The 54,745-nt window shown below is 65.4% G+C and carries 61 protein-coding genes; 8 read left to right on the forward strand and 53 right to left on the reverse strand.

The genetic code is table 11. The annotated features are described in order from the left end of the window. The 3 genes from MMB92_RS22635 to MMB92_RS22645 form a co-directional block, all read left to right on the forward strand. A partial coding sequence (locus tag MMB92_RS22635; protein ID WP_277562935.1) for an SDR family oxidoreductase occupies positions 1-709 on the forward strand: 709 nt, incomplete at its 5' end. Between the two features lie 128 nt (positions 710-837). Further along, positions 838-2,100 (forward strand): MFS transporter, encoded by a 1,263-nt coding sequence (locus MMB92_RS22640; protein ID WP_006482644.1) that lies wholly within the window; start codon positions 838-840, stop codon positions 2,098-2,100. Between the two features lie 25 nt (positions 2,101-2,125). Further along, positions 2,126-3,409 carry a D-amino acid dehydrogenase gene (locus MMB92_RS22645; protein WP_006482643.1) on the forward strand — a complete coding sequence of 428 codons (1,284 nt, stop codon included), beginning with the start codon at positions 2,126-2,128 and terminating at the stop codon, positions 3,407-3,409. A gap of 32 nt (positions 3,410-3,441) precedes the next feature. On the opposite strand, the gene thpR is transcribed toward MMB92_RS22645, so the two are convergent. From thpR to MMB92_RS22670, 5 genes are all read right to left on the reverse strand, one after another. Continuing rightward, on the reverse strand, positions 3,442-4,008 hold the full coding sequence (gene thpR / locus MMB92_RS22650; RefSeq protein WP_048986853.1) for an RNA 2',3'-cyclic phosphodiesterase: 567 nt from the start codon (positions 4,006-4,008) through the stop codon (positions 3,442-3,444). After that, positions 4,005-5,495: an alanine/glycine:cation symporter family protein gene (locus MMB92_RS22655; protein WP_006490627.1), complete on the reverse strand. Its 1,491-nt coding sequence runs from the start codon at positions 5,493-5,495 to the stop codon at positions 4,005-4,007. The genes thpR and MMB92_RS22655 overlap by 4 nt, the downstream gene beginning before the upstream one ends. A gap of 365 nt (positions 5,496-5,860) precedes the next feature. Beyond that, positions 5,861-7,327 carry a glutamate synthase subunit beta gene (locus MMB92_RS22660; RefSeq protein ID WP_060214769.1) on the reverse strand — a complete coding sequence of 489 codons (1,467 nt, stop codon included), beginning with the start codon at positions 7,325-7,327 and terminating at the stop codon, positions 5,861-5,863. 85 nt (positions 7,328-7,412) lie between these two features. Further along, a complete protein-coding gene (locus tag MMB92_RS22665; protein WP_006490631.1) occupies positions 7,413-12,116 on the reverse strand; it encodes a glutamate synthase-related protein in 4,704 nt (1,567 codons plus the stop codon). Positions 12,117-12,404: 288 nt separating this feature from the next. Further along, positions 12,405-13,118: a transposase gene (locus MMB92_RS22670; RefSeq protein ID WP_006494443.1), complete on the reverse strand. Its 714-nt coding sequence runs from the start codon at positions 13,116-13,118 to the stop codon at positions 12,405-12,407. Between the two features lie 193 nt (positions 13,119-13,311). On the opposite strand from MMB92_RS22670, the gene MMB92_RS22675 reads away from it, so the two are divergent. Continuing rightward, entirely contained in the window at positions 13,312-14,043 is a 732-nt protein-coding gene (locus MMB92_RS22675; protein WP_006490624.1) for an OmpW family outer membrane protein, read from the forward strand. Positions 14,044-14,219: 176 nt separating this feature from the next. Here MMB92_RS22675 and ugpQ read toward each other — a convergent pair whose 3' ends face one another. The 12 genes from ugpQ to MMB92_RS22735 all read right to left on the reverse strand — a co-directional run bounded on the left by ugpQ (position 14,220) and on the right by MMB92_RS22735 (position 26,350). Beyond that, a complete protein-coding gene (gene ugpQ / locus MMB92_RS22680; protein ID WP_006491785.1) occupies positions 14,220-14,990 on the reverse strand; it encodes a glycerophosphodiester phosphodiesterase in 771 nt (256 codons plus the stop codon). A 26-nt stretch (positions 14,991-15,016) separates the two neighbouring features. Continuing rightward, entirely contained in the window at positions 15,017-16,102 is a 1,086-nt protein-coding gene (locus MMB92_RS22685) for a sn-glycerol-3-phosphate import ATP-binding protein UgpC (protein WP_006481861.1), read from the reverse strand. A 31-nt stretch (positions 16,103-16,133) separates the two neighbouring features. Then, complete coding sequence (ugpE, locus tag MMB92_RS22690; protein ID WP_006481859.1) at positions 16,134-16,979, reverse strand: sn-glycerol-3-phosphate ABC transporter permease UgpE; 846 nt, start codon at positions 16,977-16,979, stop codon at positions 16,134-16,136. Continuing rightward, positions 16,976-17,860, reverse strand: coding sequence for a sn-glycerol-3-phosphate ABC transporter permease UgpA (ugpA, locus tag MMB92_RS22695; protein ID WP_006481867.1), 885 nt, complete (start codon positions 17,858-17,860; stop codon positions 16,976-16,978). The genes ugpE and ugpA overlap by 4 nt, the downstream gene beginning before the upstream one ends. A gap of 96 nt (positions 17,861-17,956) precedes the next feature. After that, positions 17,957-19,291 carry a sn-glycerol-3-phosphate ABC transporter substrate-binding protein UgpB gene (gene ugpB, locus MMB92_RS22700; RefSeq protein WP_006481865.1) on the reverse strand — a complete coding sequence of 445 codons (1,335 nt, stop codon included), beginning with the start codon at positions 19,289-19,291 and terminating at the stop codon, positions 17,957-17,959. An 88-nt stretch (positions 19,292-19,379) separates the two neighbouring features. Beyond that, positions 19,380-20,564 carry a deoxyguanosinetriphosphate triphosphohydrolase gene (locus MMB92_RS22705; protein WP_241277180.1) on the reverse strand — a complete coding sequence of 395 codons (1,185 nt, stop codon included), beginning with the start codon at positions 20,562-20,564 and terminating at the stop codon, positions 19,380-19,382. Between the two features lie 65 nt (positions 20,565-20,629). Next, positions 20,630-21,709 carry a 3-dehydroquinate synthase gene (gene aroB / locus MMB92_RS22710; RefSeq protein ID WP_084749813.1) on the reverse strand — a complete coding sequence of 360 codons (1,080 nt, stop codon included), beginning with the start codon at positions 21,707-21,709 and terminating at the stop codon, positions 20,630-20,632. Then, the gene (aroK, locus tag MMB92_RS22715; RefSeq protein ID WP_034201082.1) at positions 21,706-22,260 is read right to left on the reverse strand and encodes a shikimate kinase AroK; all 555 of its coding nucleotides are present in this window, start codon (positions 22,258-22,260) and stop codon (positions 21,706-21,708) included. Before aroK ends, aroB begins: the two co-directional genes overlap by 4 nt. 40 nt (positions 22,261-22,300) lie before the next feature. Further along, a complete protein-coding gene (pilQ, locus tag MMB92_RS22720) occupies positions 22,301-23,926 on the reverse strand; it encodes a type IV pilus secretin PilQ (protein ID WP_277562936.1) in 1,626 nt (541 codons plus the stop codon). Further along, positions 23,923-24,789: a pilus assembly protein gene (locus tag MMB92_RS22725; protein WP_277562937.1), complete on the reverse strand. Its 867-nt coding sequence runs from the start codon at positions 24,787-24,789 to the stop codon at positions 23,923-23,925. Before MMB92_RS22725 ends, pilQ begins: the two co-directional genes overlap by 4 nt. Next, a complete protein-coding gene (locus MMB92_RS22730; protein WP_084749804.1) occupies positions 24,786-25,430 on the reverse strand; it encodes a fimbrial protein in 645 nt (214 codons plus the stop codon). Before MMB92_RS22730 ends, MMB92_RS22725 begins: the two co-directional genes overlap by 4 nt. Continuing rightward, entirely contained in the window at positions 25,427-26,350 is a 924-nt protein-coding gene (locus MMB92_RS22735) for a competence protein ComA (protein WP_043204534.1), read from the reverse strand. The genes MMB92_RS22730 and MMB92_RS22735 overlap by 4 nt, the downstream gene beginning before the upstream one ends. 220 nt (positions 26,351-26,570) lie before the next feature. On the opposite strand from MMB92_RS22735, the gene MMB92_RS22740 reads away from it, so the two are divergent. Beyond that, positions 26,571-28,964, forward strand: coding sequence for a penicillin-binding protein 1A (locus tag MMB92_RS22740; RefSeq protein WP_034201087.1), 2,394 nt, complete (start codon positions 26,571-26,573; stop codon positions 28,962-28,964). Positions 28,965-29,045: 81 nt separating this feature from the next. Here MMB92_RS22740 and cyaY read toward each other — a convergent pair whose 3' ends face one another. Continuing rightward, positions 29,046-29,372 carry an iron donor protein CyaY gene (gene cyaY, locus MMB92_RS22745; RefSeq protein WP_006482891.1) on the reverse strand — a complete coding sequence of 109 codons (327 nt, stop codon included), beginning with the start codon at positions 29,370-29,372 and terminating at the stop codon, positions 29,046-29,048. Between the two features lie 36 nt (positions 29,373-29,408). Between cyaY and MMB92_RS22750 the strand changes: the two genes are divergently transcribed. Further along, positions 29,409-29,684: a lipoprotein gene (locus MMB92_RS22750; protein ID WP_006491729.1), complete on the forward strand. Its 276-nt coding sequence runs from the start codon at positions 29,409-29,411 to the stop codon at positions 29,682-29,684. A gap of 82 nt (positions 29,685-29,766) precedes the next feature. On the opposite strand, the gene msrQ is transcribed toward MMB92_RS22750, so the two are convergent. The 5 genes from msrQ to MMB92_RS22775 all read right to left on the reverse strand — a co-directional run bounded on the left by msrQ (position 29,767) and on the right by MMB92_RS22775 (position 35,890). Then, entirely contained in the window at positions 29,767-30,453 is a 687-nt protein-coding gene (gene msrQ / locus MMB92_RS22755) for a protein-methionine-sulfoxide reductase heme-binding subunit MsrQ (protein ID WP_006482924.1), read from the reverse strand. A 20-nt stretch (positions 30,454-30,473) separates the two neighbouring features. Continuing rightward, positions 30,474-31,469, reverse strand: a complete 996-nt coding sequence (gene msrP, locus MMB92_RS22760; RefSeq protein ID WP_006491738.1) for a protein-methionine-sulfoxide reductase catalytic subunit MsrP — start codon at positions 31,467-31,469, stop codon at positions 30,474-30,476. A gap of 158 nt (positions 31,470-31,627) precedes the next feature. After that, positions 31,628-32,818 (reverse strand): c-type cytochrome biogenesis protein CcsB, encoded by a 1,191-nt coding sequence (gene ccsB / locus MMB92_RS22765; protein ID WP_006494454.1) that lies wholly within the window; start codon positions 32,816-32,818, stop codon positions 31,628-31,630. Between the two features lie 4 nt (positions 32,819-32,822). After that, on the reverse strand, positions 32,823-35,036 hold the full coding sequence (locus MMB92_RS22770; RefSeq protein ID WP_277562938.1) for a cytochrome c biogenesis protein ResB: 2,214 nt from the start codon (positions 35,034-35,036) through the stop codon (positions 32,823-32,825). 200 nt (positions 35,037-35,236) lie between these two features. After that, entirely contained in the window at positions 35,237-35,890 is a 654-nt protein-coding gene (locus MMB92_RS22775) for a c-type cytochrome (RefSeq protein ID WP_012492295.1), read from the reverse strand. 214 nt (positions 35,891-36,104) lie between these two features. Here MMB92_RS22775 and yihA point away from each other — a divergent pair, with 214 nt between their 5' ends. Both yihA and hemB read left to right on the forward strand, forming a co-directional pair. Further along, a complete protein-coding gene (gene yihA / locus MMB92_RS22780) occupies positions 36,105-36,764 on the forward strand; it encodes a ribosome biogenesis GTP-binding protein YihA/YsxC (RefSeq protein WP_277562939.1) in 660 nt (219 codons plus the stop codon). Between the two features lie 252 nt (positions 36,765-37,016). Further along, a complete protein-coding gene (gene hemB / locus MMB92_RS22785; protein WP_006482872.1) occupies positions 37,017-38,015 on the forward strand; it encodes a porphobilinogen synthase in 999 nt (332 codons plus the stop codon). Positions 38,016-38,144: 129 nt separating this feature from the next. On the opposite strand, the gene dsbD is transcribed toward hemB, so the two are convergent. The 30 genes from dsbD to rplC form a co-directional block, all read right to left on the reverse strand. After that, entirely contained in the window at positions 38,145-39,989 is a 1,845-nt protein-coding gene (gene dsbD, locus MMB92_RS22790; RefSeq protein WP_212268185.1) for a protein-disulfide reductase DsbD, read from the reverse strand. Then, a complete protein-coding gene (gene cutA, locus MMB92_RS22795) occupies positions 39,982-40,308 on the reverse strand; it encodes a divalent-cation tolerance protein CutA (RefSeq protein ID WP_006494457.1) in 327 nt (108 codons plus the stop codon). Before cutA ends, dsbD begins: the two co-directional genes overlap by 8 nt. A gap of 202 nt (positions 40,309-40,510) precedes the next feature. Then, positions 40,511-40,906, reverse strand: coding sequence for a 50S ribosomal protein L17 (gene rplQ, locus MMB92_RS22800; RefSeq protein ID WP_006477175.1), 396 nt, complete (start codon positions 40,904-40,906; stop codon positions 40,511-40,513). Positions 40,907-41,044: 138 nt separating this feature from the next. Next, entirely contained in the window at positions 41,045-42,022 is a 978-nt protein-coding gene (gene rpoA / locus MMB92_RS22805; protein ID WP_006477176.1) for a DNA-directed RNA polymerase subunit alpha, read from the reverse strand. 124 nt (positions 42,023-42,146) lie between these two features. Beyond that, on the reverse strand, positions 42,147-42,770 hold the full coding sequence (gene rpsD / locus MMB92_RS22810) for a 30S ribosomal protein S4 (protein WP_006477177.1): 624 nt from the start codon (positions 42,768-42,770) through the stop codon (positions 42,147-42,149). A 154-nt stretch (positions 42,771-42,924) separates the two neighbouring features. Then, positions 42,925-43,326 carry a 30S ribosomal protein S11 gene (gene rpsK, locus MMB92_RS22815; RefSeq protein ID WP_004197937.1) on the reverse strand — a complete coding sequence of 134 codons (402 nt, stop codon included), beginning with the start codon at positions 43,324-43,326 and terminating at the stop codon, positions 42,925-42,927. A gap of 28 nt (positions 43,327-43,354) precedes the next feature. Further along, entirely contained in the window at positions 43,355-43,720 is a 366-nt protein-coding gene (gene rpsM / locus MMB92_RS22820) for a 30S ribosomal protein S13 (RefSeq protein ID WP_006400641.1), read from the reverse strand. Positions 43,721-43,758: 38 nt separating this feature from the next. After that, positions 43,759-43,875 carry a 50S ribosomal protein L36 gene (gene rpmJ, locus MMB92_RS22825; RefSeq protein WP_004199844.1) on the reverse strand — a complete coding sequence of 39 codons (117 nt, stop codon included), beginning with the start codon at positions 43,873-43,875 and terminating at the stop codon, positions 43,759-43,761. Positions 43,876-43,895: 20 nt separating this feature from the next. Next, positions 43,896-44,114, reverse strand: coding sequence for a translation initiation factor IF-1 (gene infA / locus MMB92_RS22830; protein WP_004521905.1), 219 nt, complete (start codon positions 44,112-44,114; stop codon positions 43,896-43,898). Between the two features lie 7 nt (positions 44,115-44,121). Continuing rightward, complete coding sequence (gene secY / locus MMB92_RS22835; RefSeq protein ID WP_006482915.1) at positions 44,122-45,471, reverse strand: preprotein translocase subunit SecY; 1,350 nt, start codon at positions 45,469-45,471, stop codon at positions 44,122-44,124. A 42-nt stretch (positions 45,472-45,513) separates the two neighbouring features. Further along, positions 45,514-45,948 (reverse strand): 50S ribosomal protein L15, encoded by a 435-nt coding sequence (rplO, locus tag MMB92_RS22840; protein ID WP_006482880.1) that lies wholly within the window; start codon positions 45,946-45,948, stop codon positions 45,514-45,516. A gap of 26 nt (positions 45,949-45,974) precedes the next feature. After that, on the reverse strand, positions 45,975-46,157 hold the full coding sequence (rpmD, locus tag MMB92_RS22845) for a 50S ribosomal protein L30 (protein WP_006400644.1): 183 nt from the start codon (positions 46,155-46,157) through the stop codon (positions 45,975-45,977). Between the two features lie 15 nt (positions 46,158-46,172). Continuing rightward, positions 46,173-46,691, reverse strand: coding sequence for a 30S ribosomal protein S5 (rpsE, locus tag MMB92_RS22850; RefSeq protein WP_006482895.1), 519 nt, complete (start codon positions 46,689-46,691; stop codon positions 46,173-46,175). 14 nt (positions 46,692-46,705) lie between these two features. Further along, positions 46,706-47,071, reverse strand: coding sequence for a 50S ribosomal protein L18 (gene rplR, locus MMB92_RS22855; RefSeq protein WP_006477183.1), 366 nt, complete (start codon positions 47,069-47,071; stop codon positions 46,706-46,708). 12 nt (positions 47,072-47,083) lie between these two features. After that, entirely contained in the window at positions 47,084-47,614 is a 531-nt protein-coding gene (gene rplF, locus MMB92_RS22860; protein WP_006477184.1) for a 50S ribosomal protein L6, read from the reverse strand. Positions 47,615-47,632: 18 nt separating this feature from the next. Then, entirely contained in the window at positions 47,633-48,028 is a 396-nt protein-coding gene (gene rpsH, locus MMB92_RS22865; RefSeq protein WP_006477185.1) for a 30S ribosomal protein S8, read from the reverse strand. A 14-nt stretch (positions 48,029-48,042) separates the two neighbouring features. Next, positions 48,043-48,348 (reverse strand): 30S ribosomal protein S14, encoded by a 306-nt coding sequence (rpsN, locus tag MMB92_RS22870; RefSeq protein ID WP_006482884.1) that lies wholly within the window; start codon positions 48,346-48,348, stop codon positions 48,043-48,045. Positions 48,349-48,355: 7 nt separating this feature from the next. After that, positions 48,356-48,895, reverse strand: coding sequence for a 50S ribosomal protein L5 (gene rplE, locus MMB92_RS22875; protein WP_006482882.1), 540 nt, complete (start codon positions 48,893-48,895; stop codon positions 48,356-48,358). 16 nt (positions 48,896-48,911) lie between these two features. Further along, a complete protein-coding gene (gene rplX, locus MMB92_RS22880; RefSeq protein WP_006477187.1) occupies positions 48,912-49,220 on the reverse strand; it encodes a 50S ribosomal protein L24 in 309 nt (102 codons plus the stop codon). A gap of 9 nt (positions 49,221-49,229) precedes the next feature. Further along, positions 49,230-49,598 carry a 50S ribosomal protein L14 gene (rplN, locus tag MMB92_RS22885; RefSeq protein WP_006482918.1) on the reverse strand — a complete coding sequence of 123 codons (369 nt, stop codon included), beginning with the start codon at positions 49,596-49,598 and terminating at the stop codon, positions 49,230-49,232. Between the two features lie 309 nt (positions 49,599-49,907). Beyond that, positions 49,908-50,180: a 30S ribosomal protein S17 gene (rpsQ, locus tag MMB92_RS22890; RefSeq protein WP_006477189.1), complete on the reverse strand. Its 273-nt coding sequence runs from the start codon at positions 50,178-50,180 to the stop codon at positions 49,908-49,910. Beyond that, entirely contained in the window at positions 50,177-50,371 is a 195-nt protein-coding gene (gene rpmC / locus MMB92_RS22895; protein ID WP_006400652.1) for a 50S ribosomal protein L29, read from the reverse strand. The genes rpsQ and rpmC overlap by 4 nt, the downstream gene beginning before the upstream one ends. A 9-nt stretch (positions 50,372-50,380) precedes the next feature. Beyond that, a complete protein-coding gene (gene rplP, locus MMB92_RS22900; RefSeq protein ID WP_006482873.1) occupies positions 50,381-50,797 on the reverse strand; it encodes a 50S ribosomal protein L16 in 417 nt (138 codons plus the stop codon). A 2-nt stretch (positions 50,798-50,799) separates the two neighbouring features. Beyond that, entirely contained in the window at positions 50,800-51,600 is an 801-nt protein-coding gene (gene rpsC, locus MMB92_RS22905; protein WP_006482899.1) for a 30S ribosomal protein S3, read from the reverse strand. Positions 51,601-51,611: 11 nt separating this feature from the next. After that, positions 51,612-51,941 carry a 50S ribosomal protein L22 gene (gene rplV / locus MMB92_RS22910; protein ID WP_004199272.1) on the reverse strand — a complete coding sequence of 110 codons (330 nt, stop codon included), beginning with the start codon at positions 51,939-51,941 and terminating at the stop codon, positions 51,612-51,614. Positions 51,942-51,953: 12 nt separating this feature from the next. Next, the gene (gene rpsS / locus MMB92_RS22915; protein ID WP_004199273.1) at positions 51,954-52,229 is read right to left on the reverse strand and encodes a 30S ribosomal protein S19; all 276 of its coding nucleotides are present in this window, start codon (positions 52,227-52,229) and stop codon (positions 51,954-51,956) included. 10 nt (positions 52,230-52,239) lie between these two features. Then, on the reverse strand, positions 52,240-53,067 hold the full coding sequence (rplB, locus tag MMB92_RS22920) for a 50S ribosomal protein L2 (RefSeq protein ID WP_006482900.1): 828 nt from the start codon (positions 53,065-53,067) through the stop codon (positions 52,240-52,242). A gap of 2 nt (positions 53,068-53,069) precedes the next feature. Beyond that, entirely contained in the window at positions 53,070-53,384 is a 315-nt protein-coding gene (gene rplW / locus MMB92_RS22925) for a 50S ribosomal protein L23 (RefSeq protein ID WP_004199275.1), read from the reverse strand. Then, complete coding sequence (gene rplD / locus MMB92_RS22930) at positions 53,381-54,001, reverse strand: 50S ribosomal protein L4 (RefSeq protein WP_006477192.1); 621 nt, start codon at positions 53,999-54,001, stop codon at positions 53,381-53,383. Before rplD ends, rplW begins: the two co-directional genes overlap by 4 nt. Continuing rightward, positions 54,001-54,651 carry a 50S ribosomal protein L3 gene (gene rplC, locus MMB92_RS22935; RefSeq protein WP_006482922.1) on the reverse strand — a complete coding sequence of 217 codons (651 nt, stop codon included), beginning with the start codon at positions 54,649-54,651 and terminating at the stop codon, positions 54,001-54,003. The genes rplD and rplC overlap by 1 nt, the downstream gene beginning before the upstream one ends. Positions 54,652-54,745: the final 94 nt, after the last annotated feature.

Here is a 54,745-nt window from a genome sequence, read left to right on the forward strand (position 1 = left end):
GGCGCTCGCGCGGCGGCTCGCGGCGCCCGGCGTCGCGCTGGCGCTGCATGCGCGCGGCGCGGACGATGCGGCACGCGCGCGGCTCGCAGCAGTCGCCCAGGCGTGCACGGCGGCCGGCGCGGAATGCGTGACGTTGACCGGCGATCTCGCTGAGCCCGGCGTGGCTGCCACGCTCGTCGATGCCGTCGCCACCCGCTTCGGCGGGCTCGACCAGCTCGTCGCGAACGCCGGCTTCGCCGCGCGGCAATCCTTTTCCGAACTCTCGGCGGATGCGCTCGCGTCCGCGTTCGCGGCGATGCCCGGTGCGTTCTCCGCGCTCGCGGGCCGCGCGCGGCCGCTGCTCGAAGCATCGATCGCGCCGCGGATCGTCGCGGTCAGTTCGTTCGTCGCGCACCGCTACCGCGCCGATGCGCCGTTCGCGGCGACCGCCGCCGCGAAAGCCGCGCTCGAATCGCTGGTGCGTACCGCCGCCGCCGAATTCGCCGCGCGCGGCATCACCGTCAATGCGGTCGCGCCGGGCTTCACGCGCAAGGACCACGGCCCGAGCGCCGGCAACGCCGCGGCCTGGGCGCAGGCCGAACAGGCGACGCCGCTCGGCCGGATCGCCGAACCCGACGACGTCGCCGCGCTGATCGCGTTCCTGCTGTCGGACGCGGCGCGACAGATCACCGGCCAGGTCATCCACGTCGACGGCGGCCTGACGCTCTGATGCGTCGCCCCGTCTGCCTGCCGTTCCGCACGAACCTGCATCCGCCTTTTTGGCGTGCGCGAGCGCGCCCGTAAAATAACCGCGACGCGGCAGCGCGGGACGAGACAAGACGAGAGGGGGCGACAAGCATGCAGGCATTCCAGTGGTTCAACGAATTGTCGACGCGCGAGCGCCGGACGCTGTACGCCGGATTCGGCGGCTATGCGGTCGACGCGTTCGACTTCATGATCTATTCGTTCCTGATTCCGACGCTGATCGCCACCTGGGGCATGACGAAGAGCGAGGCCGGGATGATCGCGACCAGTTCGCTGATCTCGTCGGCGATCGGCGGCTGGGTCGCCGGCATCCTCGCCGACCGCTACGGCCGCGTGCGCATGCTGCAGTGGACGATCGCGACGTTCGCGCTGTTCACGTGCCTGTCCGGCTTCACGCATTCGTTCTGGCAGTTGCTCGCGACGCGCACGCTGCAGGGTTTCGGCTTCGGCGGCGAATGGTCGGTCGTGACGATCATGATGGCCGAGACGATCCGCTCGCCCGAGCATCGCGCGAAGGCCGTCGGCACCGTGCAGAGCAGCTGGTCGTTCGGCTGGGGCGCGGCCGCGATCCTTTACTGGGCGTTCTTCGCGCTGCTGCCCGAGCAGATCGCGTGGCGCGCGTGCTTCTGGATCGGCATCGTGCCCGCCCTGTGGATCCTGTACATCCGCCGCAACGTCAGCGATCCCGACATCTATACGGCCACCCGCCGCGCGCGCGACGAAGGCCGCGTGTCGGGCCACTTCCTCGAGATCTTCTCGCCGCCGCACCTGCGCGCGACGCTGTTCGGCAGCGCGCTGTGCACCGGCATGCTCGGCGGCTACTACGCGATCACGACGTGGCTGCCCACCTATCTGAAAACCGTGCGCCATCTGTCGGTGTTCAACACGAGCGGCTATCTGGTCGTGCTGATCGTCGGTTCGTTCGTCGGCTACGTGGTCGGCGCGATGCTCTCTGACCGGCTCGGCCGCCGTGCGTCGTTCATCCTGTTCGCGGTCGGCTCGTTCTCGCTCGGCATGGCGTACACGATGCTGCCGATCACCGATACCGCGATGCTGCTGCTCGGCTTTCCGCTCGGCATCGTCGTGCAGGGCATCTTCGCGGGCGTCGGCGCGTATCTGTCGGAGCTGTATCCGGGCGCGATCCGCGGCTCGGGCCAGGGCTTCTGCTACAACCTCGGCCGCGGGCTCGGCTCGTTCTTCCCGATCCTCGTCGGCGCGCTGTCGCAATCGATGTCGCTCGTGAAGGCGATCGGCCTCGTCGCGGGCGGCGGCTACCTGCTCGTGATCGTCGCGGCGCTCGTGCTGCCGGAAACGCGCGGCAAGTCGCTCGCCGACGATCCGGCCATCGCGTCGTGAGCCACCGCCCCGTTCCGGACACCGCATGCACGTGATCGTTCTCGGCGCCGGCGTGATCGGCGTCACCACCGCCTGGCACCTGCGCGAAGCAGGCTGCGACGTCACCGTGATCGAACGCGAGGCCGACGTCGCGCAAGCGACGAGCCTCGGCAACGCGGGCGTGATCGCGCCCGGCTACGTGACGCCGTGGGCCGCGCCCGGGATGCCCGGCAAGATCCTCAAGTACCTGTTCAAGCCTGCGTCGCCGCTGATCTTCCGGCCGACGCTCGACGCCGCGCAGTGGCGCTGGATCGCGCGCTGGCTGCGCGAATGCGAATTCGAGCGGTTCCGCGTGAACAAGCAGCGGATGCAGCGCATCGCGTATTACAGCCGCGCGTGCCTGCATGCGTTTCGCGACCGTTATCCGTTCGACTACGGCGCGAGCCGCGGCTACCTGCAACTGCTGCGCAGCGCGTTCGACGTCGAGATGGTGCAGCCCGCGCTGAAGGTGCTGCGCGATGCCGGCATCGCGTTTCGCGAACTCGACGCGGCCGGCTGCACCGCGATCGAGCCAGGCCTGCGCTGGGCGCGGCAGGCGCCCGTCGGCGGCATCTACCTGCCCGACGACGAAGCGGGCGACTGCGCACGCTTCACGCGAGAACTGCGGGCGCGGTGCGAAGCGAACGGCGTGACGTTCCGGTTTCGCACCGCGATTCGAGCGCTCGATGTCGCGGGCGGTGAGGTGCGCGGCGTGCGGATCGACTCGCTCGACGCGGGCGCCGCCGCCCGACGCGATGCGCTGCTCGCCGCCGATGCGATCGTCGTCGCACTCGGCGTCGACAGCGCGGGCCTGCTGCGACCGCTCGGCATCGACGTGCCGCTGTATCCGGTGAAGGGCTACTCGGCCACGCTCGCGGTCGTCGACGATGAAAAGGCCCCATGCGCCGCGCTGATGGACGAATCGCTGAAGACGGCGATCACGCGCTTCGGCCCGACGCTGCGCGTCGCCGGCACCGCGGAGCTCGGCAACCGCCACGCGGCGCTGCGGCAGCAGGCGCTCGACACGCTGATGAAGGTGCTCGACGACTGGTTCCCGCATGCGGCCGATCGCGCGTCGGCGCGTTTCTGGGTCGGCCGCCGGCCGATGACGCCCGACGGACCGCCACTGCTCGGCGCGAGCGGCATCGACGGCCTCTGGCTCAACGTCGGCCACGGCTCGACGGGCTGGGCCATGTCGATGGGTTCGGGAAAGGTGGTCGCGGATCTCGTCACCGGGCGCGCGCCGGAGATCGATCTGGCGGGCCTGACGCTCGCGCGCTACGACCGCTAGGGCCGCGCCAGGGACAGGCTTGCGGACGCGCCCTACGCGCCGACGCTGTCGTCCGCACGCGCGATCGGCACCGACACGATCGGCCGGTGCGACACGCCTTCATGCGACAGCCGGCTTTCGAACAGCGTCAGCGCTTCGACACGCACGTCGACGGGCCGCCCCGGCGCGCCGCCGTGCGCGGGCTGGCCGACCGCATCGTGCGGCAACCGCGCGAGCGTCACGTGCGGCCGGAACGGCCGGCGGTCGGCCGGCACGCCGAGTTCGCGCAGCAGCGCGGCCAGTCCCGCATTCAACGCGACGCACGCAGCATCGACCGCGAGTTCCGCGACGATCAGCCTCGCGCGCGGCAGGCTCGGCCACCACGCGATCCGCTCGACCGGCATCGGCGGCAACGCATGCGCGGCCGCGAGCGCCGGCAGGTGCGCGGCCAGCGCGTCGCACCGTTCCCGCTCGATTGCGCCGATGAACGCGAGCGTCATGTGCAGTTGCGCGGGCGGCGGGCGCCGCGCGCCACGGGTGACCGGCAACGCGTGCAGCGCGTCGCGCGATGCCGCATCGGGCATCAGCGCGACGAACGCACGGAGCCGGTCGCCGTTCATGACTCGCGCACCGTCACGCGCACTTCGGCCACCGCGTCGGCCGACGGCGGACGCTGCGGCAGCGGGCCGTGCTCGCCCCACACGTCGGCCGGCAGCACGCGCGCGAGTTCGGGGATCGTGTTGCGCGTGAACACCGGATCGGCGACGCCGGCCGCGCGCTGGCGGCGATAGTCGGCCCATGCGGCGTGCGCGTACCTGCCGAGCGCGAGGATCGCGATCAGGTTGATGATCGCCATCAAGCCCATGCTCGTATCGGCCATCGCCCACACGAGCGGCAGTTGCCCGACGCTGCCGAACATCACCATGCCGAGCACGGCGATGCGGAACAGCGGCAGCACGCCGCGCCGCTTCGTGATGAATTCGACGTTGCCTTCCGCATACGCGTAGTTGCCGATCACCGACGAGAACGCGAGGAAGAAGATCGCGACGGCCATGTAGATGCCGCCCCAGTCGCCGACGTGGCTCGAGATCGCGCGCTGCGTGAGCGCCGCGCCCTCCATCCCGGTGCCGAGTTCGTACTGGCCCGACAGCAGGATCACGAATGCGGTCGCGCTGCAGATCACGATCGTGTCGACGAACACGCCGAGCATCTGGATCAACCCCTGCGTGACGGGGTGGCGCGTGCTCGCGGTCGCGGCCGCGTTCGGCGCGCTGCCCATCCCCGCCTCGTTCGAGAACAGCCCGCGCTTCACGCCGATCGCGATCGCCTGGCTGACCGCGTAGCCGGTCAGGCCGCCGGCCGCCTGCTCGAGGCCGAACGCGCTCTTCACGATCAACGCGATCACGCCGGGCACCAGCGTGATGTGCGTCGCGACCGCGTAGACCGCGAGCGCGAGGTAGCCGATCGCCATCAGCGGCACGATCACCTGCGCGACCGTCGCGATGCGGCGGATGCCGCCGAAGATGATCGGCGCGGACAGCAGCACGAGACCGAGGCCGACCGTCTCGCGACGCCAGCCGAACGACGTATGGAATGCATCGGCAATCGCATTGGCCTGTACCGCGTTGAACACGAAGCCGAACGCGAGGATCAGCGACAGCGAGAACAGCACACCGAAGCCGCGCGAGCGCAGGCCCGTCTGGATGTAGTACGCGGGGCCGCCGCGATAGCTGCCGTCCGGGTGCGATACCTTGAAGATCTGCGCGAGCGTCGCCTCGACGAACGCGGACGACATCCCGACCAGCGCGGTCATCCACATCCAGAAGATCGCGCCCGGCCCGCCGACCGTCAGCGCGACCGCGACGCCGGCGATATTGCCGGTGCCGACGCGGCTCGCGAGCCCGGTCGCGAACGCCTGGAACGACGAGATGCTGCCCGGTTCGCCCTTGCTGCCGACCAGCTTCATGCTGAGGAACAGCGCCTTCAGCTGGATCATCCGGAACCGCAACGTGAACCACGCACCGGCGCCGAGCAGCAGCGCGATCAGCACGTAGTTCCACAACACGCCATTGACGGCGTCGATCAGCCCATGCACGAATGCTTCCATCCAGAGTCCTTGTAAATAGGGTCAGTCATGTGCGGCGACCGCGAACGCGGCCCGAGGGGCGACATGATATGACAGTTTTCAAGGATTATTACAAAACGAAAGGAATTGAGATGACGAAAAATCGAGGCCGAATGTCATCAGGTTAGACGACGCTTCGCGAAAATGCGGGGCGACGATGCGGGCCCGGCCGACCGGTTCACGCTCGCCCGGCAGCCCGCCGGTGAGCGTCAGGGCGCTTCGAATGCTTGCGCCCGACCATCCGTGGCCGACGCCGCGGCAACGACATCAACCGCGCGCAGCCATAAAAAAACCGGGCGCCCTCTCGGACGCCCGGCTTTGGTCGAAACCCGCTCGCGCGATTCAGCTCAGCGCGGCAGTTCCGAATGGCCCATCAGGTACGCATCGACCGAGCGCGCGCACTGGCGGCCTTCGCGGATCGCCCACACCACGAGCGACTGGCCGCGACGCATGTCGCCTGCCGCGAACACCTTGTCGACCGACGTGTAGTACGAACGGTCGCCTTCGGTCGTCGCGCGTGCATTGCCGCGCGCATCCTTCGCGACGCCGAACGCGTCGAGCACCGGCGCGGCCGGCTGCGTGAAGCCCATCGCGAGCAGCACGAGATCGGCCTTCATCTCGAACTCGGAACCCGGCACTTCCTGCATCTTGCCGTCCTTCCACTCGACACGCACCGCGATCAGCTTCTCGACCTTGCCGTTCTTGCCTTCGAGACGCTTCGTCGCGACCGCCCAGTCACGCTCGCAGCCCTCCTCGTGCGACGACGACGTACGCAGCTTGATCGGCCAGTACGGCCACACGAGCGGCTTGTTTTCCTCTTCCGGCGGCTGCGGCAGCAGCTCGAACTGCGTGACCTGCTTCGCGCCGTGACGGTTCGACGTGCCGACGCAGTCCGAACCCGTATCGCCGCCGCCGATCACGATCACGTGCTTGCCCTTCGCGAGCAACTGGTCGGCGAGCTTGTCGCCCGCGTTCACGCGGTTCTGCTGCGGCAGGAAATCCATCGCGAAATGGACGCCCGCGAGCTCGCGGCCCGGCACCGGCAAGTCGCGCGGCGTTTCCGAACCGCCGGCGATCACGACCGCGTCGAATTCTTCCTTCAGCGTGTCCGGCGAGATGGTTTCCTTCGCGAGGCTGCCGATCGATTCGGGCAGCGGCTCCTTGCCGATGAACACGCTGGTACGGAACGTCACGCCTTCCGCTTCCATCTGGCGCATGCGGCGATCGATCAGCCACTTCTCGAGCTTGAAGTCGGGAATCCCGTAACGCAGCAGGCCGCCGATGCGGTCGTTCTTCTCGAACACCGTCACGTCGTGGCCCGCACGCGCGAGCTGCTGCGCGGCGGCGAGGCCCGCGGGGCCCGAACCGACGACCGCGACCTTCTTGCCCGTCTTGTGTTCGGCCGGCAGCGGCTTCACCCAGCCTTCCGCCCAGGCCTTGTCGATGATCGCGTGCTCGATCGACTTGATGCCGACCGGATCGTTGTTGATCCCGAGCGTGCAGGCCGCTTCGCACGGCGCCGGGCAGATGCGGCCCGTGAATTCCGGGAAGTTGTTGGTCGAGTGCAGGACTTCGATCGCCTGCTGCCAGTCCTGGCGGTAAACGAGATCGTTGAAGTCCGGGATGATGTTGTTGACCGGGCAGCCGTTGTTGCAGAACGGGATGCCGCAATCCATGCAGCGCGCGCCCTGGACCTTCGCGTCCGCGTCGGTCAGCGCCGCGACGAATTCCTTGTAGTGCTTCACGCGCGTGAGCGGTGCTTCGTACGCCTCGTGGCGGCGTTCGAACTCCAGAAAACCGGTTGCCTTGCCCATAAGGTGCTCTTCTGTTCGGTGTATCGGGTGGGGGAGCCGCGCGCGGCCATCAGGCGCGCGCGGCATTCGCTATGTCGTTCGTCGCTCAGGCGGCCAGCACTTCCTTCGCCGCCTTCTTCGCACCGATCTCGCCCAGCGCGCGCTTGTATTCGTGCGGGAACACCTTCACGAACTGGCGGCGCGCCGCGTCCCAGTTTTCCAGCAGCGACTTCGCGCGCGGCGAACCCGTGAACTGGAAATGACGCTCGACGAGCCCCTTGAGCAGCGCTTCGTCCGTCGTGCCGGCGTGCCAGAGCGCGCGGTCGACCGTGCGCTCCTGCTCGGCCTGCTGCAGCACCGGCTCGAGCGCGACCATCGACTTGTTGCACTTGGCCGCGAACGTGCCTTCCGGATCGTAGATGTACGCGAGGCCGCCCGACATGCCGGCCGCGAAGTTGCGCCCCGTCTCGCCGAGCACGACGACCGTGCCGCCCGTCATGTATTCGCAGCCGTGATCGCCCGTGCCTTCGACGACCGCCGTCGCGCCCGAGTTGCGCACGCAGAAGCGCTCGCCCGCGACGCCGCGGAAGAACGCTTCGCCTTCGATCGCGCCGTACATCACCGTGTTGCCGCAGATGATGTTTTCCTCGGACTTGCCGCGGAAGTCGTTGGTCGGACGGATGATGATCCGGCCGCCCGACAGGCCCTTGCCGACGTAGTCGTTGCCGTCGCCGACGAGGTCGAGCGTCACGCCCTTCGCGAGGAACGCGCCGAAGCTCTGGCCGGCCGTGCCCTTCAGCTGGATGTGCACCGCGTCGTCGGCCAGGCCGTCGTGGCCGTGCTTCTTCGCGATCACGCCCGACAGCATCGCGCCGACCGTGCGGTTCACGTTGCGCACCGGCTGGATGAACGACACATGCTCGCCGTTCTCGATCGCGGCCTTCGCCTTCTCGATCAGCACGTGGTCGAGCGCGCGCTCGAGGCCGTGATCCTGCACGTCGACGTGACGCGGCGCGACGTCCTCGCACTCTTCCGGCTGGTAGAACACACGCGAGAAGTCGAGGCCCTTCGCCTTCCAGTGCTCGATGCCCTTGCGCGTATCGAGCAGATCGGCGCGGCCGATCAGGTCGTCGAACTTCGCGACGCCGAGCTGCGCCATGATCTCGCGCACTTCCTCGGCGACGAAGAAGAAGTAGTTCACAACGTGCTCGGGCTGGCCCTTGAACTTCGCACGCAGCACCGGATCCTGCGTCGCGACGCCGACCGGGCACGTGTTCAGGTGGCACTTGCGCATCATGATGCAGCCCTCGACGACGAGCGGCGCCGTCGCGAAGCCGAATTCGTCCGCGCCGAGCAGCGCGCCGATCACGACGTCGCGGCCCGTCTTCATCTGGCCGTCGGCCTGCACGCGGATACGGCCGCGCAGGCGGTTCAGCACCAGCGTCTGCTGCGTTTCGGCGAGGCCGAGTTCCCACGGCGTGCCGGCGTGCTTGACCGACGACAGCGGCGATGCGCCCGTGCCGCCGTCGTGGCCGGCGATCACGACGTGATCGGCCTTCGCCTTCGCGACACCGGCCGCGACCGTGCCCACGCCCACTTCCGACACGAGCTTCACGGAGATGCTCGCGCTCGGGTTCACGTTCTTCAGGTCGTGGATCAGCTGCGCCAGATCCTCGATCGAGTAGATGTCGTGGTGCGGCGGCGGCGAGATCAGGCCGACGCCCGGCACCGAGTAACGCAGCTTGCCGATGTATTCCGACACCTTGTGGCCCGGCAGCTGGCCGCCTTCGCCCGGCTTCGCGCCCTGCGCCATCTTGATCTGGATCTGGTCGGCCGATGCCAGGTACTCGGCGGTGACGCCGAAGCGCCCCGACGCGACCTGCTTGATCTTCGAGCGCAGCGAATCGCCGTCCTTCAGCGCGATGTCGCTGACGATCTCGTCGCCGATCACCGACTTCAGCGTCTCGCCCGACTTGATCGGAATGCCGCGCAGTTCGTTGCGATAGCGCTTCTCGTCCTCGCCGCCTTCGCCGGTGTTCGACTTGCCGCCGATCCGGTTCATCGCGATCGCGAGCGTCGCGTGCGCCTCGGTGCTGATCGACCCGAGCGACATCGCGCCGGTCGCGAAGCGCTTGACGATCTCCTTCGCCGGCTCGACGTCGTCGATCGGAATCGCCTTGGTCGGCTCGACCTTGAACTCGAACAGGCCGCGGAACGTCATGTGACGCTTGGTCTGGTCGTTGATCAGGTGCGCGTATTCCTTGTACGTCTGGTACGAGTTGCTGCGCGTCGCGTGCTGCAGCTTCGCGATCGAATCCGGCGTCCACATGTGGTCTTCGCCGCGCACGCGGTACGCGTACTCGCCGCCCGCGTCGAGCATGTCGCGCAGGACCGGGTTGTCGCCGAACGCGTCGCGGTGCAGGCGGATCGCTTCTTCCGCGACCTCGAACAGGCCGATGCCGCCGACCTTCGATGCGGTGCCCTTGAAGTACTTCTCGACGAGGTCGCTCGACAGGCCGAGCGCTTCGAAGATCTGCGCGCCCGTGTACGACATGTACGTCGAGATGCCCATCTTCGACATCACCTTCTGCAGGCCCTTGCCGACCGCCTTCGTGAAGTTGTAGACGGCCTTCTCCGGCGACAGGTCGCCCGGCAGCCCTTCGGCCATCTTCGCGAGCGTTTCCATCGCGAGGTACGGGTGCACGGCTTCCGCGCCGTAGCCCGCGAGCAGCGCGAAGTGGTGCGTCTCACGCGCGGAACCCGTCTCGACGACGAGGCCCGTGCTCGTGCGCAGCCCTTGCTGCACGAGGTGCGTGTGGATCGCCGACGTGGCGAGCAGCGCCGGAATCGCGACGTGCTCGGCGTCCGTCTTGCGGTCCGACACGATCAGGATGTTGTAGCCCGACTTCACCGCGTCGACGGCTTCCGCGCACAGCGACGCGAGGCGCGCCTCGATGCCTTCCTTGCCCCACGCGACCGGATAGCAGATGTTCAGTTCGTACGCGCTGAACTTGCCGCCCGTGTACTGGTCGATCGCGCGGATCTTCGCGATGTCCTTGAAGTCGAGCACCGGCTGCGACACTTCGAGACGCATCGGCGGGTTGATGTTGTTGGTGTCGAGCAGGTTCGGCTTCGGGCCGATGAACGACACGAGCGACATGACCATGTTCTCGCGGATCGGGTCGATCGGCGGGTTCGTGACCTGCGCGAACAGCTGCTTGAAGTAGTGATAGAGCGTCTTGTTCTTGTTCGACATCACCGCGAGCGGCGAATCGTTGCCCATCGAACCGACGGCTTCCTCACCCTGCGCCGCCATCGGCGCCATCAGGAACTTCAGGTCTTCCTGCGTATAGCCGAACGCCTGCTGGCGGTCGAGCAGCGCGGCGCCCTGCGTGCGGCCGGCCGCGACTTCCTCGGCCTTCGGCTCGATCTCGTCGAGCTTGATGCGCACCGCGTCGATCCAGCTCTTGTACGGCTTCGCGTTCGCGAGGTTGTCCTTCAGTTCCTTGTCGTCGATGATGCGGCCGTGTTCCATGTCGATCAGGAACATCTTGCCCGGCTGCAGGCGCCACTTCTTGACGATCTTCGATTCGGGGATCGGCAGCGTGCCGGCTTCCGACGCCATGATGACGAGGTCGTCGTCGGTGACGATGTAGCGCGCCGGGCGCAGGCCGTTACGGTCGAGCGTCGCGCCGATCTGGCGGCCGTCGGTGAACGCGATCGCGGCCGGGCCGTCCCACGGCTCCATCATCGCGGCGTGGTATTCGTAGAACGCGCGGCGGTTCTCGTCCATCAGCGTGTGCTGTTCCCACGCTTCCGGGATCATCATCATCACCGCGTGCACGAGCGGGTAGCCTGCCATCACCAGCAGTTCGAGACAGTTGTCGAACGATGCGGTATCCGACTGGCCCGGGTAGATCAGCGGCCACAGCTTCGGCAGATCGTCGGCGAGCACGTGCGACGCGATCGCGCCGGTACGCGCGTTCAGCCAGTTCACGTTGCCCTTCACGGTGTTGATCTCGCCGTTGTGCGCGATCATCCGGTACGGGTGAGCCAGTTCCCACGCCGGGAACGTGTTGGTCGAGAAGCGCTGGTGCACGAGCGCGAGCGCCGACACGACACGCTCGTCCTGCAGGTCGCGGTAGTACACGCCGACCTGGCCGGCCAGCAGCAGCCCCTTGTAGACGACGGTGCGCGCCGACATCGATGGCACGAAGTATTCCTTGCCGTGCTTGAGCTTCAGCGCCTGGATGCGGTGGCTCGCGGTCTTGCGGATCACGTACAGCTTCCGCTCGAGCGCGTCCGTCACCATGATGTCCTTGCCGCGACCGATGAAGATCTGGCGGATCAGCGGCTCGCTCGCCTTGACCGTCGGCGAGATCGGCATCGCATGGTCGACCGGCACGTCGCGCCAGCCGAGCACGACCTGGCCTTCGGCCTTCACCGTACGCTCGAGCTCCTGCTCGCACGCGAGACGCGACGCGTTCTCCTTCGGCAGGAAGATCATCCCGACCCCATATTCGCCGGCCGGCGGCAGGTTCACGCCCTGCTTCGCCATTTCCTCGCGATAGAACGCGTCCGGAATCTGGATCAGGATGCCCGCGCCGTCGCCCATCAGCGGATCGGCGCCGACCGCGCCGCGGTGATCGAGGTTCTCCAGGATCTTCAGACCCTGCTGGATGATCTCGTGGCTCTTCTTGCCCTTGATGTGAGCGACGAAGCCGACGCCGCAGGCGTCGTGTTCGTTTTGCGGGTCGTACAGACCTTGTGCGGCGGGCACCGCGGCGAGCGGCTGCTGGTGGTCGTTCATGGGGACACCGTCGTAAAGGGGGCCTGGAGGCCGTTGAACCGTTTTCTTGTTGCCGTCGAGCCCGCTCCCGACAGGAGACGGCACGGCCGACAGTGGTTGGGCAGGCTTCGCCCGGGCCACCGGAATTCGGAATATACGCGACGAATCAAGGGAATAGCAACAAAAACCGCTTGATCGAACCCCAATTAAACGAATGCCTCGATCTGGTGCTGTTTTATTGGGGCCGTATCGTTTTGGTGCAAAAAGAAGCGGCGCCCGCCGCGCCGCTTCTGGCCCGCCTTTCCGGCGTTACTGCTGGATCGGCGGCGTGTTTTCACGCACCTTTCTGGGGCGCCCGCGCGGCAACGGCGAGACGCGCCGGTTCGCGGTGCGCGCCGCCCACTCGCGGTAATTCTCGCCGCCGAGCACCCACCCCTTCAGCGTGGCCTGCTGCAGCTGATCGGCCTGCCGCTCGTCGAGCGGCTGTTCGCACAGCTCCTTGTACGCCCGCTGGCGGTCGAACGGCGTGTTGCCGAGCGCCCAGTAGAGCGGATGGTCGGTGATCAGGCTGTCGACGGTGAGCCCGACGTGATGCCGGTAGCTCGACCAGCGATAGGCCTCGGGCGTCGCGACGAGCTGCGAGCGCACCGGGCTCATCTCGACCACGCGGCTCGCGAGCAGGAAATAGCGCTCGCCTTCGATCACGGTCGCGCGATAGCGGCCTTCCCACAACGTGCCGCGCCGCGAATAGCGCCGGTTGAAATGCGCGACGTAGCGACGGCCGACGGCCTGCATCGCCTTCGGCAGGCTCGCCTCGTCGCTCGGTGTCACGAGGAGTTGCACCTGGCGCGGCAGCAGCACGTAGGCGTGTACCGCCAGGTGATGATCGCGTGCGGCGGCCTTCAGGCAATCGATGAAGAGTTCGTAGTCCTGGTCGTCGACGAACGCGGGTTGCTGATCCAGGCCGCGCAGTATCACGTGCTGCGGCTGGTCGGGAACGTAGAGTCGTGCTAACCGTGCCATGCTGAATGTCCGTTTGAACGCGTTAGGAAATACCCGGAGGTCCGAAAATGCGCACCTGCGTAGAATGCCTGCCCCAGCGGCGCGCGTAAGCGTACGGTCGTGCGAATCCTAGGGAGAAAACTCTAACTTACGAGCTTGTTTGGTTTTAAACGCAGTCGTCATAATGAGCACGCCTTTGATCGGAGGAGACACAATGAAACGAAAACTGGCCATTACGGGGGCCGCAGCGCTCGCATTCACGTTCGCGGGCGGTACGGCACATGCACAATCCGCAGGTGATTTCTACGTCAGCACCGGCTGGCTGCACCTTGCGCCGCAGGACAGCAGCGACCCGCTGTTCGTCTACGGCGTAGGCGGCACGCCCGTCAATCAGTCGATTCCCAACACCGGCGCCGGCATCAGCGATGCCGACACGCTCGCGCTGGCGACCGGTTACTTCGTGACCGACCATATCGCCACCGAGTTCATCGCCGGCATCCCGCCGAAGTTCGACATCACCGGCAAGGGCCAGTTCTCGAAGTTCGGTACGCTTGGCCGCGCGTACCAGTGGAGCCCTGCGCTCCTCCTCAAGTACTACTTCAACGACGCCAACGCGAAGTTCCGTCCGTATGTCGGCGTCGGCGCGACGTATATCTGGTTCACCGGCGCGAAGATCACGAACAGCACGTTCGAGAACGGCGTGCTCGGCGGCCCGACCAGCGCCACGACCAGCAACCAGTGGGCGCCCGTGTTCAACGCCGGCTTCACGTACAACTTCACGAAGCACTGGTTCGCCGGCTTCTCGATGTCGTACATCCCGGTCAGCGTGACCGCGACCTTCACGACGGCGCGCCGGACCCCGGTCGGTACGCTGACGGAAACGTCGAAGGCCCACATCTCGCTGAACCCGATCGTGACGTACCTGAACGTCGGCTACCGCTTCTAAGCGTAGTCGAATATTTGGGGAATGGTTAATCCTGCTGCAATTTGTAGCGGATTTTTCCTGGCGTAACGTCTCCACGATGCAAAACGCCCCGACGGAAATCCCGTCGGGGCGTCGTTTTTTCGCGTCAGGCACGTTCGGCGCAAGGGTTTTACCGGACGCCGCCGCGGCCGTGGCCGTCAGACGACGTCGATATCGTCCAGCGCGTCGGGCGCGATCAGGTCGATGCGGTCCGTGCAGACCGCGTCGACGCCCCAACGCGCCAGTTCGCGCGCCCGTTCGAGGTCATTCACCGTGTAAACCAGGATGCGCAATCCGGCGGCCTTGATCGCACGCACCAGGGATTCGTCGAGCCGAGTGTGGTCTGCATGCAACGATACGCAGTCGAGCGCATCGATGACCTGCGCATGCCAGTCGTCCGGCACGACTTCGTAGAGCATCCCGCGCGGCAGTGCCGGCGCCGTCGCGCGCGCCTGCCGCAGCGCGTCGAACGAGAACGACGACAGCAGCGGCGCCACGGCGGCATCGCGCCAGTACGCGGCCGCATCGGCCGCCACGCGCTGCCCGGTTTCGCGCTCGCGCCCCGGGCACGGCTTGATCTCGACGTTCGCGGCCAGCCCGTGCGCGATGCAGCGCGCCGCCGCCGCCTCGAGCGTCGGCATCCGTTCGCCCGCGAAACGCGCGTCGCGCCACGCGCCCGCATCGAGCGCGGCCAGCGCCGCATAACGCATGCCCGCCGCCGCTCCGTGACCGTTCGAGGTCCGGTCGACCGTGTCGTCGTGCAGCAGGAAGGTCACGTCGTCGGCCGACAGCTTCGCGTCGAACTCGACCATCCGGTGACCGCGCCGCGCGCCCTCGTCGAGCGCGGCCAGCGTGTTCTCCGGTGCGAGCGTGCCGCCGCCGCGATGGGCGACGACGCGCGGATAGGGCCAGTCGGTACGGATCGTCATCGTCGGTCTCCCGCAGTCAAACGGTTTCAGCCGGCCCGCTTGCCGGTTTCGGGATCGAAGAAATGCAGCCGGTGCGCTGGCAGCGCCGCCGCCAGCGCCGTGCCGCGCGCCGGGCGGTCCGCGTGCGGCAGGCGCACCGCGACGTCGTGATTGCCCCAGCGGCCGTGCGCGAGATTGTCCGCGCCGAGCAGCTCGCACGAATCGACCGGCAGCGTCGCCTGCGCGACGCCCGGCTGCGGCGTCATGTGTTCGGGACGCACGCCGAGTACCCAGTCGCGCCCGGTGGCGATCTCGCTGCCGATGCCCGGCGCGCCAGCGACCGGCAGCGCGGGGCCGCCGCCCGCGACCGTGAAGGTCGCGCCGTCTTCCGACAGCCGGCCGTGCATCAGGTTCATCGCGGGCGAGCCGATGAAGCCCGCGACGAACACGGTCGCCGGCTTCTCGTACACGTCGACCGGCGCGCCGATCTGCTCCGCGTAGCCGCGGTTCATCACGATCACCCGCTGCGCGAGCGTCATCGCCTCGATCTGGTCGTGCGTCACGTACACACTCGTCGTCGCGAGCCGCGCGTGCAGCCGCTGGATCTCGAGCCGCATCTGCACGCGCAGCTTCGCGTCGAGGTTCGACAACGGCTCGTCGAACAGGAACACCGACGGTTCGCGCACGATCGCGCGCCCCATCGCGACGCGCTGCCGCTGGCCGCCCGACAGCTCGCGCGGCCGCCGCGCGAGCAGCGGCTCGAGCTCGAGGATCTTCGCGGCCGCCGCCACCCGCGCATCGATCGTCGCGCGCTCGATCCCGCGGATCTTCAGCCCGTAGCCCATGTTCTGCGCGACCGTCATGTGCGGATACAGCGCATAGTTCTGGAACACCATCGCGATGTCGCGGTCCTTCGGCTCCAGCGTGTTGACGACCCGGTCGCCGATCGCGATCTCGCCGTCCGTCACGGTCTCGAGACCCGCGATCATCCGCAGCAACGTCGACTTGCCGCAGCCCGACGGGCCGACCAGCACGATGAATTCGCCGTCGGCGATCTCCACGTCGATGCCATGCAGCACGTGCTGCTTGCCGTCGTAGGATTTCCTGACGCCCTTCAAGCTCAGCGCAGCCATACCTGGTCCTTCTCCCGGTTACGTCGGTCGTTCATTTCTCGGAATCGACGAGGCCGCGCACGAACCAGCGCTGCATCGCCAGCACGACGACGAGCGGCGGAATCATCGCCAGCAGCGTCGCCGCCATCACGTATTGCCATTCGGTCGCGGCGTCGCCGCTCGCGATCATCGTCTTGATGCCCACCACCGCCGTCGACAGCGACGCCTCCGTCGTGATCAGGATCGGCCACAGATACTGGTTCCAACCGTAGATGAACGTGATCACGAACAGCGCGGCAATGCTCGTCTTCGACAGCGGCAGCACCACGTCCCAGAAAAAGCGCAGCGGCCCCGCGCCGTCGATGCGCGCCGCGTCCATCAACTCGTCGGGCAGCGTCATGAAGAACTGGCGGAACAGGAACGTCGCGGTCGCCGATGCGATCAGCGGCATCGTGAGCCCCGCGTAGGTGTTCGTCAGGTGCAGCGTCGACACGACCTGCACGGTCGGGAAGATCCGCACTTCCACCGGCAGCATCAGCGTGACGAAGATCAGCCAGAACGCCGTGTTGCGAAACGGGAAGCGGAAGTAGACGATCGCATACGCGGACAGGATCGACACCGCGATCTTGCCGACCGCGATGCCGAGCGCCATCGCGAAGCTGTTCACGAGCAGGCGGCCGAACGGCGCCGTCGTGCCGCCGCTGCCGTGCCCCCAGATGTACGCGATGTTCTCGAACAGGTGCGTGCTCGGCACCAGCGACAGCGGCACCGTGAACACTTCCTGCGCGTTCATCGTCGCCGCGCAGAACGCGACGTAGACGGGGAACACGATCAGCACGACGCCCGCGATCAGCACCGCGTGGCAGAACAGGTCGAAGCCCTTGCGATTCTCGATCATGCGTATTGCACCCTGCGTTCGACGAAGCGGAACTGGATCACCGTAAGCCCCACGACGATGATCATCAGCACGACCGACTGCGCGCCCGAACTGCCGATGTCGAGCCCCTGGAAGCCCTCCGCGAAGATCTTGTAGATCAGCGTCTTGGTGCTCTGCGCCGGGCCGCCGCCGGTGGCCGCGTCGATCACCGGGAACGTGTCGAAGAACGCGTAGACGAGGTTCACGACCAGCAGGAAGAAGCTCGTCGGCGACAGCAGCGGCAGCACGATGTTGAAGAAGCGCCGCACCGGCCCCGCGCCGTCGATCGCCGCCGCCTCGATCAGCGAGCGCGGAATCGCCTGCAGCCCCGCGTAGAAGAACAGGAAGTTGTAGCTCACCTGCTTCCACACCGACGCCAGCACGACGAGGAACATCGCCTGCCCGCCGTTCAGCGCGTGGTTCCACACGATGCCGCCCTTCGCGAGCGCATACGTGATCAGGCCGATGCTCGGGTTGAACAGGAACGCCCACAGCACGGCGGCGATCGTCGGCGCGACCGCGTACGGCCAGATCAGCAGCGTGCGGTACGCGCGCGCGCCGCGGATCACGCGGTCGGCGCACGCGGCGAGCAGCAGCGACACGACGAGCCCGCTCACCGTGACGAGCGAACTGAACACGAGGGTCGTGCGGAACGAATCGAGATACAGCGGATCGGCGAACAGGTGCGTGAAGTTCGCGAAGCCGACGAATTCGCTCGACGTGCCGAACGCGTCCTGCATCTGCGTGGACTGCCACAGCGCGACGCCGGCCGGCCACAGGAAGAACACGGCGGTGATCGCGAGCTGCGGCGCGATCAGCAGGTACGGCACCGGGCTCGTACCGAAACGGGAACGGGATTGCATCGCGGATATCCGGTCAGGCGAAACGGAAAGGAAACCGCACCGCCGGACGGCACGCGCTGGCGCGCGACACCGCCGGCGGCACGCAGCGATGCGCGCTCAGCCGCCCGACTTCTCGAAGCGGCGCAGCAGTTCGTCGCCGCGCGACGCGGCCGAATCGAGCGCGTCCTTCGGCGCCTTCTTCTGCGCCCAGACCTGTTCGAACTCCTCGTCGACGACCGTGCGGATCTGCGGCATGTTGCCCAGGCGCAGCCCCTTCGTGTACGGCAGCGGCGGCTTGTTCAGCATCTGCTTGATCGCGGTTTCGGCGCTCGGGTTCTTCGCATAGAAGCCCTGCTGGCGCGTCAGGTCGTACGCGGCGGTCGTGACCGGCAGGTAGCCGGTGTCCTGATGCCACTTCGCGGCGACGGCGGGCGAAGCCAGGTACGCGAGGAATTTCGCGACGCCCTTGTAGGTCGCCGGATCCTTGCCGGCCAGCACCCACAGGCTCGCGCCGCCGATGATCGCGTTCTGCGGCGCGCCCTTCACGTTCGCGTCGTACGGCATCATCCCCGTGCCGTAGCTGAACTTCGCGAACTTCTGCACGTTCGCGAGCGCGCCGGACGACGTCGTCAGGATCCCGCAGTCGCCGCTGTAGAACTTCGCCGACGCTTCGTCCTTGCGGCCCGCGTACGTGAACGTGCCGTCCTTCGCCATCTGCTGGAGGAACGAGAGGTGCGCGATCTGCTGCGGCTTGTTGAACTCGAGCACGGCGTCGGTGCCGTCGAAGCCGTTGTTGCGGCTCGCGAACGGCAGCCCGTGCCACGCGCTGTAGTTTTCGAGCTGGATCCAGCCCTGCCAGCCGGTCGTGAAGCCGCACGCCATCCCCGCCTTGCGCAGCTTCTCGGCATCGGCCTTCACGTCGGCCCACGTCTTCGGCGGCTGGTTCGGATCGAGGCCCGCCTTCTTGAACGCATCCTTGTTGTAGTACAGCACCGGCGTCGAGCTGTTGAACGGCATCGACACGAGGTGGCCCGTCTTCGCATCGCTGTAGTAGCTCGCGATGGTCGGCACGAACGCCTTCTCGTCGAGCGTCACGCCCGCCTGCTTGAACACGTCGTAGACCGGCACGACCGCCTTCTTCGCCTGCATCATCGTCGCCGTGCCGACTTCGTAGACCTGGAGGATCGCCGGCGCGTTGCCGCTGCGATAGGCCGCGATGCCCGCCGCGAGTGCCTGGTCGTAAGTGCCCTTGAAGACCGGCACGATCTTGTAGTCGCTTTGCGACGCGTTGAACTGGTCGGCGATCGCGTTGACCCGCTCGCCGAGCGCAGCCTCCATCGCATGCCAGAACTGAATTTCCGTCGCGGCGAGCGCGACGTGCTGCGCCCCGAACATCAGCGCGCCGCCGAGCGCGATCGAACGAACCAGTGTCCCCGCAGGCTTCTTCTTCATCGACCTCTCCTATGAAAACGTTACCAACAGCGTGTGCAACATTCCCGTCGCCATTGAACCGGCGAAGTCTAGTGATCGTTTATGACAGTCAGTTGTCGCTGATGACGAACAGGCGCTGATATTCCTTCAGCGCGAAGCGGTCGGTCATGCCGGCGATGTAGTGCGCGACGAGACGCGGCTGCTGCGCCGCGTCGTCGGACTGGTACGGCGGCGGCAGCAGGCGCGGATCGTCGATGAACGCGTCGAACAGCCCCGTGACGACGCGTTGCGCCTTGCTCGCCATGCGCATCACTTTGTAATGGCGATACAGGTTCTTGAAGAGGAAGCGCTTGAGCGCGGCGGCCTGCGCGGCGACTGCCGGGCTGTGCGACACGAGCGGCGGCGCGGCGCGCACGTCGTCGAGCGATGCGGGCGCGACGCGGGCAAGATTGCGCGTCGTCTCGTCGATCAGGTCGACGATCAGCGTGTTGATGATGCGGCGCACCGTCTCGTGCACGAGACGGCGGCCTTCGAGGTGCGGGAATTCGGCGAGCGCCGCTTCGTAGTGACGCTGCCACAGCTCGACTTCCGCGAGCTGCTCGATCGTGATCAGGCCGGAGCGCAGGCCGTCGTCGACGTCGTGGTTGTTGTACGCGATTTCATCGGCGATGTTCGCGAGCTGCGCTTCGAGCGACGGCTGGCGGCCCTGCAGGAAGCGCTCGCCGAGCGCGCCGAGCTTGCGCGCATTCTCGCGCGAGCAGTGCTTCAGGATGCCTTCGCGCGTCTCGAAGCACAGGTTCAACCCGTTGAACGCGCCGTAGTGCTCCTCGAGCTCGTCGACCACGGCGAGGCTCTGCAGGTTGTGCTCGAAGCCGCCGTGCTCGCGCATGCACGCATTCAGCGCGTCCTGCCCGGCATGGCCGAACGGCGTATGGCCGAGGTCGTGCGCGAGCGAGATCGCTTCGACGAGATCCTCGTTCAGGCGCAGGTTGCGCGCGACCGAGCGCGCGATCTGCGCGACTTCGAGGCTGTGCGTGAGGCGGGTGCGGAACAGGTCGCCTTCGTGATTGACGAAGACCTGCGTCTTGTATTCGAGCCGGCGAAACGCGGTCGAGTGGACGATCCGATCGCGATCACGCTGGAATTCGGTGCGCGCCGCCGGCGGCGTTTCAGGATAGCGGCGGCCGCGCGACTGCGACGCGTGCGCGGCATACGGAGCAAGATGGGCTTCCAGCGCCGCCAGCGTCGGCGGCTCGGCCACCGGCGCAGCGGATGCGCGGCTGGCTTCGGGCAATGTGCTGCTGGATGTCTCGCTCACGTCTCCTCCATGTCAGGGGCGCCGGCGCATCCGGGCCGCCGTTAGCGGGTCGTCTGCGCCAGTGTAGCGAATACCGCTTCGTCCGGCGCCTGCGTGATCAGCGTATCGCCGAATCGCTTCAGCAGGATGAACTTGATCGCGCCGGCCTCGGCCTTCTTGTCGACGCGCATCAGGTCCATGTAGCGCGCATCGCCGAGCGCGGGCGCGCGGGTCGGCAGATGTGCGGCCGCGATCACCGCATCGAGGCGCTGCCGCGATGCTTCGTCGAGGAGGCCGAGCCGCACCGACAGGTCGCCCGCCATCACCATCCCGCAGCCGACCGCTTCGCCGTGCAGCCATTCGCCGTAGCCGAGCCCGGCCTCGATCGCATGGCCGAACGTGTGGCCGAAGTTCAGGATCGCGCGCAGGCCGCCTTCGCGTTCGTCGGCCGCGACGACGCTCGCCTTGATCTCGCACGAACGCTTCACTGCATGCGCGAGCGCGGCGGGCTCGCGACGGTTCAGCGCCTCGACGTTCGCCTCGATCCAGTCGAAGAACTCGGCATCGGCGATCGCGCCGGTCTTGATGACTTCGGCGACGCCGGCCGCCAGCTCGCGATCGGACAGCGTCGTCAGCGCGCCGATGTCCGCGATCACGGCCTGCGGCTGGTAGAACGCGCCGATCATGTTCTTGCCGAGCGGGTGGTTGATGCCCGTCTTGCCGCCGACGGACGAATCGACCTGCGACAGCAGCGTCGTCGGCACCTGGATGAACGGCACGCCGCGCATGTAGCACGCGGCGGCAAAACCGGTCATGTCGCCGACCACGCCGCCGCCGAGCGCGACGAGCGTCGTCTTGCGATCGGCGTGGTCCGTCAGCAGGCCGTCGAAGATCAGGTTCAGCGTTTCCCAGTTCTTGTACGCCTCGCCGTCCGGCAGCACGACCGTCGACACGCGCTTGCCGAGCGGCGCGAGTGCAGCGCGCAGCGCGTCGCCATAGAGCGGATCGACCGTCGTGTTCGTGACGATCGTGACGGACGAACCCTTGATGTGGGGCGCGAACAGCTCGGTGCGGCCGATCAGGCCGGCACCAATATGAATCGGATAGGCGCGGTCGCCCAGATCGACGTTGACAGTAATCATGCTTGTAGCGGCTTGGCGATGACGCCGGCCAGTTCGAGTTGCATCAGCACCATGTTGACGAGACCGTTGACCGACGGACGGCCGGTCTCGATGACGAAATCCGCGCATTCGCGGTACAGCGGGTCGCGCACTTCGTACAGCGCTTCGAGACGCCCCTTCGGATCGTCCGTCTGCAACAGCGGGCGATTCTTGTCCTTGCGCGTGCGCAGCCACAGATCGTGCGGATTGGCGCGCAGGTAGACGACGATGCCGTTGGTTTTCAGGCTGTCGCGATTTTCCGGGCGCAGCACCGCGCCGCCGCCCGTCGCGAGCACGATGTTCTCGCGCTGCGTGAGATCGGCGATCACCTGCGTTTCGCGGTCGCGAAACCCGGCCTCGCCCTCCAGCTCGAAGATCACCGGGATGCGCGCGCCCGTACGGGCCTCGATTTCGTGGTCGGAGTCGAAGAACGTCCTGTCGAGACGACGCGCGACCGCACGGCCCACGGTGGTCTTACCCGCTCCCATAAGGCCGACGAAAAATACGTTTGCATGTGGGTCCCGCGCTTGCAACGGCTTCCTCTGCTTCAATCTTGCTGGTGTGTGGCGCAGCTTACTGGCAAAGCGGCTGCCTTGTCGAGCCTGCGCCAGCGGCTTCCGGCCCCGTTTTCTCGGCATCCTCGTCGCCCGCGCCGGGTGCGCCGCACCGCGGATCGACGACGGTCGGCGTGATGAAGACGACCAGTTCGTTGCGCTGGTCGCGCTGCGCGCGGTGCCGGAAAAGCGCGCCCAGAACGGGTATTTTGCCCAAGAGCGGCACGCGCGTCACATCGTTCCGGTTCAGTTGTTCATAGATACCGCCGATCGCGACCGTCCCGCCATTCTCGACCTCGACGCGCGTCTGCACATGCTTCGTATGGATGGCGGGGCCGGCCGCGGTCGGCTCGCCGACGCTGTCCTTGGTCACGTCGAGATCGAGCACCACGCGCCCGTCCGGCGTGATCTGCGGCTCGACCTCCAGCTTGAGCGTCGCGCGGCGGAACTGCACGCCGCTCATGCCATTGCCGACCTTCGCCTGGTACGGCAGCTCGGAACCCTGTTCGACGATGGCCTTGACGCGATCGGCCGTCACCACCCGCGGGCGCGAAACGATCTGGCCCCGGCCCTGCGCCTCCAGCGCGCTAAGCTCGATGTCGAGTACGCGGCTGAGCGGCGCGGCGAACAGCGTGAAGCCGGCGGTGGCCGCGTCGAAACCGCCGAGCGGCCGCGCGGCAAGGTCGAGCGCGTTGCGCGCGTCCGCCGTGAACGACGTGCCCTCGGCTGACGGCGGCCGCCCCTGCGCACGCAGCACGACACGTGCGCCGAGGTTGCGCGAGAAACCCTGCTCGCCTTCGACGATGCGGGCCTCGATCCGGACCTGCCGCGACGGCCGGTCGATCGCGTCGATCAGGCCGGCGATCTGCACGATACGCGGTGCGAGATCGGTGACGAACAGCAGGTTGGTACGCGGATCGGCCGCCGCGGCGCCGCGCTTCGACAGCAGGCGCTGGCCGGTCGCGCCGGCCAGCAGCCGTTGTACGTCCTGCGCGCGCGGATAGTGCAGCATGAAGGTACGGCTCGCCAGCGGCTCGAGATCGGCGGCCCGCGCGTGCATGTCGAAGCGCTCGCGTTCGCGCGCAGCCAGCTCGGCTGCCGGCGTGACCCAGATCACGTTGCCGCGCCGGGACATCGCAAGCCCATGCATGTCGAGCAGCGTGTCGAACGCCTCGCGCCAGCGGACATTGTTCAGACGCAACGTGACCGTGCCGCGCACCTGCTCGCCGACGACGATATTGAGCCCGGTGAACCGCGCGATCGCGTCGAATGCCGCCGCGAGCCCGACGCCCTGCAGATTCAGCGAGATCCGCCGTGCGTCGTCCGCATCGCCCGGTTGGCGGGCCGCGGCGTCGCTCATCCGGGCCGGCGGCGCCAGCGGGATCGGCGGTCCCTCCAGCGCGGGGCCCGGTGCGGCGGTTTCCGTCTGCCGTGCCGCGCGCGCCGCCTGATCGAACGGTGGCGGGCCGGCGTCTTCCGTTGCCGCACTATCCACGCCGTCGGCCACACGCAGCGGCAGACCCGGCACCGACACATCCGTCGACCCGGCGGGCCAGACCGCCGGCAGCGGCGGCAACGACGCGCTTGCGCCGGCAGCCGTCACGCCGGCCCAGAGGGCAAGCACCCAACAACGGTGTTTCGTCATGGCCGACCTCCGTCGTCCAGGACGAGCCGCTGCGAACCGTCCGCCGTCGCAAGCGTCACGGCAGCGCGATCGATGCGCACCACGCGCGCGGCACCCAGTACGTCGCCAGGCGCGACGGCCGTGAACGCGCCGTCGCCGTCGTCGAACAACGCGAGGCCGGCCCGCGCGTCGCGAATCGTGCCGGCGAAGCGGGCTACGTGCCCCGCCGCTTCGGCCGCGCGGGCGTCGCCGAACGGATCGGCGTCGGGCGCAGCGACGCGAACCGGCGTGTTGCCGTCCGCGGTCGTGGTCGCCGGCAGCGCCGGAAACACGTCGACGGACATGTCGACCCGCGCCGCCGACGTGCCACGCTCGATACGCAGCGCCGACGGTACGGCCAGCACCGGGAACCGCGCCAGGCCGCCAACCATGTGCAGCAGCGCGCGAAAACCACCATCGGCGGCGATGTGCACGGTGCGCCGGCCGTCCGGTGCCGCGCCATCGGCGCGCTGCGGTTCGACCGATACGCCGCTCAGCCCGCTCGACGCGGCGAGATCGGCCAGTTCCAGCATCAGCGCGGCCCATTCCGGCGCATGCGGCGAACGATCGTCGCGCATCGACGCACGATGCCCGTCGCGTCGTTGTCCAGCGGAAGCGAGCACGCGTTGCGCGTCGGCCGCGCGCGCCTGCGCTGCGGCGAGCAACGCGCGACTATGGGCAAGCCCGCTCCAGTCGGCCGCATTCGCCAGATGAATGCCGCCGCCCAGCACGGCCGCGAATGCCAGCACGCAACCCGCGGCATGCGCGGCCGCCGGCGACACGCGCGGCATGCCGCCTGGCCCGACGCCGCCACCCAGCGCCGGCCGATGCACGAGCGCCGTCATGCGCCGCCTCCCGACATCGTCCGCGACGCCATCGGGTCGTGCCAGCGCAACTGCACCGAGAAGCGGAACGGCATCCCGGCCGTGGGAGCCGGCGCATCCGAGGCCGGCTTCAACGTCTCTATATCGATCCGCCAGTCGCGCTGCTCGCGCGCCATCGCGGCGAGCCATCGCGCAGCGGCCCGGTAACTCTCGGCTCGCGCTTCGAGCACCGCGCCGGTCGACGTCATGCGCAGCGCGTCGAGCCGGATACGATCGGCGCGCACCTGCTTCAAGGTCGCCAACAGCCCCGCCATGCGCCGGTAAGGCGCGGCCAGCGCAGCCGCCTGTGCGTCGCGTCGCGCGATGGCGGCGGCGGCATCGACCGCACGCGTCGCAGCCGCCACCTGGGGCTGCAACTGCCGCAGCCGCGTCTCCACGCTGGCGCGCTCGGCATCCACCCGCCACCGCGACAACACGGCGGCGCCCGTCCACAGCCCCGCACCGAGCACGCCGAGCAGCATCGCCACACCGCACTGCGCGACCCGGCGACGCCGCAACGCCTGCGCCAATCGCTCGCGGTACGGCAGCAGGTTGAAGTCGCCGAGTATCGCTTGCTCGGCCGCCGCCGCGCCTTCGCTTGCCGGCACGTGAGCGGCCGTCATTCCCACACCCCGCGCAACGCCAGCCCGAATGCGACGGCAAACGCCGGGCCGCCCGGCATGCCGGCGCGCGCGCACGGCTGTCCGTCCCAGCCCGTGCAATCGAACGGGACCACCGCCGTGCCGAGCACGTCGCCAATCTCGGCGACGGACGTGTCGAAGCGGGCGATACATCGCTCGTCCCCGGCGACGAATACGCAATGCACGGCCCCGAGCGCGCGCCGCCGCAACGCGTCGGGCAGTGCTTCCGGCAACGTGCCGGACAGCGTCAGCACCGGGATAGCCGACGAACCCTCGATTCGCCAGCCGCGCACGCCCGCGTCGCAGAACCACAGCGCGGCGTAGGCACCCTGCGCGTCGAGTTCGAACTGCGCGGCATAGCGCAGCGCGCGCAGCACGGCGGCCGACTCGCCGTCGATCACGGTCAGGTCGATACCGGCCTGCGCGGCCACGTCGATACGCCGCTCGAGCAACGCCAGCGGCGCCACCGCCACCGCGATCTCGCCGGATCGCACGCCGCCGTAGTGCCGCCAGTCGAACGCGAGACTGTCCGGCGCCAGCCCAGAGATGCGTTCGGCCGCCTGCCGCGCGGCGTCCGGAATGTCGCCGCGCCCGGCCAGATCGAGCGTCGCGGTGCGCATCTCGTCATCGTGCAGCGCCATCACGCCGCGCGCGTCGCACCGCACCTCGGCCGCCGACAGCCGCGACACGGCCGCCGCCAGCGATCGCGCGACCGCCGCCCAGCGTGCGTCTTCCGGCCCGCCCGCCAACCCGACCGGCTCCCGCTCGAGCCCCTCGACGCGCACGTCCGCGTCCCTGCCGCGCCGGCTCAGCACGGCCACCCTCACCTCGTGCGCACCGACGTCGATTCCCGTCGACCGGTGCCTGCCCTGTGCAAACCGCGCCACCCATCGTCCTGCCATCCCAGCCTCCCGAGATCGTCGCGGCCCACGCCGCGTTTCCGAGACCTGATTCTGCAAAGCGACGCGTGCGGCCGACAGTCGGCCAAACGGCCAGCATCCGCTCGCGGCGGCCATGCACGGACTATGCTGACGGCACGCCCACCCGCGGCTTTCCGACGGGCGGCCCCCGCGTCAGGACCGGTCTTACCGGGCAGCTATAATCGCGGGACTGTTTTCCGGTATGCCTATGCAATCCACGACTCCTACGTCCCCGCCTCCCGCCCCGGAGCCGAAGAAGCGGCCCTGGTGGCAAAAAGTCCTGCTCGGCTTCGCCGCGATGTGCGTGGCCCTCGTCGTGGCCGGCGGCCTCGTGCTCGGCTATGCGCTCGTCGTGGCCTGGCCGAACATGCCGTCGCTCGACGCGCTGACCGACTATCGGCCGAAGGTACCGCTGCGCATCTATACGTCCGATCACGTGCTGATCGGCGAATTCGGCGAGGAGCGCCGCGACGTCGTTCATTTCAAGGACGTGCCCGACTCGCTGAAGAAGGCGATCCTCGCGATCGAGGACGCGCGCTTCTACGATCACGGCGGCGTCGACCTCACCGGCATCATCCGCGCCGGCTTCGTCGCGCTGACGAACGGCCACGCGTCGCAGGGCGCGAGCACGATCACGATGCAGGTCGCGCGCAACTTCTTCCTGTCGAGCGAGAAGACCTACACGCGCAAGATCTACGAGATGCTGCTCGCGTACCGGATCGAGCGCGCGCTGACGAAGGATCAGATTCTCGAGGTCTACATGAATCAGATCTATCTCGGCCAGCGTGCGTACGGCTTCGCGAGCGCGGCGCGCGTCTATTTCGGCAAGGATCTGAAGGACATCACGCTCGCGGAAGCCGCGATGCTCGCGGGGCTGCCGAAGGCGCCGTCCGCGTATAACCCGGTCGTGAATCCGAAGCGCGCGAAGGTGCGCCAGGAATACATCCTGCAGCGGATGCTCGAGCTGAACTTCATCACGCGCGAACAGTACGACGAAGCCGCCGCGCAGCCGCTCGTCGTCAAGGGTCCGGGCCGCGATTTCAGCGTGCACGCCGAGTACGTCGCGGAAATGGTCAGACAGATGATGTATGCGCAGTATCGCGAGGAAACCTACACGCGCGGCTTCAACGTCGTCACGACGATCGACTCCGCGGACCAGCAGGTCGCGTACACCGCGCTGCGCAAGGGCATCATGGATTACGAGCGCCGCCACGGCTATCGCGGGCCGGAAGGCTTCATCGAACTGCCGGCCGGCGCCGACGATCGCGAACAGGCGATCGACGACGCGCTGCTCGAGCACCCCGACAACGGCGAGCTGATCGCCGCGGTCGTGACGGCCGCGAGCCCGCGCCAGATCACGGTGGCGTTCATCGACGGCAGCACGGCGACGATCGAGGGCGACAACCTGCGCTTCGCGTCGGGCGCGCTGTCGGCCAACGCGCAGCCGAACCGGCGCATCCGCCCCGGCGCGATCGTCCGGGTCGTGAAGAACGACGCCGGCAAATGGTCGATCACGCAGTTGCCGCAGGTCGAAGGCGCGTTCCTGTCGATCGTCCCGCAGGACGGGGCGATCCGCTCGCTCGTCGGCGGCTTCGACTACAACAAGAACAAGTTCAACCACGTCACGCAGGCGTGGCGGCAGCCCGGTTCGTCGTTCAAGCCGTTCATCTACTCGGCGTCGCTCGACAAGGGCCTCGGGCCCGCCACCGTGATCAACGACGGCCCGCTGTATTTCAGCGCCGCGGAAACCGGCGGCCAGCCGTGGGAGCCGAAGAACTACGGCGGCGGCTTCGAAGGCCCGATGTCGATGCGCACCGCGCTGCAGCGCTCGCGCAACCTCGTGTCGATCCGGATCCTGAATCACATCGGCACGAAATACGCACAGCAATACATCACGCGCTTCGGCTTCGACGCCGAGCGCCATCCGGCCTACCTGCCGATGGCACTCGGCGCCGGCCAGGTCACGCCGCTGCAGATGGCCGGCGCGTATTCGGTCTTCGCGAACGGCGGCTATCGCGTCAATCCGTACCTGATCGCCGAAGTCACCGATCCGAACGGCGCGGTCGTCGCGCGCGCGCAGCCGCTCGTCGCCGAGCAGAACGCGCCGCGCGCGATCGACGCGCGCAACGCCTACGTGATGAACAGCCTGCTGCAGAGCGTCGCGCAGCGCGGCACGGGCGCGCGGACCAACGTGCTGAAACGCACCGATCTCGCGGGCAAGACCGGCACGACGAACGACTCGCACGACGCGTGGTTCGCCGGCTACCAGCACACACTCGCCGCGATCGCATGGATCGGCTACGACAATCCGCGCAGCCTCGGCGATCGCGAAACCGGCGGCGGCCTGTCGCTGCCGGTCTGGATCGACTACATGGGCGCTGCGCTGAAGGGCGTGCCGGAATTCAAGCCGACGGTGCCGGAAGGCGTCGAATCGCTCGGCGGCGAGTTGTACTTCACCGAGTTCACGCCGGGCCACGGCTTCGTGTCGACGGTCGGCGTGCCGCAGGCGCCCGCTGCGCAGAACGTCGACGAGGCCGTGCCGCACGTCGACGAGCAGGAGAAGCAGGACATCATGAACCTGTTCCGCGGCCACTGACCCGCGGCCCGGCCATGAAAAAAGCGCCCCGCGGGGCGCTTTTTCTTTGGGCACGACGCGCGGAGCGCTGCGCTCCCGCCGTTACGCGCTGAACGTGATCGGCAGGCCGGCCTGCTGGGTCGCGTAGTCGGTGAGCGCCGAGAAGAACTCGGTGCCCGTGCGCGTATCGCGCCATTCGCCGTCGATGAAACGGTAGTGGAATCCGCCGGCCTTCGCGGCGATCCACACCTCCTTCATCGGCGGCTGCAGGTTGACGATGATCTTCGAGCCGTTCTCGAACGTCAGCGTCAGCACACTGCCATTGCGTTCCAGATCGATGTCGTGATCGCCGTCGTTCGCGACGTCCACGGTACGCTCGACGGCCGCCAGCACGGCCTCTGCACGGGCCAGGTATTCAGTATCGGACATGCTAAACTCTATCGGTTAAATTGTTCAGGGACGATCATGCGAGTCGTTTTCCGGATGAGCGCGATTGTAGCGGCTTTGGCGATTCTTGCCGGCTGCGGTCAAAGCGGCGCGCTCTATCTGCCCACCGTGCCTCCGATGCCCAAGCCGATCCAGCCGCAGAATACGCCGCCGTCGGACGTGAAACCGACCGACGAAAACGCGTCGTCCGACGAGTCGCCCGACACGTCCGGCTCGCCGCTCACGCTGTCGCCCGAACTGTCGAGCACATCGACCATGCCCGCCCCGGCATCGGGCCCGGCCGCGACGAAGTAACGACGCACTGCCGCCCGCGCGGCGCACGAAACGAGGCGATGACTTCCCGGTCATCGCCTTTTGTTTTTCAGCGGCCGCGCCGTCACGCGCGCACGCGCCGCCAGCCCCACGTCACCAGCCGCCAGCCGAGCAGCGCGGCGACGATCGCCGCGTAGAGCTTCGGCTGCGCAAGATCGTGCTTGCCCGCCCGCATCCACCAGAAGTGCAGCACGCCGAACAGCGCGATCGCGTAGATTGCGCTGTGCAGCGTCGCCCAGTGGCGACCGAGCCGGCGCACCATCGCGCGCGGCGACGTCGCGGCGAGCGGAATCAGCAGCACGAACGCCGCGAAACCGACCGTGATGAACGGGCGCTTGCCGACATCCTTCAGGATCGCGACGACGTCGAACCACTTGTCGAACCACAGGTAGGTCGTGAAGTGCAGCGTCGCGTAAAAGAACGCGAACAGCCCGATCATCCGACGAAAGCGCAGCAATGGCGCGAAGCCCGTGATGCGCCGCAGCGGCGTGACGGCCAGCGTGATGCACAACAGGACGAGCGTCCACAAACCGGTCGAACGCGTGATGAATTCGATCGGGTTCGCGCCGAGCCGGTCGGTCAGCCCGAACAGCACGATGCGCGCGAGCGGGTAGAGGCCGGCCGCGAACACCAGCACCTTGGCCGGCGCGAGCCAGCGCGGCGCGGCAGGACGGTTCGCCCCGGCACGCGCCGTGCGGGCGGCCTGCCCGGCGCCCGCGGCGCGCGCGGGTGTGAGCGTCGAAGGATGCATGTCGTTTCTCACGGTCGCGCTCAGAAATTCTTTTTCAGGTCCATGCCCTGATACATCGATGCGACCAAGTCGCCGTAGCCGTTGAACATCAGCGTCTTGCGCTTCGGCGTGAAGAAGCCGTCCTCGCCGATGCGCCGCTCGGTCGCCTGGCTCCAGCGCGGATGATCGACGTTCGGGTTCACGTTTGAATAAAAGCCGTACTCGTTCGCCGCGTACGTGTTCCAGCTCGTCTTCGGCTGCTTGTCGACGAAGCGGATCTTCACGAGCGACTTCGCGCTCTTGAACCCGTATTTCCACGGCACGACGATCCGCACCGGCGCACCGTTCTGGTTCGGCAGCACCTGCCCGTAGACGCCCATCGTCAGCAGCGTCAGCGGATTCATCGCCTCGTCCATGCGCAGCCCTTCCGAATACGGCCAGTCGAGCACGGGCGTCGACAGGCCCGGCATCTGCGACGGATCGGCCAGCGTGACGAACTGCACGTATTTCGCGTTGCCGGTCGGCTGCACGCGCTTGATCAGCTCGGACAGCGGCACGCCGATCCACGGGATCACCATCGACCAGCCCTCGACGCAGCGCAGCCGGTACACGCGCTCCTCGAGCGGCGCGAGCTTCAGCAACTCGTCGAGATCGAACACCTTCGGGTGCTGCACCTCGCCTTCGACGCTCACGCGCCACGGGCGCGGCCGCAACGTGCCCGCGTTCTGCGCCGGATCGCTCTTGTCGGTGCCGAATTCGTAGAAGTTGTTGTAGGACGTGATGTCCTTGAACGGCGTCACCTTGTCGATGGCGACGAATGTCGGGTTGGTTTTTGCCGCGAGCTTCGCCGCCCGCGCGTCGGGCGACGCATACGCGGCGAGCGCCGCGCCGCTGGTGCCGAACAGGCCGCCCGCGGCCGCGAGGCCGGCCGCCTGCAACACGCGCCGCCGGTTCTCGAATACCGCGCGCGGCGTGATCTCGCTCGGCGCGATATCCGCGCCGGTCAGTACGTTACGCAAAGGGCGTTTGATCCACATCGTGCAGTTCCTCCCGCATGCGCGGCGCGCATGCTTCATCAGCGTTCGACCCGGCCCGTCGCGCGCCGTTCGACGCCCGGTTCGCCCGCCCATTACAAAAGAAAACCGCCGGGCACGCAGTGCACCGGCGGTCTATGGTCGGACGAGTGGCGGAAATCTTACAGCTTGCCGTAGCTGTGCAGCCCGGACAGGAACATGTTGACGCCGAGGAACGCGAACGTCGTGACCAGCAGGCCGGTGAGCGCCCACCAGGCGGCCACCGCGCCGCGCAGGCCCTTCATCAGCCGCATGTGCAGCCACGCCGCGTAGTTCAGCCACACGATCAGCGCCCAGGTTTCCTTCGGGTCCCAGCTCCAGTAGCCGCCCCACGCTTCGGCCGCCCACAGCGCGCCGAGGATCGTCGCGATCGTGAAGAACGCGAAACCGACCGCGATCGACTTGTACATCACGTCGTCGAGCACCTCCAGCGTCGGCAGGCGATCCGCGAGGATCCCGCGCTCCTTCATCAGGTACGCGACCGACACCATCGCCGACAGCGCGAAGCTGCCGTAGCCGATGAAGTTCGCCGGCACGTGGATCTTCATCCACCAGCTTTGCAGCGCCGGCACGAGCGGCTGGATCTGCTGCGCATCGCGCGCGACCGAGTACCACATCAGGAAGCCGACCGCCGCGCTGATGACCAGCAGCACGAACGCGCCGAGCGAACGCGTGCCGTAGTGGCCTTCGTAATACAGATAAAGCAGCGCCGTGATCAGGCTGAACAGGACGAACACTTCATAGAGGTTCGATACGGGGATGTGCCCGACGTCCGCACCGATCAGGTAGGACTCGTACCAGCGCACCATCAGCCCCGTGAAGCCCATCAGCACGGCGACCCACGTGAGCTTCTGGCCGATCGCGGCGCCCGTTTCGGCGCGCGCGAGCAGCCCGATCCAGTAGAAGATCGTCGCGAGCACGAACATCGCGCTCATCCACAGGATCGCCGACTGGCTCGACAGGAAGTACTTGAGGAAGAACGCCGAATCGGCGCGGGCGAGATCGCCCTGGTAGATCTGGATCGACAACAGCGACAGCACGGCGATCGACGCCATCATCAGCCGCGCGGGCTTCCAGCGCCAGCCGAGCGCGACGAGCGCCGGCACGGTGCCGATCATCACCGCCTTGTCGTAGTAATCCATGTGCGCGTTGTAGTGCACGAGCGCATAGCCCGCGCCCGCCACGAGCGCCAGGGCGAACAGCCAGTCGAACAGCGACAGGCGCGCGAGGAACGGACGCTCGTCGAACAACGGCGACGATGCCGGCGCCGGGGCCGACGCCGTACGGGAAGAGGAAACTTGCGTGAGATCCATGATGTTACCGGGTGGAATTCTCGGAATCGGAACCGCCGCCGACAGGCGGGCGGGCCGTCGAAGCCGCACCGGCGGGCGCGGCATCGCGAGGTGCGGCGCGCAAGGCGGCGCCGGCCGCGTCGCGCGTCTGCACGAATTCTTTCTCGAAATCGAAGGTCTTGCGGGCCGTGGACATTGCCATCACCACATCGACGCCCGAACCGGCGTCCTTCAGCCAGAACCAGAGTCGCCGCTCGCGCACGTAGAACATCGAGAAGATGCCGACGACCAGCAGCAGGCTGCCAAGATACACCAGATTCTTGCCGGGTGCGCGCGTCAGCTGAAATACCGAAGCTTGCACCTGCTTGAAGGAATCAAGCTGCAAATAGACCGGCGATCCATACAAGAAGCTGTCGGATAGCGCGTTGATCGCGTTCTGCACGAAGCGGATCGTGTCGGTGCCCTGCTGCGCGGCCGGCTCGCCGGCACGCTCGCGCGCGATCTGCCACACCTCCCACATCGAGCCCTCGAGCATCCGCAGCAGCAGGCTCGCGGCCTTCTCCTGCTCGCCCTTCGGCACCGAGCGGTCGATGAAGGTCGCCACCGCCTGAAAGCCGCCGACCGGCTGGCCATCCGCGCCGCGGCCGACGCTGTCGTCGCTCGCCGCAAACAGGGTCAGCACCTTCGACGCGCTGTCCTGCAGGCGGCCGCGCAGCGACGCGTCGCCCGGCAGCGAGCGCTGCGCGAAGCGCGCGGCGGCTTCGGTGCGCACGGCCGGATCCTCGAGCGCGGCGCGCAGGCGCATCCATTCGCCGATCGAATCCTGGCTGTCGGCCGGGATCCGCATGTAACGGAACGGATCGTTCGGGCTCGCGCGCACGCCGGCGAGGAACACGCGTTCGCCGTTCATGTCGACCGGCAGCATGTAGTTGTTGAATTCGCGCGCCTGGCCGTCCTTGCCGCGAATCTTGTACTGCACCGACGGGCCGATGTTGTGGAGCTGCGTCGGCTTCGACGTCTTCGCGCCCGAGCCGAGCCGTTCGTCGAATACTTCCTTCAGCGAGCTGGTCGTCGCGACGCCGCGCACGTCCGGCTTGCCGTTCGCGTCGGCCATGTTTTCGACGTTGATCGCGCGGAAATCGGAGAACTCGATCGTGTCGCCGTCCGCACCCGCGACCTGCAGCGGGGCCGAACTGCCGATCGTGCCCTTCACGGGAACGGTCGCCGCATGGCTGCCCGTCATCGGGTAGGCCGTCATCTGCATTTGCGAGCCGCCGTCCTGGAAGCTCGACTGGTAGATCGACACGCCCTTGTACGTGAACGGCTTGTTGACCTCGACCCGCGCCGGGATCTTCCGGCCGGTCTCGCGATCGATCACGACGATGTCGCTCGCGAACAGCTTCGGCATGCCCGTCGTGTAGTAATCGACGATGAACTTGTCGAGCTGGATCGAGAACGGCAGATCCTGGATCAACGAGCCGCTCGGCTGATTCAGGATCGCGGTCGACACGAACTGGCCCTCCGGCACCCACGCATAGCCGCGGAACGTCGGGTTCGACGCGGACAGGCGATGGTCGGGCGAAATCTCGCTGATCGTCGCGCTCGTGTTGACCGGGCTCTTGCCGAACATCCACATCTGGAATTTGATCGGCAGGTTGCTGTCGAGCAGGCCGCCGATACAGATCACGACGATCGCGAGGTGGGCGGAAATGTAGCCCCACTTGGTCATCGCGCCGCGCTTCGCGGAGATCAGCGTCGCGCCGTCGGTTTCACGCACGACGTGCTTGTAGCCGGCCTTCGTGACGAACGTGGCGAGCGTCGCCGCGACCGTCGCGCGCGTGCCGGACGCCGTGTACTCGGCCTTGTGGTGGAACGCGCGCAGGCTGCCTTCGCGGACCTTGTCCTTCCAGCTCTTCGCATCGGCGAGCATCTTCGGCGCATTGCGGATCACGCACAGCGAGATCGACACGACGAGGAAGATCAGGATCAGCATGAACCACCACGCGCTGTACACGTTGTACAGGCCCAGCGAGCGGAAGATGTCCGCCCAGAACGGCCCGAACTGGTTCACGTAGTTCGGATACGGATCGTCCTGGGTCAGGACCGTGCCGATGATGCTCGCGATCGACAGCACCACCAGCAGCGCGATCGCGAAGCGCATCGAGCTGAGCAGCTCGACCGCGCGTTTCGACGCACCCTGACTCGACTTCGACTGCAACCCCGACGTGGTAACGCTCATTCAAACTCCGACTCAGGGGAAACAGCCCCCACACTCACTATGTTCGCTGCGCCCCAACGGGCGATCGGCACGCTCGGGACGGCCCGGCGAGTGCCAACAAAAAAGGGCAAGGCGACCGCGAACAGCGGTGCCCCACCCTTTTCTTGTTCTGACTCCGGCCGCCCTTCGGGCGGCCGGTCATTCCATGCGCGGTTGACCGCTCAACGCAGACCCGCGATGTAATCGGCGACGGCCTTGATCTCGGTATCCGACAGCCGCGACGCGATCTGATGCATCGCCTCGTTGTTGTTGCGCGCGCCGGCACCCTGCTGGAACGCGGTCAACTGCGCGACCGTGTAATCGGCCCATTGCCCCGACAGACGCGGGTACTGGACCGGGATCCCCTGCCCCGTCGGCCCGTGGCAGCTCGCGCAGGCTGGTACGCCCTTCTCCGCGATGCCGCCGCGATAGATCTTCTGGCCGACCGGCACGGTCGCCGCATTGCGTGCGGTACCGAGCTTCGTCGTCTGCGACCCGTAGTACGCGGCGACGTTGCGCATGTCGTCCGCGCTCAACGCGCTTGCGAATCCGACCATCACCGCGTTGTTACGCACCGGCCCCTTCGCGCCCGGCTGCGTCTTGAAGTCGTTCAACTGCTTGACCAGATATTCGGGATGCTGGCCGGCGAGCTTCGGGAAACTGCCCGACGCACTATTGCCGTCGGCGCCGTGACACGACGCGCAGACCTGCCCGGCAATCGCCTTGCCGCGGTCCAGATCCGGCTTCGCCGCATCTGCCGCGTTTGCCTCCGCTACGAAACCTACGAACCCTGCTGCAACCTGAAGCACCATCAGAGACTTGCACAGTCGATTCATTCGCACACCCTGTTTCGTCTTGTGGGAATTTGAGGTTCTGCAAAAAACGACGGCGTTCAGTCTACCGCAGAAGCCACATAAAAGCGCGAGGCAGGCGCCCGTTGGCCTTCGGTAAAACCGCCGTATTGTACAATATCGTGCTGAAAGCTCCCGCGCCTATCGGGGCTACCCCGCCTCCACCAAGCGGCTCGCGCCGCCCGTCCTTCCGGTTCCCATGGCCTTTCTGCTCCATCAAGCCCGCTTCTACACGACCGTCAACCATCTGCGCGACCTGCCGCCGACGGTCCAGCCGGAAATCGCGTTCGCGGGCCGCTCGAATGCCGGCAAGTCGACGGCGATCAACGTGCTGTGCAACCAGAAGCGGCTGGCCTTTGCGTCCAAGACGCCCGGCCGCACGCAGCATATCAACTACTTCTCCGTCGGCCCCGCCGCCGAGCCCGTCGCGAACCTCGTCGACCTGCCCGGCTACGGCTACGCGGAAGTGCCCGGTGCCGCGAAGGCGCACTGGGAAATGCTGCTGTCGTCCTATCTCGCGACGCGCTCGCAGCTTTGCGGCCTGATCCTGATGATGGATTCGCGCCGTCCGCTGACCGATCTCGATCGACGCATGATCGAGTGGTTCGCGCCGACCGGCAAGCCGATCCACACGCTGCTGACGAAGTGCGACAAATTGACGCGCCAGGAAAGCATCAATGCGCTGCGCAACACGCAGAAGGGGCTCGACGCGTATCGCGACCAGAGCGTGAAGGGCAAGCTGACGGTCCAGCTGTTCTCGGCGCTGAAGCGTACGGGGCTCGACGAGGCCCATGAACTGATCGAGAGCTGGCTGCGGCCGTCCGTCGCCGACGAAAAAAGCGAGCCTGTAGCACAATGAGCGGGCAACGCGCGGCTGGGATCGGCTGCGCGCACCTGACGGCACCTGCGGATTCGGCCGGCTCATAAAAAAACCCGCCGTTGAACGGCGGGTCAAACAGCCTAATCGAAAAACGACAGGCACCCGCTCAGGGAGGAGAAGCGGGGAGCTGCACGCAACGCGTGCCGCTCGATCGCTATCATATACCAACGATCTCGAAAATGACCTAAGGGTTCCGTAAGGTCTTCTTGCCCTGATTTCTGCCAAATCGCCATGAGCTTCCATCCGCTTCATCGTCCGCGCCGGATGCGCCGCGACGACTTCTCCCGCCGCCTGATGCGCGAAAACCGCCTGACCACCGACGACCTGATCTACCCGGTGTTCGTCGTCGAAGGCACCCAGCAACGCCAGCCCATCCCGTCGATGCCCGGCGTCGAGCGCGTGTCGGTCGACCTGCTGATGCAGGTCGCCGAGCAGTGCGTCGAACTCGGCGTGCCCGTGCTGTCGCTGTTCCCGGCCATCGAGCCGTCGCTGAAGACGCCCGACGGCCGCGAGGCGGCCAATCCCGAAGGCCTGATTCCGCGCGCCGTGCGCGAGCTGAAGAAGCGCTTCCCCGAGCTCGGCGTGCTGACCGACGTCGCGCTCGATCCGTACACGAGCCACGGCCAGGACGGCGTGCTCGACGAGAACGGCTACGTGATCAACGACGACACGATCGAGATCCTGATCGAACAGGCGCGCGCGCAGGCGGAAGCCGGCGTCGACATCGTCGCGCCGTCGGACATGATGGACGGCCGCATCGGCGCGATCCGCGAGATGCTGGAAAGCGACGGCCATATCCATACGCGGATCATGGCCTATTCGGCGAAGTTCGCATCGGCGTTCTACGGCCCGTTCCGCGATGCGGTCGGTTCGGCATCCAATCTGGGCAAGGGCAACAAGATGACCTACCAGATGGATCCGGCGAACAGCGACGAAGCGCTGCGCGAAGTACGCCTCGACATCGACGAAGGCGCCGACATGGTGATGGTCAAGCCCGGCATGCCGTATCTCGACATCGTGCGCCGCGTGAAGGACGAGTTCCGCTTCCCGACCTACGTGTACCAGGTGAGCGGTGAATATGCGATGCTGAAGGCCGCCGCGATGAACGGCTGGCTCGACCACGACAAGGTCGTGCTCGAATCGCTGCTCGCGTTCAAGCGCGCGGGCGCCGACGGCGTGCTCACGTACTTCGCGCTCGATGCCGCGCGTCTGCTGAAAGCGCAGCGCTGATCGCACACCGGCGCGCATCAGCAAAAACGGCGGGACACTTCGGTATCCCGCCGTTTTTTGTTTATCGCCGATCGAAGCTGTCAGCCGGCCCGAATCTGCGATTCGCCGGTTCGCCCCGGCAAGCCATCGTCATACCGTCGGCACGGCCGCCCGATCGAGGCTGCGCAGGAACGTGTCGGCCGCCTGATAGCCGACCACCCGGCCGATCTCGTTGCCGTTGCGATCGAAGAAGATGATGCCCGGCGGCCCGAACAGGTTGAAGCGCTTGAGCAACGCCTGATCGTCCGGGTTGTTCGCGGTGACGTCCGCGCGCACGAGGTGAAGCCGCGCGAGCCGCGCCTGCACGCGCGCGTCGGTGAACGTCAGATGCTCCATCTCCTTGCAGCTCACGCACCAGTCGGCATAGAAGTCGAGCATCACGGGCCGGCCCGACGTCTTCAGCAACGCGTCGAGCTCGCCGCTGGAGCGCACCGGCGCGAACGCGGGACCGTCCGCGGCAGCCGCACCGGCCGACGCCGCACCGCCGGACGCCACCGTACGCGCCGCCAGCACGGCCAGCGGCTTGACGGGATCGGTCGAGCCCGCAGCCAGGCCCACGAGCAGCGTCGCGGCCCAGATCGCGAGCGCGGCGCCCACGCCGCGGCCCAGGCGACGCCAGATCGACGCGGCGCCGGCGTTCGGCGTGAACAGGCCGAACGCCGCCGCCGCGATCAGCAGCCACAACGCCGCGAGCACCATCTTCAGCCCGCCGGCCAGCACCGGCCACACGATCCACAGCGCGGCCGCGAGCAGCACGATGCCGAAGAACACCTTCACGCCGTCCATCCACGCGCCGGCGCGCGGCAGCACCGTCCCGGCCCCGACGCCGACCACCAGCAGCGGCACGCCGAGGCCGAGCCCCATCGCGAACAGCGCCGCGCCGCCGAGCAACGCGTTGCCGGTATGCGCGATGAACGCGAGCACCGCGAACAGCGGCGCCGTCATGCACGCGCCGACGACCAGCGCCGACAACGCGCCCATCGCCGCGACCGCGACGAAGTGGCCGCCCTGGCGCGCGCTCGATGCCTCGGCCGCGCCGTTCTGCCAGCGCTCCGGCAACGCGATGTCCTTGCCCGAGATCAGCGACACTGCAAACGCGGTCAGCAGCACGCCGAACGCGCCAAGCACCCACGGATTCTGCAACCACGCGCCGAGGCTCTGGCCAACCAGCGCGGCGGCGATGCCGAGCACCGTATAGACCAGCGCCATGCCGACCACGTAGGTCAACGACAACGCAAAGCCACGCGCATGCGTCGCGCGCGTGCCCTGGCCGATGATGATCGCGGACACGATCGGAATCATCGGATACGAACACGGCAGCAGGCTCAGCACGACGCCCGCGACGAAGTAGAGCGCGACGATCGTGAAGAAGCCGTGGCCTTCGAGCAGCGACTGCGCGAAATCGGCGCTCGTGACCTTGTCGAACCAGCTACCCGCGGCAGCCGTGTCGCCGGACGACGATGCGGCGCCGAGCGCGGCGCCATCGACCTTCATCACGTGCTCGGCCGGCGGATAGCAGATCCCTTCGTCCGCGCAGCCTTGCGACGTCACCGCGAGCTCGAACGGCCCGGCTGCCTGCTTCACCGGCACGTGAACGACGACTTCGTCGCGATAGGTCTCGACGTCCTTCTGGAACGTCTGGTCGAACTTCACGTGGCCGGCCGGGAACTGCGGCTCGCCGAGTGTCGCCTGGCCACTCTTCACCGCGAACGCGAACCGCTCGCGATACATGTAATAGCCGCTGGCGATCTTGAAGCGGACGTCCACCTGTCCCGGCGATTCGCTCGCGCTGAACTTGAACGCGACCGACGGATCGAGGAAATCGTCGGCCGCGCGCGCGACGGACAGACCGCCCAGCACGAACACGAACGACAACAGGACCGCAAGAAACCGCAGCGCGCGCACGCGCACCGAAAGCGCCATACCGTTAAACATGAAATAGACGTTGAGTTTCGTTGGTCACCCACTGGCCATACGCGGCCGATGCCGTCGTTTGCCACGAGACGATTTCAGGCGTCTCGTAAGGATGATGCGCGACAATAAATCGCTCCAGTTCGAGCGCCCGCACGGGACTCGTCTTGAACAGCAACTGGATCTCTTCGGCCGTTTCGACCTTGCCCTGCCAGTGATAGCGCGACTTGATCGTGCCGAGCTCCGATACGCATGCGGCCAGCCGCGCGTCGAGCGCGCCGTCGGCAAGCGCCGCAGCCGTCGCCGCATCGGGCACCGTCGTCAGCATCAGCACCACTATCATCCGCGCCCTCCTCGCTGGTCTGCCGGCTCCTGCCGGCGCCGGTCACCCCGTTCAGGGGCCGCACCGGTTGCCCCGTATCGTAGCGCAGCCCGCGCGACGCTGCCGGCGTCGGCCTGCGACAATCGATCGCAGCCGACATCCCAAAACAAAAAGGGCCAAGCATTCGCTCGGCCCCTTTCAGATCCTGCTGCGTACCGGAAGCTTACTCAGCTTCTTGCACGTTTTCCGTTTCGTCGACTTCCGGACGGTCGAGCAGTTCGACCAGTGCCATCGGTGCGTTGTCGCCCACGCGGAAGCCGAACTTCAGCACGCGCAGGTAGCCGCCCGGACGGTTCGCGAAACGCGGACCGAGCACGTCGAACAGCTTCGCCACCGAGTCACGATCGCGCAGGCGGTTGAACGCCAGGCGACGGTTTGCCAGCGACGGCTTCTTGCCGAGCGTGATCAGCGGCTCGACGACTTTACGGAGTTCCTTCGCCTTCGGCAGCGTCGTCTTGATGACTTCGTGCTCGATCAGCGAGTTGGACATGTTACGGAGCATAGCCAGACGGTGGCTGCTCGTGCGGTTCAGTTTCCGCAGACCATGACGATGGCGCATTTCAGTTTCCTTGATTCAAAGTTTTGATCCAGCTCTTCTATCGCACCTCGGAGGGTGCACGGGCCGGTAACGAAAAAAAGCAAGATGCGGATTTTAAAGGAAAATCCGCATCTTTGCCAACTACAGCAACAACCGGACTTACTTGTCGAGACCAGCCGGCGGCCAGTTCTCGAGCTTCATGCCCAGCGTGAGACCGCGCGAAGCGAGCACTTCCTTGATCTCGTTGAGCGACTTGCGACCGAGGTTCGGCGTCTTCAGCAGCTCGTTTTCCGTGCGCTGGATCAGATCGCCGATGTAGTAGATGTTCTCGGCCTTCAGGCAGTTCGCCGAACGAACCGTCAGCTCGAGATCGTCCACCGGACGCAGCAGGATCGGATCGATCTGCGGTGCACGCGACGGCGCTTCGGCTGCCGTTTCCGTGCCTTCCAGCGCCGCGAACACGGACAGCTGGTCGACCAGGATGCGGGCCGACTGGCGGATCGCTTCTTCCGGCGTGATCACGCCGCTCGTCTCGATGTTCATCACGAGCTTGTCGAGGTCGGTACGCTGCTCGACACGTGCGCTTTCAACCGCGTAGCTCACGCGGCGAACCGGCGAGAACGAGGCGTCGAGGACGATGCGGCCGATGATCTTGGCCGTGTCTTCGCCGTAGCGACGGACGTTGCCGGGCACGTAGCCGCGACCCTTTTCGATCTTGATCTGAACGTCGAGCTTGCCACCCTTCGACAGGTGCGCAATCACGTGATTCGGGTTGATGACTTCGCAATCATGAGCCAGCTCGATATCGCCGGCCGTCACGACGCCTTCGCCTTCCTTGCGCAGCGTAACCGTCACTTCGTCACGGTTATGCAGCTTGAACACCACGCCCTTCAGGTTCAGCAGCAGGTTGACGACGTCTTCCTGCACGCCATCCAGCGTCGAGTACTCGTGCACCACGCCTGCGATCGTGACTTCGGTCGGCGCGTAGCCTACCATCGACGACAGTAGCACGCGGCGAAGCGCATTGCCCAAGGTGTGGCCGTAACCGCGTTCGAACGGTTCCATGACCACCCTCGCGTGGTTCTCGCCCAGCGATTCCACGGCGATGATCTTGGGTTTCAGCAAACTGGTTTGCATGGGCTTTCCTTTTCAATACCCTCGGCTCGTTACACCGATAAGGCTGACCGGTAACAACCAGAAAATAAACAGCCGAGGCCCCTCCTTGCGCAACGCAATCGGGGTACCTCGGCCGTCAATCGGATTAACGCGAATACAATTCGACAATCAGGCTTTCGTTGATGTCGCCTGCGATTTCAGCGCGTTCCGGCATTTGCTTGAACGTGCCTTCGAACTTCTTCGCATCGACTGCAACCCAGCTCGGCATGCCGCCTTGCTCGGCCAGCGACAGCGCTTCGACGATACGCGCCTGCTTCTTCGCCTTTTCGCGGATCGCGACGACGTCACCCGCCTTCACTTGCTGCGACGGGACGTTCGCGACGACGCCGTTCACGGTGATCGACTTGTGGCTCACCAGCTGACGCGCTTCAGCGCGGGTCGAGCCGAAGCCCATGCGATACACGACGTTGTCGAGGCGCGACTCGAGCAGTTGCAGCAGGTTTTCACCCGTGTTGCCCTTGCGGCGATCGGCTTCGGCGAAGTAACGACGGAACTGACGCTCCAGCACGCCGTAGATACGCTTGACCTTCTGCTTTTCGCGCAGCTGCGTACCGTAGTCGGACGTACGTGCGCCCGAGGTACGGCCGTGCTGACCCGGCTTGCTGTCGAGCTTGCACTTGTCGGCGAGCGAGCGGCGGGCGCTCTTCAGGAACAGGTCGGTGCCTTCACGGCGGGACAGCTTGGCTTTGGGGCCGATATAACGTGCCACTTTGCATTCCTTTATCAATCAGTCACGCGGATCGAAATCCGCGCTAGTCCGCTCCCTTTGGGGCGAACGGTGGGCTTAGTCAATCAAAAAAGCAACGCCCGTCGACGCTGAGCGGCGACAGGCAATGCGCTAGCACGAACGTGCCAGCACATCCTTAGATACGACGACGCTTCGGCGGGCGGCAGCCGTTGTGCGGAATCGGGGTGACGTCCGAAATCGCGGTGATCTTGATGCCGAGGCCGTGCAGTGCGCGCACTGCCGACTCGCGACCCGGGCCCGGGCCCTTGATCCGCACTTCCAGATTCTTCACGCCGTATTCCATCGCGACGCGGCCAGCCGACTCGGCTGCGACCTGAGCAGCGAACGGCGTCGATTTGCGCGAGCCCTTGAAGCCCTGACCGCCCGACGTCGCCCATGCCAGAGCGTTGCCTTGGCGATCGGTGATCGTGATGATCGTGTTGTTGAACGACGCGTGAACGTGAACCACGCCTTCAGCGACGTTCTTCTTAACCTTCTTGCGAACGCGTTGCGCCGCGGTGTTCGAAGCCTTAGCCATTACGTTTTCCTGTAACTGTCAGTTCCGCTTACTTCTTCAGCGCTTGCGCTGCACGACGCGGACCCTTGCGGGTACGTGCGTTCGTACGCGTACGCTGACCGCGCATCGGCAGGCCCTTGCGATGACGGACGCCGCGGTAGCAACCGAGGTCCATCAGGCGCTTGATGTTCATCGTCACTTCACGGCGCAGATCGCCTTCGACGACAAACTTGCCTACTTCTTCACGCAGCTTTTCCAGGTCTGCGTCGGTCAGATCCTTGACCTTCTTCGAAAAATCGACGCCAGCTGCCACGCAGATGCTGCGCGAACGGGTGCGGCCGATACCGAAGATAGCCGTCAGGCCGATCTCGGTATGCTGGTGATTCGGGATGTTAACCCCTGCGATACGAGCCATTGTTTTTCCTCAAACAAAAAGCGCAAACAAACGCGCGGTCAGCCTTGGCGCTGCTTGTGGCGCGGATCCGAGCTGCAGATCACGCGAACGACGCCTTTGCGCTTGATGATCTTGCAATTGCGGCAAATGCGCTTAACCGATGCCATCACTTTCATGATAATACCCTTTTTTCAAATCACTTCGCCCGGAACACGATCCGCGCACGAGACAGATCGTAAGGCGTCAATTCAACCGTCACCTTGTCGCCCGGCAGGATGCGGATGTAGTGCATCCGCATCTTCCCGGAAATATGCCCCAACACGACATGGCCGTTTTCCAGCTTCACGCGGAAGGTCGCATTCGGGAGGTTTTCAATCACCTCACCCTGCATCTGGATTACATCGTCTTTGGCCATAGTCCTTTCAACGCATCGGGATGTTGCCGCCCTTGAAGTTAGCCTTCTTGAGCAGTGACTCATACTGTTGCGACATAACGTACGACTGCACCTGCGCCATAAAGTCCATCGTGACGACGACAATGATCAGCAGCGACGTTCCACCAAAATAAAACGGCACGTTCCAGCGCAGCACCAGGAATTCCGGCAGCAGACACACGAAGACGATGTAGATCGCACCGGCCAGCGTCAGACGCGTGAGGATGCGGTCGATATATCGTGCGGTCTGATCGCCCGGACGGATGCCCGGAACAAACGCGCCGCTCTTCTTCAGGTTGTCTGCGGTCTCCCTGCTGTTGAACACCAGTGCGGTGTAGAAGAAGCAGAAAAACACGATTGCCAGCGTGTACAGCAGCACATAGACCGGCTGGCCCGGCTTCAGCGCTTCCGCAACGTTATGCAACGTATTGGAAATCCAGCTTCCTGTCGGCTGACCGGTACTGAACCAGCCGAGAATCGTTGCCGGGAACAGAATGATCGACGATGCAAAGATCGGCGGAATCACGCCCGACATGTTCAGCTTCAGCGGCAGATGCGACGACTGCCCACCGTAGATCTTGTTGCCGACCTGACGCTTTGCGTAGTTCACGAGGATCTTGCGCTGACCGCGTTCGATGAACACGACCAGGTAAGTCACCGCGGCGATCAGAACGACGATGATGATCGCCGAAATGATGCTCATCGAACCCGTACGCACCAGCTCGAACAACCCACCCACGGCATTCGGGAACCCTGCTGCAATCCCGCCGAAGATGATGATCGAGATACCGTTGCCCAGACCACGCTCGGTAATCTGCTCACCGAGCCACATCAGGAACATCGTGCCCGTTACCAGCGTCACGACCGTCGTCAGACGGAACAGCATGCCGGGATCGGTGACGAGGCCCGGCTGGTTTTCCAGCGCAGCCGCGATACCGAATGCCTGGAAGGTCGCGAGCACCACGGTGAAATACCGCGTGTACTGCGTGATCTTCCGTTGCCCTGCCTGCCCTTCCTTCTTCAGCGCCTCGAGCTGCGGCGAAACGATCGCCAGCAACTGCATGATGATCGACGCCGAGATGTACGGCATGATCCCCAGCGCAAAGATCGTGAAGCGGGAAAGCGCGCCACCCGAGAACATGTTGAACATGCCCAGGATGCCGCCCGCCTGGCTCTGGAACAGCTTTGCCAGTTGATCCGGATCGATGCCCGGCACGGGAATGTGCGCGCCGATGCGATAGACGATCAGCGCCAGGAGCAGGAACATCGCTCGCCGGCGCAGATCGCCGAATTTCGCCGTGCTTCGACCGGGTTTTGCAAGACTCGGGCTGTTAGCCAAGTACCTTCTCCGATGAATGCAAGTGACGACGCGCTACGCGTGTCACTCGGCGAACGAACCGCCAGCCGCTTCGATCGCAGCGCGCGCACCCTTGGTGGCACCGAGACCCTTCACGACGATCTTGCGCTTCAGTTCGCCCGTCGCGATGATCTTTGCGCTCTTCGTCAGCTCGCCGACCAGGCCGGCTTGCTTCAGTGCGAGCAGATCGATCTCGTCGACCGGCAGCTTCTCGAGGTCGCCCAGGCGCACTTCACCGACGAATTCCTTCGTCAGCGACGTGAAGCCGCGCTTCGGCAGACGACGTTGCAGCGGCATCTGACCGCCTTCGAAACCGACTTTGTGGAAGCCGCCCGAACGCGATTTCTGACCCTTGTGACCACGGCCAGCCGTCTTGCCGAGGCCCGAACCGATGCCACGACCGACGCGACGCTTGGCGTGCTTGGCGCCAGCTGCCGGCTTCAGGTTATTCAATTCCATATCAACTCCTTGATCCGTAGGGCCGCTTACGCGATGACCTTAACGAGGTACGAGACCTTGTTGATCATGCCGCGGACCGCCGGCGTGTCCTGCAGCTCGCTAACCGAGTTGAGTCGGCGCAGGCCCAGGCCACGCACGGTCGCGCGGTGCGATTCGCGGGTCCCGATCAGGCTCTTGACGAGCTGAACCTTGACAGTTTTTTCAGACATGGTGACCACCCGGGCTTAGCCCAAAATTTCTTCGACGGACTTGCCGCGCTTCGCCGCGATGTCTGCCGGGGTCGACTGCTTGCGCAGGCCGTCCAGCGTGGCGCGAACGAGGTTGTACGGGTTCGTCGAACCGTGGCTCTTCGCCACGACGTTCTGAACGCCCATCACGTCGAACACTGCGCGCATCGGGCCGCCGGCGATCACGCCCGTACCTGCCTTCGCCGGAGCGAGGAGGACAGCGGATGCGCCGTGCTTGCCGTGCACTTCGTGTTGCAGCGTGCCGTTCTTGAGCGGCACCTTGAACATGTTGCGGCGAGCTTGTTCCATTGCCTTCTGGACAGCGACCGGCACTTCCTTCGCCTTGCCCTTGCCCATACCGATGCGGCCATCACCGTCGCCAACCACGGTCAGTGCGGCGAAGCCGAGAATACGGCCACCCTTCACGACCTTGGTCACGCGGTTGACCGAAATCATCTTTTCGCGAAGGCCGTCGTCGCGCTCGTCAGCCTGAACTTTCGCTTGCATCTTTGCCATGACGAATTCCTTCCTTAGAACTTGAGCCCAGCTTCGCGAGCTGCCTCAGCCAGCGCCTTGACGCGGCCGTGGTAGCGGAAGCCCGAGCGGTCGAAGGCGACGGATTCGATGCCGGCAGCCTTTGCCTTTTCGGCAATACGCTTGCCGATCAGCGTCGCGGCATTGACGTTGCCGCCCTTGCCCGACTTGTCGGCCAGTTCTGCGCGCACTTCCGCTTCGAGCGTCGACGCGCTGGCCAGCACCTTGGTGCCGCAGGGCGAGAACACTTGAGCGTAGATGTGCGTGTTCGTGCGATGCACGGCGAGACGCGCGACCTGCAGCTCAGCGATCTTGATACGCGTCTGGCGAGCGCGGCGCAGGCGAGATTGAGTCTTATCCATGATTGCGCACCCTTACTTCTTCTTCGTTTCTTTGAGGATCACAACCTCGTCGGCATAACGCACGCCCTTGCCCTTGTACGGCTCCGGCGGACGGTAACCGCGGACTTCCGCAGCCACTTGACCGACTTGTTGCTTGTTGATCCCCTTGATCACGATTTCGGTTTGCGTCGGGGTTTCAGCCTTGACGCCTTCCGGCATCTGGTGCACCACCGGGTGCGAGAAACCCAGCGACAGGTTCAGCTTGTCGCCTTGCGCTTGCGCACGGTAACCGACGCCAACCAGCGTCAGCTTGCGCTCGAAACCCTTGGTCACGCCGTGCACGGCATTCGCGATGATCGCGCGCATCGTGCCCGACAGTGCATTTGCTTCGCGGCTTTCGTCGACCGGCGACAGATTCAGCGTGCCGTCGTTGTTCGCCACGTTCACGAGCGGATTGATCGCTTGCGTGATGGTGCCCAGCGGGCCCTTGACGGTGATTGCACCGTCGGCCAGCTTGACTTCCGCGCCTTGCAGCGCGATCGGGCTCTTACCTACTCGAGACATGTTTCTCTCTCCTCGGCTTTAAGCGACGTAGCAGATGACTTCGCCGCCGACGCCGGTAGCGCGCGCCTTGCGGTCGGTCATCACGCCCTTCGGCGTCGACACGATTGCCACACCGAGGCCATTCATGACCTGCGGAATGTCGTTACGGCCGCGGTACACGCGCAGACCAGGCTTCGACACGCGCTCGAGGCGTTCGATGACCGGGCGACCTGCGTAGTACTTCAGCGCGATATTCAGTTCGGACTTCGCACCTTCCGCCTTCACGGCGAAATCGTCGATATAACCTTCGTCCTTCAGGACTTGCGCGATTGCAACCTTGACCTTCGACGAGGGCATCGCGACCGATACCTTCTCGACCATCTGCGCGTTGCGGATGCGAGTCAGCATATCGGCGATAGGATCACTCATGCTCATTTACGTTTCTCCTATTACCAGCTCGCCTTGGTCAGGCCAGGAATCTCGCCACGGAATGCGATTTCACGAATCTTGTTACGCGCGAGGCCGAATTTACGGAACGTGCCACGCGGACGGCCCGTGATCGCGCAGCGGTTACGCTGGCGGGTCGGGTTTGCGTTGCGGGGCAGTTGCTGCAGCTCCAGGCGTGCTTCGTAGCGCTCTTCTTCCGACTTGCTTTGGTCTTCGACGATCGCCTTCAGCGCTTCGCGCTTTGCTGCGAACTTCGCGACCAGGCGGGCGCGCTTCTTTTCACGTTCGATCAGTGCCAGTTTAGCCACGGTAACCTCAGTTTCTGAACGGGAACTTGAAGCTGGCGAGCAGAGCCTTTGCTTCGTCGTCGGTCTTCGCAGTCGTCGTGATGCTGATGTTCAGCCCACGCAGTGCGTCGATCTTGTCGTAATCGATTTCGGGGAAAATGATCTGCTCTTTCACACCGATGTTGTAGTTGCCACGGCCATCGAAAGCACGACCCGACACGCCGCGGAAGTCACGCACGCGGGGCAGGGCAACCGTCACGAAACGGTCGAGGAATTCGTACATCGCGCGGCCACGCAGCGTCACCATCGCGCCGATCGGGTAACCCTGGCGGATCTTGAAGCCTGCGATTGCCTTGCGGGCCTTCGTGACGACCGGCTTCTGGCCAGCGATCTTCGTGAGGTCGCCAACGGCGTTCTCGATGATCTTCTTGTCAGCGATCGCTTCGCCAAGACCCATGTTCAGCGTGATCTTGGTGATGCGCGGCACTTCCATGACCGACTTGTAACCGAACTTCTCGATCAGGCCGGGCACAACCTTTTCTTTGTAAAACTCTTGAAAACGAGCCATTTTTTACTCCGCTGCGTCAGGCGCTCAGTACGGCACCGGTCGTCTTCAGGAAGCGAACCTTCTTGCCTTCCTCGACCTTGATGCCAACACGCGACGCCTTGCCATTCGCGTCGACCAGTGCGACGTTCGAAATATGCAGGGGCATCGTCTTCGCTTCCACGCCGCCCGTCGTACCCTTCATCGGGTTCGGCTTCACATGCTTCTTGACGAGGTTGATACCTTCAACCGTCACATGTTCAGCACCGACAGCCAGCACGACGCCGCGCTTGCCCTTGTCCTTGCCAGTGACGACGATGACTTCGTCACCTTTGCGAATCTTGTTCATCGCGACTCCTTACAGCACTTCCGGCGCCAGCGAAACGATCTTCATGAATCGTTCGCTACGCAGCTCACGCGTCACCGGCCCGAAAATACGGGTGCCGATCGGCTCGAGCTTGTTATTCAAAAGCACAGCGGCGTTGCCGTCGAACTTGATCAGCGAGCCGTCTTGACGGCGCACGCCCTTGGCGGTGCGGACCACCACGGCGTTGTAAATTTCGCCTTTCTTCACGCGCCCGCGCGGCGTTGCCTCTTTGACGCTCACCTTGATGATGTCGCCAATGCCGGCATAACGACGCTTCGAGCCGCCGAGCACCTTGATGCACAGGACTTCACGTGCACCCGTGTTGTCGGCTACTTCGAGCCGAGATTCGGTCTGGATCATGGTTTGTCTTTCCCAACTTAATCCGGATGCACCACCATGATGCATTCGGTCAGTCTTGGTCCCGTCAGCCAATCGGCTGCTTGGGTTGGAACAGCAGCGACGGCAAACGAAACCCGCCATCGCAATTCGGTGAATCTTTCGGACAGGCAGGCGCCAGTCCGCTTCCCCCACCAACTTCGCCCGCGACGGGGCTCCCATAAAGAGGGAAGACCGGGATTATAACAAATAATCCCGGTCACGCAAGCAAAAACTTTGCGATTTCAAGCACTTCGTGGAGAAGTGCCCGTTACTGCCTACTGCGCTGCCCGCTTAGATGACGCGAGCGGCTTCGACGAGGCGCGACACCGTCCAGGCCTTCGTCTTCGAAACAGGACGCGTTTCCTGAATTTCGACGAGATCGCCTTCGTTGTAGGTGTTCGCTTCATCGTGCGCGTGGTACTTCTTCGAACGCACGACATACTTGCCGTAGATCGGGTGCTTGACGCGGTGCTCGATCAGCACGGTGACGGTCTTGTCCATCTTGTTGCTGACGACCCGACCGACCAGCGTCCGCTTCAGCGAGGTTTTCACGCTATCGTTCATTTCTGGTTCGCCTTCTGAGTCATGACGGTCCGCACACGTGCGATGTCGCGACGAACCTTCTTCAGCTGGCTCGTGTTCGTGAGCTGCTGGGTCGCGAGTTGCATGCGCAGGCCGAATTGCGCCTTCAGCAGGTCCGCCAGCTCCTTGTTGAGCGCGGCCTGGTCTTTCTGGAGAAGTTCGGAAGCCTTCATGTTTTCTCCTTAGGCGCCGAGCTGGCGCACGATGAATGCCGTCTTCAGCGGCAGCTTGGCTGCAGCCAGACGGAACGCTTCGCGTGCCAGTTCTTCGGTTACGCCGTCCATTTCATAGAGCATCTTGCCCGGCTGAATCTCGGCGACGTAGTACTCCGGGTTACCCTTACCGTTACCCATACGCACTTCGGCCGGCTTCTGCGAAATCGGCTTGTCCGGGAAGATCCGGATCCAGATACGGCCGCCACGCTTGATGTGACGCGTCATTGCACGACGCGCCGCTTCAATCTGACGTGCGGTCAAACGACCGCGACCGATCGCCTTCAGGCCGAATTCACCGAACGACACTGCGTTGCCGCGCGTCGCCTTGCCGGTGTTACGACCCTTCTGCTCTTTACGATACTTTCTGCGTTTCGGTTGCAGCATCGTTATTCTCCAGTCTTGCCGTCTTCGGGCTTGCCGGCGCCACGGCGCGGTGCGCCACGACGAGCACCCGGAGCGCCGCCTTCGCCGTCACGGCGCGGACGACGGTCGCCCGGACGCGCATTGCGACGCGGACGCTTGTCTTCGGCTACTTCTTCCACCACCGGTGCGTCGTTGCGGCCGAGCGTATCGCCCTTGTAGACCCACACCTTGACGCCGATGATCCCGTAAGTCGTCTTCGCTTCCGAAGTCGCGTAGTCGATATCAGCACGCAGCGTGTGAAGCGGCACGCGACCTTCGCGATACCACTCCGTACGAGCGATTTCGATACCGTTCAGACGGCCTGCGCTCATGATCTTGATGCCTTGGGCACCCAGACGCATCGCGTTCTGCATCGCACGCTTCATCGCGCGACGGAACATGATCCGGCGCTCGAGCTGTTGCGTGATCGAGTCAGCGATCAGCTGAGCATCGGTTTCCGGCTTGCGGATTTCTTCGATGTTGACGTGAACCGGCACGCCCATGCGGCGTTGCAGTTCCGTCTTCAGCTGTTCGATATCCTCGCCCTTCTTGCCGATGACCACGCCCGGACGCGAGCTGTAAATCGTGATGCGCGCGTTCTTCGCCGGACGCTCGATGACGACCCGACCGACCGAAGCGTTCTTCAGCTTCTTCTTCAGGTATTCACGAACACCGATGTCTTCCTGCAGCATCGCCGCGAAATTGTTGTTGTTCGCGTACCAACGCGAAGCCCAATTGCGGCTGACAGCCAGGCGGAAGCCAGTCGGATGAATTTTCTGTCCCATCGTATGGCTCCTTAATTCCCGACCGTCACAGTGATGTGACAGGATTGCTTCTCGATGCGGTTACCGCGGCCCTTTGCGCGCGCGGTGAAACGCTTGAGCGATGCAGCCTTGTCGACGTAGATGCTCTTGATCTTGAGCTCGTCGATATCAGCGCCTTCGTTGTGCTCCGCATTCGCGATTGCCGACAGCACAACCTTCTTCACGATGCCAGCCGCCTTCTTCGGCGAGAACGTCAGAACGTTCAGCGCCTTGTCGACCGGCAAACCGCGGATCTGGTCAGCCACAAGGCGCGTTTTTTGCGCCGAGATGCGGGCACCGCGATGAATTGCTTTCACTTCCATCTTGATTGCCCCTTATTTCTTGGCCTTCTTGTCGGCTGCGTGACCCTTGAACGTACGGGTCAGTGCGAACTCGCCAAGCTTGTGGCCGACCATGTTTTCCGAGATGTACACCGGAACGTGTTGACGGCCGTTGTGAACAGCGATCGTCAGGCCGATGAAATCCGGCAGAATCGTCGAGCGACGCGACCAGGTCTTGATCGGCTTTTTGTCGCGCGAAGCTGCAGCCGCCTCAACTTTCTTCAGCAAATGGGCGTCGCAGAACGGACCTTTTTTAACAGAACGTGCCATTGCCTACTCCTTAACGCTTGTGACGGCGCTGGACGATCATCGTCGTCGTGCGCTTGTTGCTGCGGGTGCGGTAACCCTTAGCCGGCGTACCCCACGGGCTCACCGGGTCGCGACCTGCAGCCGTCTTGCCCTCACCACCACCGTGCGGGTGATCAACCGGGTTCATCGCAACGCCACGCACCGTCGGGCGGATACCGCGCCAGCGGTTCGCGCCAGCCTTGCCGATCTGGCGCAGGCTGTGCTCTTCGTTGCCGACTTCACCGATCGTTGCACGGCACTCGATGTGCACGCGGCGGATTTCGCCCGAACGCAGACGAACCTGCGCGTAGACGCCTTCGCGCGCCAGCAGCATGGCCGACGTGCCAGCCGAACGCGCCATTTGCGCGCCCTTGCCCGGCAGCATCTCGATGCAGTGGATCGTCGTACCGACCGGAATGTTGCGGATCGGCAGCGTGTTGCCTGCACGGATCGGCGCTTCCGAACCCGACATCAGCTGTTGGCCGACGGTCAGGCCCTTCGGGGCGATGATGTAGCGACGTTCGCCGTCTGCGTAGAGCACCAGCGCGATGTTCGCGCTGCGGTTCGGGTCGTACTCGAGACGTTCGACCTTTGCCGGGATGCCGTCCTTCGTGCGACGGAAATCGACGATACGGTAGTGTTGCTTGTGACCACCACCCTTGTGACGCGTGGTGATACGACCGTTGTTGTTACGGCCGGCGGTCGAGCTCTGCGAGTCGAGCAGTGCCGCGAACGGCTTGCCCTGGTGCAGGTTCTTGTTGACCACCTTGACCATCGCGCGGCGACCCGGCGATGTCGGCTTAACTTTAACGATTGCCATGATTACTTGGCCTCCGCTTCAAAGTTGATTTCCTGGCCGGGCTTCAGGCAGACGTACGCCTTCTTCACGTCCTTGCGGCGGCCCATCGAACGGCCAAAGCGCTTTTGCTTGCCCTTCTGAACCAGCACGTTGACGGAATCAACTTCAACCTTGAACAGCAGCTCGACAGCCGCCTTCACTTCCTGCTTCGTGGCATCCGGTGCGACTTCGAACACGACTTGCTCGTTCTTGTCGGCAACCAGCGTCGCCTTTTCCGAGATCACCGGTGCGAGCAGGACCTGCATCAAACGATGATCGTTCTTGCGAATCTCGCTCATGACAGCAACTCCTCGATCTGGGCGACCGCAGCCTTCGTGACCAGCACTTTCTTGAAGTAGATCAGCGACAGCGGGTCAGCGTAGCGCGGCTCGACAATCGCCACGTGCGGCAGGTTGCGCGAAGCCAGGTACAGGTTCTCGTCGACCGTGTCGGTGATGATCAGCACGGAGTCGAGACCCATGGTCTTGAATTTGTCGGCCAGCAGCTTGGTCTTCGGCGCTTCGAGGATGATGTCCTCGACGACCGACAGACGGCCTTCACGGGCCAGCTGCGAGAAGATCGAGCAGAGACCTGCGCGATGCATCTTCTTGTTGACCTTGTGCGAGAAGTTTTCTTCCGGCGAATTCGGGAAGATACGACCACCGCCACGCCACAGCGGGCTCGACGACATACCGGCACGAGCGCGGCCCGTACCCTTCTGGCGCCACGGCTTCTTGGTCGTGTGCTTGACTTGCTCACGGTCCTTCTGTGCGCGGTTACCCTGGCGAGCATTCGCCTGGTAAGCGACGACGACCTGGTGGATCAGCGCTTCGTTGTAGTCACGACCGAACACGACGTCCGATGCGTTGACCACTGCACCTTCCTGACCATTTTCGTTCAGGAGCTTGAGTTCCATTATTTCGCCCCCTTGGTCTTGACGGCCGGCGTCACGAAGACCTTGCCGCCCTTCGCGCCCGGAATCGCACCCTTCACGAGCAGCAGCTTGCGCTCTGCGTCGATACGAGCGATTTCGAGGTTCTGCACCGTCACCGTCACGTCACCCATGTGACCCGTCATGCGTTTACCCGGGAAAACACGACCCGGATCCTGCGCCATACCGATCGAGCCCGGCACGTTGTGCGAGCGCGAGTTACCGTGCGTGGCACGGCCGGAGGAGAAGTTGTAACGCTTGATCGTACCGGCGTAGCCCTTACCGATCGACACGCCTTGCACGTCGACCTTCTGGCCCACTTCGAAAAGATCTGCACCGACCACGGCGCCATTCGACAGCTCGGCTGCCTTGGCCGCGTCAATGCGGAATTCCTTGAGGATTTCACCGGCTTCGACACCGGCTTTGGCGAGATGACCTGCCAGCGGCTTCGTCACGCGCGATGCGCGGCGGGAGCCGAATGCAACCTGCACGGCCGTGTAGCCGTCGGTTTCAACAGTCTTGATCTGCGTCACGCGGTTGTCCGACACGTCCAGCACGGTGACGGGAATCGAATCCCCTTCCGCCGTGAAGATACGGGTCATGCCAACCTTGCGACCTACGAGTCCAAGGCTCATCATTTTCTCCATTCCCGACTGCGATTGGTCGGGGCTGATTTACAAAATGCCGGGCACGCAAGGCCCAACTTTTTTACGCGAATACGCGAAAAGC

Origin of the sequence: Burkholderia sp. IO2, from assembly GCF_029522185.1 — a bacterium.
Classification (GTDB): domain Bacteria; phylum Pseudomonadota; class Gammaproteobacteria; order Burkholderiales; family Burkholderiaceae; genus Burkholderia; species Burkholderia cenocepacia.

Excerpts from the sequence above, each read along its gene's own strand:
- MMB92_RS22740 (WP_034201087.1), top strand. The coding sequence starts at position 26,571 with ATGCCTATGCAATCCACGACTCCTACGTCCCCGCCTCCCGCCCCGGAG.
- yihA (WP_277562939.1), top strand. The coding sequence starts at position 36,105 with ATGGCCTTTCTGCTCCATCAAGCCCGCTTCTACACGACCGTCAACCAT.
- MMB92_RS22775 (WP_012492295.1), bottom strand. The coding sequence starts at position 35,890 with ATGAATCGACTGTGCAAGTCTCTGATGGTGCTTCAGGTTGCAGCAGGG.
- rplN (WP_006482918.1), bottom strand. The coding sequence starts at position 49,598 with ATGATCCAGACCGAATCTCGGCTCGAAGTAGCCGACAACACGGGTGCA.
- rpsQ (WP_006477189.1), bottom strand. The coding sequence starts at position 50,180 with ATGAACGATAGCGTGAAAACCTCGCTGAAGCGGACGCTGGTCGGTCGG.
- rpsE (WP_006482895.1), bottom strand. The coding sequence starts at position 46,691 with ATGGCAAAGATGCAAGCGAAAGTTCAGGCTGACGAGCGCGACGACGGC.
- MMB92_RS22730 (WP_084749804.1), bottom strand. The coding sequence starts at position 25,430 with ATGACGGCCGCTCACGTGCCGGCAAGCGAAGGCGCGGCGGCGGCCGAG.
- ccsB (WP_006494454.1), bottom strand. The coding sequence starts at position 32,818 with ATGGATCTCACGCAAGTTTCCTCTTCCCGTACGGCGTCGGCCCCGGCG.
- rplF (WP_006477184.1), bottom strand. The coding sequence starts at position 47,614 with ATGTCTCGAGTAGGTAAGAGCCCGATCGCGCTGCAAGGCGCGGAAGTC.
- MMB92_RS22725 (WP_277562937.1), bottom strand. The coding sequence starts at position 24,789 with ATGACGGCGCTCGTGCATCGGCCGGCGCTGGGTGGCGGCGTCGGGCCA.
- rplW (WP_004199275.1), bottom strand. The coding sequence starts at position 53,384 with ATGAGCGAGATTCGCAAGAACGATCATCGTTTGATGCAGGTCCTGCTC.
- MMB92_RS22670 (WP_006494443.1), bottom strand. The coding sequence starts at position 13,118 with ATGGCACGGTTAGCACGACTCTACGTTCCCGACCAGCCGCAGCACGTG.
- rplR (WP_006477183.1), bottom strand. The coding sequence starts at position 47,071 with ATGGATAAGACTCAATCTCGCCTGCGCCGCGCTCGCCAGACGCGTATC.
- rpsC (WP_006482899.1), bottom strand. The coding sequence starts at position 51,600 with ATGGGACAGAAAATTCATCCGACTGGCTTCCGCCTGGCTGTCAGCCGC.
- ugpQ (WP_006491785.1), bottom strand. The coding sequence starts at position 14,990 with ATGACGATCCGTACCGACTGGCCCTATCCGCGCGTCGTCGCCCATCGC.
- MMB92_RS22750 (WP_006491729.1), top strand. The coding sequence starts at position 29,409 with ATGCGAGTCGTTTTCCGGATGAGCGCGATTGTAGCGGCTTTGGCGATT.
- dsbD (WP_212268185.1), bottom strand. The coding sequence starts at position 39,989 with ATGTTTAACGGTATGGCGCTTTCGGTGCGCGTGCGCGCGCTGCGGTTT.
- ugpE (WP_006481859.1), bottom strand. The coding sequence starts at position 16,979 with ATGATCGAGAATCGCAAGGGCTTCGACCTGTTCTGCCACGCGGTGCTG.
- rpmJ (WP_004199844.1), bottom strand. The coding sequence starts at position 43,875 with ATGAAAGTGATGGCATCGGTTAAGCGCATTTGCCGCAATTGCAAGATC.
- rplQ (WP_006477175.1), bottom strand. The coding sequence starts at position 40,906 with ATGCGCCATCGTCATGGTCTGCGGAAACTGAACCGCACGAGCAGCCAC.
- rpsM (WP_006400641.1), bottom strand. The coding sequence starts at position 43,720 with ATGGCTCGTATCGCAGGGGTTAACATCCCGAATCACCAGCATACCGAG.
- msrP (WP_006491738.1), bottom strand. The coding sequence starts at position 31,469 with ATGTGGATCAAACGCCCTTTGCGTAACGTACTGACCGGCGCGGATATC.
- MMB92_RS22640 (WP_006482644.1), top strand. The coding sequence starts at position 838 with ATGCAGGCATTCCAGTGGTTCAACGAATTGTCGACGCGCGAGCGCCGG.
- rplD (WP_006477192.1), bottom strand. The coding sequence starts at position 54,001 with ATGGAACTCAAGCTCCTGAACGAAAATGGTCAGGAAGGTGCAGTGGTC.
- msrQ (WP_006482924.1), bottom strand. The coding sequence starts at position 30,453 with ATGCATCCTTCGACGCTCACACCCGCGCGCGCCGCGGGCGCCGGGCAG.
- rpmD (WP_006400644.1), bottom strand. The coding sequence starts at position 46,157 with ATGTCTGAAAAAACTGTCAAGGTTCAGCTCGTCAAGAGCCTGATCGGG.
- rplV (WP_004199272.1), bottom strand. The coding sequence starts at position 51,941 with ATGGAAGTGAAAGCAATTCATCGCGGTGCCCGCATCTCGGCGCAAAAA.
- rplX (WP_006477187.1), bottom strand. The coding sequence starts at position 49,220 with ATGAACAAGATTCGCAAAGGTGACGAAGTCATCGTCGTCACTGGCAAG.
- ugpA (WP_006481867.1), bottom strand. The coding sequence starts at position 17,860 with ATGCAATCCCGTTCCCGTTTCGGTACGAGCCCGGTGCCGTACCTGCTG.
- MMB92_RS22645 (WP_006482643.1), top strand. The coding sequence starts at position 2,126 with ATGCACGTGATCGTTCTCGGCGCCGGCGTGATCGGCGTCACCACCGCC.
- MMB92_RS22735 (WP_043204534.1), bottom strand. The coding sequence starts at position 26,350 with ATGGCAGGACGATGGGTGGCGCGGTTTGCACAGGGCAGGCACCGGTCG.
- cutA (WP_006494457.1), bottom strand. The coding sequence starts at position 40,308 with ATGATAGTGGTGCTGATGCTGACGACGGTGCCCGATGCGGCGACGGCT.
- infA (WP_004521905.1), bottom strand. The coding sequence starts at position 44,114 with ATGGCCAAAGACGATGTAATCCAGATGCAGGGTGAGGTGATTGAAAAC.
- rplC (WP_006482922.1), bottom strand. The coding sequence starts at position 54,651 with ATGAGCCTTGGACTCGTAGGTCGCAAGGTTGGCATGACCCGTATCTTC.
- cyaY (WP_006482891.1), bottom strand. The coding sequence starts at position 29,372 with ATGTCCGATACTGAATACCTGGCCCGTGCAGAGGCCGTGCTGGCGGCC.
- MMB92_RS22660 (WP_060214769.1), bottom strand. The coding sequence starts at position 7,327 with ATGGGCAAGGCAACCGGTTTTCTGGAGTTCGAACGCCGCCACGAGGCG.
- thpR (WP_048986853.1), bottom strand. The coding sequence starts at position 4,008 with ATGAACGGCGACCGGCTCCGTGCGTTCGTCGCGCTGATGCCCGATGCG.
- rplE (WP_006482882.1), bottom strand. The coding sequence starts at position 48,895 with ATGGCTCGTTTTCAAGAGTTTTACAAAGAAAAGGTTGTGCCCGGCCTG.
- MMB92_RS22665 (WP_006490631.1), bottom strand. The coding sequence starts at position 12,116 with ATGAACGACCACCAGCAGCCGCTCGCCGCGGTGCCCGCCGCACAAGGT.
- rplB (WP_006482900.1), bottom strand. The coding sequence starts at position 53,067 with ATGGCAATCGTTAAAGTTAAGCCGACATCGCCGGGTCGCCGCGCGATG.
- MMB92_RS22655 (WP_006490627.1), bottom strand. The coding sequence starts at position 5,495 with ATGGAAGCATTCGTGCATGGGCTGATCGACGCCGTCAATGGCGTGTTG.
- rpmC (WP_006400652.1), bottom strand. The coding sequence starts at position 50,371 with ATGAAGGCTTCCGAACTTCTCCAGAAAGACCAGGCCGCGCTCAACAAG.
- pilQ (WP_277562936.1), bottom strand. The coding sequence starts at position 23,926 with ATGACGAAACACCGTTGTTGGGTGCTTGCCCTCTGGGCCGGCGTGACG.
- hemB (WP_006482872.1), top strand. The coding sequence starts at position 37,017 with ATGAGCTTCCATCCGCTTCATCGTCCGCGCCGGATGCGCCGCGACGAC.
- MMB92_RS22770 (WP_277562938.1), bottom strand. The coding sequence starts at position 35,036 with ATGAGCGTTACCACGTCGGGGTTGCAGTCGAAGTCGAGTCAGGGTGCG.
- MMB92_RS22675 (WP_006490624.1), top strand. The coding sequence starts at position 13,312 with ATGAAACGAAAACTGGCCATTACGGGGGCCGCAGCGCTCGCATTCACG.
- MMB92_RS22685 (WP_006481861.1), bottom strand. The coding sequence starts at position 16,102 with ATGGCTGCGCTGAGCTTGAAGGGCGTCAGGAAATCCTACGACGGCAAG.
- rpsK (WP_004197937.1), bottom strand. The coding sequence starts at position 43,326 with ATGGCTAAGGCTTCGAACACCGCGGCGCAACGCGTTCGCAAGAAGGTT.
- rpoA (WP_006477176.1), bottom strand. The coding sequence starts at position 42,022 with ATGCAAACCAGTTTGCTGAAACCCAAGATCATCGCCGTGGAATCGCTG.
- aroB (WP_084749813.1), bottom strand. The coding sequence starts at position 21,709 with ATGATTACTGTCAACGTCGATCTGGGCGACCGCGCCTATCCGATTCAT.
- rpsS (WP_004199273.1), bottom strand. The coding sequence starts at position 52,229 with ATGGCACGTTCTGTTAAAAAAGGTCCGTTCTGCGACGCCCATTTGCTG.
- rplO (WP_006482880.1), bottom strand. The coding sequence starts at position 45,948 with ATGGAATTGAATAACCTGAAGCCGGCAGCTGGCGCCAAGCACGCCAAG.
- rplP (WP_006482873.1), bottom strand. The coding sequence starts at position 50,797 with ATGCTGCAACCGAAACGCAGAAAGTATCGTAAAGAGCAGAAGGGTCGT.
- rpsH (WP_006477185.1), bottom strand. The coding sequence starts at position 48,028 with ATGAGCATGAGTGATCCTATCGCCGATATGCTGACTCGCATCCGCAAC.
- ugpB (WP_006481865.1), bottom strand. The coding sequence starts at position 19,291 with ATGAAGAAGAAGCCTGCGGGGACACTGGTTCGTTCGATCGCGCTCGGC.